This is a genomic window from Rhizobium changzhiense (assembly GCF_013087625.1).
GTDB lineage: Bacteria > Pseudomonadota > Alphaproteobacteria > Rhizobiales > Rhizobiaceae > Rhizobium > Rhizobium sophorae.
Map to the genome: position 1 here is coordinate 1672061 of NZ_JABFCQ010000001.1, position 56614 is coordinate 1728674.

A 56614-nucleotide genomic window follows, 5' to 3' on the forward strand; every position below is an offset into this window, starting at 1 on the left:
CGCAGGGTCTCGTGCCCGTCTACCCGCAGTGCAATGTCTCGCAGAACCACAAGCGCGGAACGCTGCGGGGCATGCATTACCAGGCCGAGCCGCGACCGGAGATCAAGCTGGTGCGCGCCACGCGCGGCAGGGTCTTCGACGTGGCGCTCGATCTGAGGCCGGATTCGCCGAGCTATCTCAAATGGGCCGCCGTCGAGCTCGATGCCATCAGTCACAACGCCTTCTATATACCTGCCGGATGCGCACACGGCTTCCTGACGCTCGAAGACGACTGCGAGCTCTTCTACCAGATGTCGGAAACCTACGTACCGGAGCTTGCCCGCGGCGTCCGCTGGGACGATCCCGCCTTTTCCATCGCCTGGCCGTTCACGCCGAGCGTCATTAGCGAGCGCGACGCCGCGCTTGAGAGTTATAGCCAGGAGACAAGCCTTTGAGCGGCATCAAACTCACCATCTGCATCCCGACCTACAACCGCGAAGCCTTTCTCAGAAACTCGCTGACCTACTGCGAGAACGACTACAAGTTCGACTTTCCCTTCGAAATCGTCATCTGTGACAACGCCTCTACGGACGGCACGCAGCAGGTGGTCGAAGAATTCATCGGTCGCGGGCTGCCGATCCGATATTACAAGCGTGAAACCAATGCCGGCGCCCTGGCAAACGTCACGAGCACTCTGCGCCTCGGCAGGGGCGAATACCTCGTCTACCTTGCCGACGACGACATCCTGATCGCCGATGCGGTGGCCGACACCATCAAATATCTCGACAACAATCAGGAGGTGACCTGCGCCCATGCGCCATGGTTCTTCTACGACGAAGTTGCCAAAACCGACATCGCGAAGTTTTACAATGTCGAGGAGGATCGGAAGTTTCCGCACGGCAGCTTCGGCGAAGTCTTCCAGTATATTTTCGAACGCCACATCTTTCCGGAAATCGCGATCTACCGCTCGTCAACCCTGCGGTCGGCCTGGACCCCGCGGGAATTCTGCTTCTACCCATTCCCGTTCCTTGCGCATTTTCTCGATCAGGGCGCGGTCGCCTTCCTGCAGCGGCCGTTCTACCGCTCCATCGCCAATTCGGCGATCGCCCGCGACCGCCCGCAGGAAGGCACTAACGACGTCATGACGAGCTGGGATCGCTATCGCGGCGGGCTTGAATATTTCCTCTATACGGGCGCCAAGCGCGGGGCGCTGAACATCACGCCCGAGACGCGTCTCAAGTATGACGAGATGTGCAAGATCTTCACGCTCAATCGTATGGCCGTCGCCTTCCGCTTCTGGGCGGCGCGCAAGAACTTCATCAAGGCCTATGAGCTTTATACCCGCATTGTGTGGGGCGGGATGCACGACCACCCGGAAATTCGCAGTTTCCGTGAAGGGCTGCCCCTGATGGTCGCCATCCAGACGCTGGTGAGCGAAGTGAATGCGGCAATCGGCATCGATACGCTGCTTCTCGGCGGTTTCTCGGAAATCGCGGCGCTCGAAGGCCTGATGCGCGAACTCGGCCTCAACGAAAAGGTGAAGGTGACGGTGAAACTCAGCGACAGTCCGCTGGAAAGCACCGCCGTCTTTGTCAGCGTCGACAGCGACCGGGAGTATTTCGCAGCACTTGGCTACCTGCCCAATCTCGTGTTCCACGAGCACGATTTCGCCCGGCACATCATCATGTGAGCCTCGCGCCAGCGTCGTGGCAGGCGCCTGGTTTTGATTTCAATTCAACAGAAATTAGCGGCATGACAAACAGGATCTTCTACACCAAGCCTTCCATCACTCAGCTCGAAACGGATTATGCGGCCGATGCCGCTTCCACCGGCTGGGGCGCGCGCTGCTACGATTATCTCAACCGCTTCGAACGCGACTTCAAGACCTATCTCGGCAGCGACTTTGCGATCGCGACCTCAAGCTGCACCGGCGCGATGCACATGGGGCTTGCAGCGCTCGACATCGGCGCCGGCGATGAAGTGATCCTCGCCGATACGAACTGGGTTGCGACCGTTTCTCCGATCGTCCACCTCGGCGCAAGACCCGTTTTTGTCGACGTGCGTGCCGATACGTGGTGCATTGATCCCGAAGAGGTCGAGCGCCATATCACGCCGAAGACCAAGGCCATTATCGCCACGCATCTCTACGGCAATCTCTGCGACATGGACGCCCTGCTGGAAATCGGCAAGCGGACGGGCATTCCGGTGATCGAAGACGCCGCCGAAGCGATCGGCTCCGTCTGGCACGGCCGCCGCGCCGGCTCGATGGGCGCCTTCGGCACCTTCTCCTTCCACGGCACCAAGACGCTGACGACGGGCGAAGGCGGCATGTTCGTCACCAATGACGCCGCCCTTTACGAAAAGGTGCTGACGCTCAGCAATCACGGCCGGGCTCGCGGACAGACGAAGCAGTTCTGGCCAGATGCGATCGGCTTCAAATACAAGATGTCCAACATCCAAGCGGCCATCGGATGCGCCCAACTCGAGCGCATCGAGGAACTCGTCAACCGCAAGCGCGAAATTCTGGGCTCCTACATGATCCGGCTTTCGGCCCTGCCCGGCATCTCGATGAACCCGGAATACACCGGCACGATCAACGGCGCTTGGATGCCGACCGCCGTCTTTCATCCGTCGACGGGCATTACCCGCGAGATGATGCAGCAGACCTTCGAGACCGCCAATATCGACGCGCGCGTCTTCTTCTATCCCCTCTCCAGCCTATCGATGTTCGAGGATCGGCCCAAGAACGTGAACGCCTGGAGCATTCCGGACCGCGCGATCAACCTGCCAAGCTATCACGACATGAGCGAAGCCGACATCGACCGGGTGGCGGCAACGCTGCTCGATCTGGCGACCGGGCGGATCTACCACAACAGCACGGCATTGCGGCAGTCGGTCTAAGGCAACACTGCCGCAAGGTCCGAGCGAACAATCGGGGATAATCGTCATGGCGCAAGTCGATATCGTCAGCCTCAAGGACAATGCGGATCCGGCCAGACGGCTCCGACTTCCGATCAGGGACGATAGCGGCAGGCGCGTGGGCGACCTGCAATGCATCGACAGGTCGATGCTCGACGAGCCCGGCCTGATCGACAACCTGACGACATGGCGCAACCAGTCGATGCCGTTTTTCCTCAGCCAGTTTAGTGCCACCGAAGAACGCACGCGGCGGTGGCTCGAAACCATCTCGTTGCCCGCCGCCGACCGAATCCTATTCGTCATTTGCGATCCCGGCGGAAACCGGTTCGGCAATTTCGGCATCTGCAATATCCAGCCCGGCTCGGCCGAATTCGACAACGTCATCCGCGGCCGGCCGAGCGATATCCGAAACCTGATGTTCCATTGCGGCATGACACTGCTGGAGTGGATGTTTTCCGGGCTTGGGGTCGAAACCGCCGAGCTGCATGTCTTCTCCCACAATGAAAAGGCGATCGGCCTTTACAAGCGGCTGGGCTTTGCGGCGGCCGAAAGCCTGCCGCTGCGGTGCACGGAGGAAGAGGGCATGGTCAAATATTCGATCGTCGATCCATCGGAAGCAAATGCCGGCTTCGACTATCTGAGGATGGAGCTTCCGATCGAACGTTTCCGGCAGGCGCATCCATCGGCTTTGCTGACCGGATGAAGCCCCTCACCGCACCGGCTGATAATGGCCGCGGAGCGGCACCTTGTCGTCCATCGAGATGAAGCCGTCGCGTTCGCAGACATACATCAGCGTCGGCATGCCGCCCGAGCGGAAGATCTCGTCATAACGACGGCGGACCTGGACGGTTTGCGTGCGGCAATTGTAGGATTCCTCCTCGTTCTTGTCCGGCTGCGCCTTGACGCCGGGAAGACCCTTGTAGGGATAGAGGGGTTGAACGCCCGAATCGACCGATTTCGTCCAGTCGACGGCAAGCGCGGACGAGGGCGCAAGGCCGGACACGGCAACGAGCAATATCGGAAGCATCATCACAAGCCGCATGGCAACTCTCCTGCCGGCGTTGGTGGCCGCTCTGACGATGTAGGAAAGCTCAGCATCGTCATCAAGTTGCCGCAGCAGGCGACTTCCTGAAATAACTTCTGATCACGGGATGGCCGAAGAGGCCGGCAAGGATCGCAAAGCCGGCGCCGACGACAAAACCGGCAAGAAAACCGCCGATGACGCCGGCGACCAGCAGGATTTTCTTTCCCGGACCGTCGGCCTTGACCGGCGGCTCGGCCGGCGAGATGACGCGAATGTTACTCTGGTTGAGGTTCTGCTCCTCGCTCGTCTGGCTGGAGCGCTTCAGCACCGTCTCGTAAATATCGCGCGCCGCAGTCGCCTTGCGCTGCAATTCGTTCAATTCCACCTGCTTGTCCGACGAACTGGCGTGCAACGCCTTCTGCACGGCAAGCTCCTTGGCGATGCTGTCCTCGGCGGCCTTGGCCTGCTCGTATTCGCCCCGTGCCGAGGTGGCGAGTCGCTGCAATTCGCCCCTGATTTCGCCTGATATGCTCTGCAGCGACGAGCGGGCCGCCTGCAGGCGCGGATGACGCGTGCCCATCTGGCTTTCGAGGCTGCCGACGGCGGCGGCCTGGGTAGCATATTGCTGACGCAGGCTGACGAGCGGCGAGGTGACGCCGCCCTCCGTCTGGTTGCCGGCGACGATGTCCTCGACGCGGAGATTGGCGACGGCATCGGCGCGCGTCTTCGCCTGGATGGTCTTTTCCTGCGCCGTCACCAGCATCGTGTTCAGCGAGACCAGCCGCTGGTCGGAGATCAGATTGCCCTCGGTCGCGGCCATGTCATTGTCGGCGCGGAAGGTCTCGACGGCCTGCTCGGCCTCCAGCACCTTCTGACGCAGATCGTTAAGGCGTCCATCGAGCGTAGACGACGTGTTTTCGTAAATTCCGTTCGAAGCGCTGTTCTCTTCCTCGGTGAAGGAAGTGACGACCTGGTTGGCAAGCCTTGCGGATTTTTCGGGATCGTTGGTCGTGGCAGCAAGCGAGACGACATAGGTGCTGGCCTCGCGGGTGATGACCAGCGCCTTCTGCAGAGTGCCGATCACGGCGGCGCCATCCGTCCGGCCGCCGGTGAATTCGGGATCCTGGTCGAGCTTCATGGCCTCGACGACGCGGCGCAGCACATTGCCCGAGGTCAATATCTGCACTTGGCTGTCGATCAGAGCCGAAATCATTTCCGGCGAGGGACCCGACGATTGCGCGCCGGCATCGGCAAGGCCGATCTGGCGCGGATCGAAATAGAGGCTGCTGACGGCGGTGAATTTCTGGGCGATGAGCGGCGCCACCGCCCCGCCGGCGAGGGCTCCAAGAAGCGCCAGGCCAAAGACGATCAGCCGCAGGCTCCAGATCGCGGCGATACTCGAGCGGAGGTCGAGAAGCGGTGCGGCAGACGCGGACTCCGCCTTCGGCGGCGCATCCATGACAGGCTGTTTTTCAGGCGGAGGCGCCGGGCGCTCATATTGGCGGGTTTCCGCAAGGCTTGCCGGCGGCACGAAGGGGGGCGGGGCGGGTTCGGGCGATGGCCGGACGAAATCATCCGGGCGGATGACAGGACTGCGCATGCGCACGCCTTCCGGCGCAGTCTGAGATGGCTCAAAACTGCGCCAGCCAGGGAGCCGGCTTACCCTGTTCCTGTCATACTGGTTCATACGCGCACTCGTGTCCTGCCCAGCGTGAAAGACTGAAGCCGAGGTGCCGATACTTTAGAAATTCTTAGCTAACGGACCGTTAAAATAAGCTCAGCGACGCCGATGTTGCGATTTGCCGCGATAGCGAGGATGCCCATGAAGACGACACGACATCTGACAGCGCTGCTGCTTGCCGCCGCTCTGATCCCGTCGCCGGCCCTTGCTACTGAGGCGCCCTGCTACCGTGGCGTCAATTTGTCCGGCGGCGAATATGGCGAACGCGACGGCATCTACGGTACCAACTATACCTACCCGAGTGAAGACACGATTGGCTATTTTGCCGAAAAGGGCATGACGATCATCCGGCTGCCCTTCCGCTGGGAACGGCTGCAGCCCGCACTCGGCGGGCGGCTCGACGAGGACGAGCTCAAGCGGATCAAAGATACGATCGGCCTGATCCGCAAACACGGCATGGCGGTTCTGCTCGACCCGCATAATTTCGGCTATTACGACAAGACCCAGGTCGGCACGGCGCCGGCGACGGACTCCGCCTTCGCCGATTTCTGGGCGAGACTCGCCGTCGAATTCGCCAACCAGGAGGGCATTCTTTTCGGCCTGATGAACGAGCCGCACGACATCAAGGCGACGGACTGGCTCGATGCCGCCAATGCGGCCATCCGGAGCATCCGCGCGGCGGGCGCGCGCAATCTCATTCTCGTGCCGGGCACTGCATGGAGCGGAGCTCACAGCTGGGAAAAAGATGTGATCGGCGGCGCCAACGGCACCATCATGCTCGGCGTGCGCGATCCGCTCGACTTCTACGCCTTCGAGGTCCACCAGTATCTCGATATCGATTCTTCCGGAACTCATCCGACCTGCGAAGGCGCTGACTCCGCGGTCGAGGCGATCGCCGGCGTGACCGCCTGGCTCAAACGGAACCACAAGCGCGGCTTCCTCGGCGAATTCGGCGCCTCCACCGACAGGGACTGCATGAGCGGGCTGACGAACATCTATGCCACCATGTCTGATAATAGCGACGTCTGGCTCGGCTGGTCCTATTGGGCGGCCGGCGATTGGTGGCCGGCGAACGAGCCGTTCAACGTCCAGCCGCACAAGGGTCCTGAGCGGCCGCAGATGCGGCTTCTTGCCGAGGTGGCAAAAGCCGGTGCCGGCACTTGCTCCGCCGTCAAGCCTGCGGGGAAATGAGCATGGCGGTGGTCGATCAGAGGACAGCAACATTCACTGTAGCCGGCACCGTAGCCGGCAACCGGCTCGATGCCGTCCACGAGGCATCGCGCACCGATCATACGGTGCTCTGGCTTGGCCTGCTTTCCGTGCTCTATAACGGCATTCTCGCCTTCATCAACCACAACATCGTGCCGCTTTCGATGACGCATGTCGCCGCCAGCGAAGGCCTGATCATGGCGAGCGCCATCATCTACATCCTGCACAAGGGGATCTACGAGACCGACCTTCCGGCCTTCCTGTTCCTGCTGTTCACGCTCGTCGTGACCATTTATGTCAGCGTGCTCAACCGCATGCTGTTCATCGATCACTTCCGCAACGTGCTGATCATCTTCTGCTTTACCGGGCTCGGGGGCTGGAGCAATGAGAAAACTATGAAGCTCGCCTTTCGCTGGGCAAGCCTTGCCGTCCTGATCTTCCTGATCTTCGAGATCGTCAGCGTGCCGTTCTACGTCAGCATTGTCCATCCGTCCGATTATTTCGCCAATACGCGCGGGCTGCTGCCGCTGAGCTACAATACGACGGGCCTGTTCCAGAACGCGCTCGGCTTTCCCGAGCGCTTCTCCTTCGGCATCATCGACCACCGTTCCTCCTCGATCTTCCTCGAGCAGGTGTCGCTTGCCAATTTCTGCGGCGTGATCGCGGTCTACCTGATTTCGATGTGGGAGAAGCTCAGCCGCTGGGACCGGCTGCTGATGATCGGCACGGCCGTGCTGATCCTGGTGACGAACGACACGCGCACGATGCTGATCTTCTGCTTTGCCTGCATCGTCGGCTATTTCATCTTTCCGAAGATCCCGAAGAATTTCAATCTGGCGCTGATGCCGCTGATCGTCGCCGCGGGCTTCCTCGTCTACGTCCTGAAACCCAATGCGACCGGCGACAACTTCACCGGCCGCATCAACCTGACGATGAAGAAGATCATGGAGCTCGATCCGCTCGCCGTCCTTGGGCTTTCGGTCGACCGGGTCGCCGAATTCGCCGACAGCGGCTATGTCTACCTGATCTATGCGGCGACGATCTTCGGCGTCATCGCCCTGTGGCTGTTCGTCTGCCTTTTTCCCGCCGGGCGCACGGCGGCGCAGCGGCGCTGCGCCCATTCACTTTCTCTTTTCATTTTTCTGAATATGATGATCGGAGGAACCGCGGTCTTCTCGATGAAGATTGCCGGTCTCCTGTGGTTCGTCGTCGGATATATGCGTTTCCACGATAGCCCGCGGATCCGGCAGGGTCGTCCGGCAGATGTATTGAGTTGACCGCAGCGGCACCTCGCCGCGCGAGCCCTAGAACAGGATGATTTTAGGCCGGATCGGCCTAAAATCTGAATCCTGTTCTCAATTAAAGAGTTAGAGCATGATGTCGTCCGAAAACCGCTGCACACTTTTCGGCATCATGCTCTAGGGAGCAAGACGCTCGATGCTTGTCCAGCTTCAATATCTGCGCGCCATCGCGGCGCTGATGGTCGTCTATTTCCACGCGGTATTGCAGCTTGCCAAGGTCAATCCCGCCGTCGACGCCACCGCCTTCGTCTATGGCGAAACCGGCGTCGACATCTTCTTCGTCTTGAGCGGTTTCGTGATGTGGCTGACGACGAGCGGACGCACGATGAGCCCGATCGATTTCGCCCGCCGGCGCATCAAGAGGATCGTGCCGCTCTACTGGCTGGCGACGCTGTTTTCGGCGACAGTGGCGCTGGTCGCCCCGTCATTGCTGAAATCGACGGTGTTCGACCTGCCGCATCTCATCGCCTCGCTGTTCTTCCTGCCATGGGCAAATCCCGCCGATCCGAGCACGATCACGCCGGTGATCGTTCCCGGCTGGACGCTGAATTACGAAATGTTCTTCTATTTCGTCTTCGCGCTGCTATTGCCGCTACAGGAAGTTCGGCGCATTCCGGCGATGTTTGCCGTCTTTGCCGTCATCCTGATCGCCTGCCGACTGCTGCCGGAAACGACGGTGACCCGGTTCTACGGCGAACCGATCATGCTGGAATTCCTCGCCGGTGTCGTGCTCGGCTGGCTCTACGGGCAGAAGGTGCTTTTGCCGAACCGCTGGGCTTGGGCGGCTCTTGCCATGGGCTTTGCGTTTCTCGTCATCAACGAGGCGCTGATGCCACCGGAAAGCCGGTTCTATGCCTGGGGAATCCCGGCGATCTTCATCGTCTACGGCGCGATCTCCATCGACTTTTCCAGGCTGCCGGTGATCGGATGGCTGAACTATCTCGGCGACTGCTCCTATAGCATCTATATCACCCACGCCTTCACGCTGGCTTTTCTGAGGGTCGCCGCCGATCGCCTGCCGATCGGCATCCTGCAGCAGCCGGTGCTCTTCGTGATCGTGTCGCTGGCGCTCTCCTCGATCGGCGGCGCCATTATCCATGAGATCACCACGCCACGCCGGAAAGCGGCCGTGGCGAGCCGCCCGCCGGCCTAACTTCAGCACCGAAGGCGAGAATACGCATCCAAGCGGCGCTGACGGTACAGTTTTTCGCGCAACTTCTCTTAAGCTTCAGACTGAGCAATGACAGAACTTGCACGAACGTGATGGTTTATCTTGCAATTTGTCGCATGAATGAAAGTGCGCCGGCCTATTCGCGGTCCGGGCTTTGATCTAAGCACAGCGGCGGCCTTGGAGAGGGAAGAGGGAAAGACATGACAAGTTACGTATTGACGGTATCATGCAAGTCGACACGCGGCATTGTGGCGGCGATTTCGAGCTATCTGGCCGAAAAGGGCTGCAACATCGTCGATAGTTCGCAGTTCGACGATCTCGATACCGGCAGGTTCTTCACGCGGGTGAGCTTCATCTCCGAGGAAGGCGTGCCGCTTGCCGAACTCAAGGAAGGCTTCGAGCCGATCCGCAAGCGGTTCGCCATGGATGCCGAGATCCATGACGGCGGTGCCCGCATGAAGGTGCTCTTGATGGTGTCGCGCTTCGGCCATTGCCTCAACGATCTGCTCTACCGCTGGAAGATCGGTGCGCTGCCGATCGACATCGTCGGCGTCGTCTCCAACCATTTCGATTACCAGAAGGTCGTGGTCAACCACGACATTCCCTTCCACCACATCAAGGTGACGAAGGAGAACAAGCTGCAGGCCGAAGGCCAGATCATGGATATCGTCGAACAGACCGGCACGGAACTGATCGTGCTGGCGCGTTACATGCAGGTGCTTTCGGATGCGATGTGCCAGAAAATGTCGGGGAGGATCATCAACATCCACCATTCCTTCCTGCCGAGCTTCAAGGGCGCCAATCCTTACAAGCAGGCTTACGGCCGCGGCGTGAAGCTGATCGGGGCAACCGCGCATTACGTCACCGCCGATCTCGACGAAGGCCCGATCATCGAACAGGACACGGCGCGCATCACCCATGCGCAGTCGCCCGACGACTATGTCTCGATCGGCCGCGATGTCGAAAGCCAGGTGCTGGCGCGCGCCATCCACGCCCATATCCATCACCGCACCTTCCTGAACGGCAACCGCACCGTGGTCTTCCCGGCCAGCCCCGGCGGCTACGCCTCCGAACGCATGGGCTGAGCGCAGCCCTGCATCTCTTTTGCTGGCAAACGACAATCCCCGTTGCCTGCCAGCGGCAAGTACTTGATTATCTCGTTCAATAGGTAATCGAATCATGCTGCGGGAGGGGTGTCATGACCGACGAGGCGCTTGTTGATCGCATGGCGCTGCCGCGCCCCGACGTGACCGCCACTGATGCGGAAGAGATCCTCCTTGCTCATTACAGCCTCTCCGGCACGCTTGCCGAACTCGGCAGCCAGCAGGATCGAAACTATCGTGTCGATAGCGACAGGGGTCGCTACGTCCTGAAGATCTGCCATGCCGCCTACGAGATCCGCGAGCTCGAAGCACAGAATGCGGCGATCCGTCACCTCAAAAGCAGGCAAGGTGCGCCGCGCGTTCCAAAGGTGATCGCCACCAATGACGGGCGGGAGATCGTCGTCCTTACCGTGCGCGGACAGGGCTATCAGGTCCGGCTGTTGGAATATCTGGAAGGCCAGGGGCTGACGGAACTGACCTATCTGGCGCCGGCTTCCGTTGCAGCCCTCGGCGCGCTCTGCGCCAGGCTGGCGCAGGCGCTTGCCGATTTCGACCATCCCGGTCTCGACCGCAGCCTGCAATGGGACCTCAGACGGGCAGGTCCCGTTGCCGTGCAGCTGCTTTCGGCCATCACCGACAGTGCGGCGCGCGACCGGATCGCCAAGACCATGGTGATGGCCGTTCGCCGCATCCAGCCGTTGGCGCCATCGCTTCGGCTGCAGGCTGTGCATCACGACGTCACCGGTGACAATGTCGTCGGCCACCGTGACGCCCGTGGCCATATCATCCCCGACGGGGTGATCGATTTCGGCGACATCATCCGCGGCTGGCTGGTCGGCGACCTCGCCGTCACCTGCGCTTCGCTGCTGCATCAGGCAGATGGCGACCCCTTTCATATCCTGCCCGCCGTCACCGCCTATCAGGCGATCTTTCCGCTGAGCGACGAGGAACTGAAGGCGCTCTGGCCGTTGATCGTCGCACGCGCGGTCATTCTCGTCGCCAGCGGCGAGCAGCAGATTTCGGTCGATCCCGACAATGACTATGTCCGCGACAATCTCGACCGCGAGCGGGCGATCTTCGATACGGCGATGTCGGTTCCCTTCGATCTCATGGAAGCCGCCATCCTCAAGGCAGCCGGCGCAGATGTCGCCGCGCCGGAAACATCGGGATGGCTGCCGTTGCTGCCCGACATCGATCCCGCCGGGATCGCCTATGTCGACCTTGGAGTGCGGAGCCCGCATTTTTCCGCCGGCAACTGGCTGAATACCGACATGGACTGGCGGCTGCTTGCCCGCATGGCAACCGAAAACGGTACGGCAGCGACGCGCTACGGCGAATATCGGCTTTCCCGAGCGGGAACCGCGAAGGGGCAGGCGACCTGCGCCCTGCATGTCGACATATGCCTTGCCGCAGGCAGCGCGATTGCGGCGCCCTTTGCCGGCCGCATCGGCTGGAAGGACCAGCATCTGACGCTCGCCGGCGACAACATGACCCTGCATCTCGACGGGCTCGACCTCTCGGTCGAGGATGGAACCGAGATTGCCGCCGGCGATTCGCTCGGCACGGTTTTCGGAGAGGCGTCGTCGCTCAGCGGACTGCGCGTCCAGCTTTGCATTGTCGCCGGTCTCGAACCGCCGCTCTTTGCCACACCGCGCGCGGCGGCGGCCTGGTCGGTGCTCTGCCCTTCGCCCTCGCTGCTTCTCAGCCCGCAAGCGGATGCGCCGCAAGCTGAAACCGCCGAGCTCTTCGCCAGACGGCGGGTGCACCTCGCAAGGCCGCAGAAGAATTATTATGCGGCACCGCCGCAGATCGAGCGCGGCTGGAAGGAGCATTTGTTCGATGTCGAGGGCCGCGCCTATCTCGACATGGTCAACAACGTCACCATCCTCGGCCATGGCCATCCCAAGCTCGCGGCGGCGATCAGCGCGCAATGGCTGCGGCTCAACACGAATTCGCGCTTCCACTACGCCGCGATCACGGAATTTTCCGAACGCCTCGCCGCCCTGTCGCCGGATGGGCTGGACGCGGTCTTCCTGGTCAACAGCGGCTCGGAGGCGAACGATCTGGCGCTTCGCCTGGCGCAAGCCCATAGCGGCGCGCGCAACATGCTCTGCCTGCTCGAAGCCTATCATGGGTGGTCGGCGGCAAGTGATGCCGTCTCCACCTCGATCGCCGACAATCCGCAGGCACCGACCACCCGGCCGGACTGGGTGCATGCCGTCATTTCACCGAATACCTATCGCGGCGCATTTCGTGGTCCCGATACCGCGGCAAACTATCTCAGCGCGGTAACGCCGGTGCTGGAGGCCATCGACGCCGGCGGCAACGGCCTTGCGGGCTTCATCTGCGAATCGGTCTACGGCAATGCCGGCGGCATTCCGCTGCCGGACGGTTATCTCAGGGAAATCTATGCGCAGGTGCGCGCCCGCGGCGGCCTCTGCATCGCCGATGAGGTGCAGGTCGGCTATTCCAGGCTCGGACATTATTTCTGGGGCTTCGAGCAGCAAGGGGTCGTGCCCGATATCATCACCATCGCCAAGGGCATGGGCAACGGCCATCCGCTCGGCGCCGTCATCACCACGCGGGAGATCGCGCAATCGCTGGAGAAGGAGGGTTATTTCTTTTCCTCCACCGGCGGCAGCCCGGTCAGTTGCGTCGCCGGCATGACGGTGCTCGACATCATGGCCGAGGAAAAGCTGCAGGAAAATGCCCGGACGGTCGGCGATCATCTGAAGGCACGGCTTGCCGCGCTGATCGACCGCCATCCGATTGCAGGCGCCGTGCACGGCATGGGCCTCTATCTCGGCCTCGAATTCGTCCGCGACAGAACGACGCTGGACCCGGCGACGGAAGAGACGGCTGCAATCTGCGACCGGCTTCTCGAACTCGGCGTCATCATGCAGCCGACCGGCGATCACCAAAATGTGCTGAAGATCAAACCGCCGCTCTGCCTCAGCATCGAAAGCGCGGATTTCTTCGCGGACATGCTGGAGAAGGTGCTCGAAGAGGGCTGGTGACCCAGAGGCTCCAGCATTAACCAAATCGGTCATTTCGAGGCATTTCGATTTTTCGTGAAACGAGCCATTGCCGGAATCGGCAAGGCTTCCTATGTCTGCCGCGGTGATCGATCGAACTTCGATTCTGTCATGCGAATTTAACGAAGAGCTGATATGTTTCTTTCTGCAAGTTCGGGCTGCGACGGAATGAATTTTTTCGGATCGTCGATATTTTGACACGTTTCGGAATATGTTTCTGACAGGCTATCGGGTAATCTCTACCAAGTTAGTGGATTATAGAAGACAGCCTTCACCGGCCCCGGGCTCTACCGGGACCCCTCAAGTGCAACGCCAACACAAGGAACGAGCATGATAGACATCGATATTCTCGCCGATCTCCTTGGGCGATCTGTGCTTGGCAATGACCGTCCGGGCGCCCTCTCCCGCCCGAACTGTCGAATGTGACGTTCGTCCTCCTTTCAACGGTACCAGACAAGTCAATTCGCCATGGCTGCGCATGTCGCGCGGCAGGAGTTCTATCTATGAAGAAGCAAGTTATCGAATATGCAGGCGTTCCCGTCGGGATCGTCATTCCCGATGAAGACCGGCTGAAGTTCATCGCCGTGAAATTTCATGTCCACGACCTCGACGAGCAGCGTTTCGGCTCGCCGGACGAGGTGCGGCTGGCCATCCATGACCTGATGACCCGCCGTCATCCGAAGCCGCTTCATGCCTGAGGCATGAGGCCGCGATTAGAATTCACGGCTTTTCCCGATGTCCGACCGGTCCCGCCAAATGGGGCCGGTCTTGTTTTTTGAGGACAATTGCAGTCCTATCGGCGGCCTTTGCGTCTATCTCTTTGTTTCACGCAATTCCGGACGCAAAACCGCGCACAGTTATGCTGGAATTGCTCTAAGGATCCGCCCTTGCCCGATCTTCTCAACCTCATCACCGACATTGAAGGCGTTTCCGTCGGCCATGCGACCGACCTTGCGCTCGGTTCCGGCGTCACGGTCGTCGTCTTCGACGCGCCGGCCGTCGCATCCGGCACAGTGCTCGGCGGCGCGCCGGGCGGGCGCGACACCGGCCTGCTCGATCCGTCGATGACCGTCAATGCCGTGGATGCCTTCGTGCTTTCCGGCGGCTCGGCTTTCGGGCTGGATGCCGCCGGCGGCGTGCAGGCGGGCCTGCGCGAGCTCGGCCGCGGCTTTGCCGTCGGGTCGGTGCGCATCCCGATCGTGCCGCAGGCAATCCTGATGGACCTGCTGAATGGCGGCGACAAGGATTGGGGCCTTCACTCGCCCTATCGCGACATGGGCTACGCGGCATTGAAGGCCGCCACTAAGGGCACATTCGCGCTCGGCACCACAGGTGCCGGGACGGGAGCGACGACGGCCACCGTCAAGGGCGGGGTCGGCTCGGCCAGCGCCGTCAGCAGTGCCGGGCATCGCGTCGCGGCAATCGTCGCTGTCAATGCGCTGGGCTCGGCGACGATCGGCGACGGGCCGCATTTCTGGGCAGCACCTTTCGAAAAAGATGCGGAATTCGGCGGGCTCGGCATGCCTCATGTGGCCGACCACCAGATGCGACTCAAGGGCATGAACACGCCGGCAACGACGATCGGCGCTGTGGTGACCGACGCGCAGCTGACGAAGGCCGAGGCGCACCGGCTTTCGCTCGCCGGCCATGACGGGTTTGCCCGAGCACTGCTGCCGGCGCACCTGCCGCTCGACGGCGATACCGTATTTGCCGCTGCGACGGCCAAACATCGACGAGACGACATGGCGAGCCTGATGGAGCTTTGCCATCTCGCCACTATCGTCATGGCGCGGGCGATCGCCCGTGGCGTCTACGCGGCGACCGCGCTGCCGGTCGAGGGCGCACAAAAGGCATGGCGCGACCGCTATCCGAATAGTCATTGATTGAATAGGGTCTTAACCGGCCAGACCGAATATGCCGAATGGCGGAGAGACGTGAATGCAGATCCGGGCGCTGATGTATTTCGACGAGCTGGTCAGGACCAATTCGATGCGCCAGGCGGCCGAGAACCTCAATGTCGCGCCGACGGCGATCAGCCGGCAGATCGAGAACCTCGAATATCATTTCGGCGCGCCGCTTGTCGAACGTAGCGCCCGCGGCGTCAAGCTGACGGCCGCCGGCGAACTGCTCGCCGCCCGCGCCGGCCGGACGCTGCGCGAACTCGATCACGTGCAGCAGCTGATCGAAGATCTTAAAGGCCTGCAGCGCGGCCGTGTCAGCATCTATGCCAATGGCGCCACCGTCGCCAATCTGCTGGCGCCGGCGCTTGCCGAATTCAGTCTGAAATATCCGAAGCTGCGCTTTACCGTGACGATCACCAGCGCGCGGCAGGCGGTCGATGCCGTCAACAGCGCCGAGGCGGATATTGCGGTGACACTGTTTGCGCCTCCCATGTCCGGCACCAAGGTGCGGCTGCGCTCCGAGATCGCCTATGATCTCATCGTCACGCCGCAGCATCCAGCCGCCGCGCATACCGAGATCGCGGTGCGGGAGCTCGCCGACCATGCGCTGGCGCTGCCGGATCAATCCTTCGGCTTTCGCCAAGCCTTCGACGCGTTGTTCGAGAAGGAGGGGTTGAGCCTCGATCCCGTCTTCGTCACCAGCTCACTCGAAATGCTGAAGGAGCTCGTGCTCAGCGGGGCTGCGGCGACGCTGCTGCCGGCGCTCACCGTCCGCCGCGAGATCGAAGCGGGTCAGCTCCTCGCCATTCCGCTTGCCGGCAAGACCGGCATCCGCACCCATGTCGATCTCTGCGTCGCCCCGGACCGGCAGCTGTCCTTCGCCGCGACGAAACTGCTCGACTTCATCGAGAGGTTCATGCGCGAGCGCACGAACCGCCGGGGCGAGACGAAAGACTGACGCTTCAAGCTTGCATTGCCCACGAATTTCAGGTGTAGCTTTTTCGGCTACACTGAGCACACAAAATCGTCATTGTGTGTGCACTGGCATGGTGTCAATCTACTCGCAATGGGCCTTCGTCATCGACGCGCGGCCAGACAAGGGAACATGATGATCAAGCTTTCGTTTGCGCCTTCGCGTTTCGTCCGGCGGCTTTCCCTCAGTGCTGCGCTTTCGGCCGGTCTCGCGATGACTGCGATGACGCCGGCGGAGGCGGCGAAGACCACCCTCAATCTCGGCATGAGCGTCGAGCCGACCGGTCTCGACCCGACGATCGCGGCACCCGTCGCAATCGGCCAGGTGACCTGGCAGAACGTGTTCGAGGGATTGGTAACGATCGACCAGGCCGGCAAGATCCAGCCGCAGCTGGCGAAAAGCTGGGAGATCTCTCCCGATGGCCTGACCTATACGTTCAAGCTGCAGACCGGGGTCAAATTCCATGACGGCGAGGCCTTCGATGCCACTGCTGCCAAGTTTTCGCTCGACCGCGCCCGCGGCGCGGATTCGGTCAATCCGCAGAAACGCTTTTTCGCCTCGATCGCCTCGATCGATACGCCCGATGCCGAAACGCTGGTACTACATCTCTCGGCACCGACCGGCAGCCTGATCTACTGGCTCGGCTGGCCGGCCTCGGTGATGGTCGCCCCGAAGACGGCTGCCGACGGCAAGACGACGCCAGTGGGCACCGGTCCCTTCAAATTCGCCAGCTGGGCGAAGGGCGACAAGGTCGAACTCGCCAGGAATGCCGATTACTGGAGCAAGGATGCGGCCGCCAAGCTCGACAAGGTGACCTTTCGCTTCATCGCCGATCCGCAGGCGCAGGCGGCTGCGCTGAAATCCGGCGATCTCGATGCCTTTCCGGAATTTGCAGCACCCGAGTTGATGAGTTCCTTCGACGGCGATGCGAGGCTCGTCACCAGGATCGGCAATACCGAACTCAAGGTCGTTGCCGGCATGAACACTGCCAAGAAGCCTTTCGACGACAAGCGCGTCCGCCAGGCGCTGATGATGGCAATCGACCGCAAGACGGTGATCGACGGCGCATGGTCCGGCCTCGGCACGCCGATTGGCAGCCACTACACGCCGAACGATCCGGGTTATCAGGACATGACTGGCGTGCTGTCCTACGACGTCGAGAAGGCGAAGGCGCTGCTTGCCGAAGCCGGCTACCCCAACGGCTTCACCTTCACGATCAAATCGCCGCAGATGGCCTATGCGCCGCGCAGCGCCCAGGTGATGCAGGCGATGTTTGCCGAGATCGGCGTGACGATGAATATCGAGCCGACCGAATTTCCAGCGAAGTGGGTCCAGGACATCATGAAGGACCGCAATTTCGACATGACGATCGTTGCCCATGCCGAACCGCTCGACATCGACATCTATGCCCGCGATCCCTACTATTTCAATTACAAGAACCCTGCTTTCAACGCGCTGATGAAGAAGGTCCAGGAGACGGCCGATCCTGCCGCGCAGAATGCGATCTATGGCGAAGCGCAGAAGATCCTCGCCGAGGACGTGCCCGCGCTCTACCTTTTCGTCATGCCGAAACTCGGCGTCTGGGACAAGAAGCTGAAAGGACTGTGGGAGAACGAGCCGATCCCGTCGAATGTGCTGTCGGGGGTTTCCTGGGAGGAGTGAGGTATTATTGAATGCGTGAGGCGCGGCGATGAACCAGGAGCATTTATACAACAGTCAGTCACGTCAGGACCGCTTCCCTCTCCATCCCTCATTCCTGTGCTTGTCACAGGAATCCAGCGCGCCCAAGTCCTTGGGCGCAGGAGAATCCCTTACTTGGGAGACAGTCATTCACGGCGCGGACGCGCCGTGGCTGGATTCCTGTGGCAAGCACAGGAATGAGGGTGGGTGGGGTGGCGGTAGCATCACCTCGGAAACGTCGTGGGGCCGCCATCGCATATCCTTAAAAGCCACATCGAAAGCATGGCGCGCATGATCCCCCTCCTCGCCCGCCGCTTCGCCGGTCTCCTCGTTACGCTCGTCATCGTCTCGCTGCTGATCTTCGCCGTCATGGACCTTCTGCCCGGCGATCCGGCCTCGATCATGCTCGGCACCTCGGCAACACCGGAAACGCTTGAAGCGCTGCGTCACAGTCTCGGCCTCGACCAGCCGCTGCTGCTGCGTTACGGACAATGGTTGACCGGCGTGCTCTCCGGCGATCTCGGCAATTCCCTAACCTATGGCGTGCCGGTGGCGGGATTGATCGTCGAGCGGCTGACGGTGACGCTGCCGCTGGCGCTGATGGCGATCGTGCTTTCGGTGGCGATCGCCATGCCGCTCGGCGTGCTGGCCGCTTCGCGCCGCGGCGGTGTCTTCGACATCATCGCGACGCTGTTTTCGCAGATCAGCATCGCCGTGCCCGCCTTCTGGGTGGCGCTGCTGTTGATCATCCTGTTTTCGACGATGCTCGGGCTGATGCCGGCCGGCGGTTTCCCGGGCTGGAGCGCCGGCCTGCTGCCGGCATTGCAGGCGCTGGTTATGCCAGCCGTCGCGCTGGCGATGCCACAGGCGGGCGTGTTGACGCGGGTGGCGCGCTCGGCGGTGCTTGACACGATGCATGAGGATTTTGCCCGCACCGCGGTGGCCAAGGGGCTGTCACGCAGTGCAGTGCTGTGGCGCCATATCGTGCCGAACGCGCTGATCCCGATCCTGACGATGATCGGGCTGCAATTCACCTTTCTCGTCGCCGGCGCGGTGCTGGTGGAAAACGTCTTCAACCTTCCCGGCCTCGGACGGCTCGCGCTTCAGGCGCTCTCCCAGCGCGACATCATCGTCATCCAGGATGTCGTGCTGTTCTTCGCAGGTCTTGTCATCGTGATGAATTTCATCGTCGATCTCTCCTATCTGGCGATCGATCCCAGGATGAGAAAGGCGGCCTGAGACATGGTACCGATCGCATCCACTGCTATCACCAGCCGCCGGCGGGTCTTCAGATTTAGCCGGCGAATGAACCTGATTACAGGGGCTGCCATCATCGGCCTGCTGGTCGCGGTTGCGCTGCTGTCGCTCGTCTGGACGCCGCTGCCGCCGGCGAAAATGCAGATCATCCACAAATTGCAGCCACCGCTTGCCTTCGGCCTGCTCGGCACGGACCAATTCGGCCGCGATGTGCTTTCGATGCTGATGGCAGGCTGCTGGAATTCGCTGTCGATCGCCATCACAGCGGTTACGATCGGCGGGACGATCGGTTCGATCGCCGGCATTTCGGCGGCGGCAATCCGCGGTCCCTGCGAAGCGCTGCTGATGCGCATCTGCGACGTCATCTTCGCGCTTCCGCCGATCCTGTCGGCCATGGTGCTCGGCGCCTTTCTCGGGCCAGGGCGGTTCACCGCGATCACCGCGATCGCCGTCTTCATGATCCCGGTCTTTGCCCGGGTGACGCTTGCGACCTCGCTGCAGGCCTGGAGCCGCGACTATGTGACTGCAGCACGCGCGATCGGCAATACGCGCCTGACTATTTCGTTGCGCCATGTGCTGCCGAATATCATCAGCCAGATCATCGTGCATGGCGCGATCCAGCTGGGGCTGGCGATCCTCACCGAAGCGGGTCTCAGCTTCCTCGGGCTCGGCATGGCGCCGCCGGCGCCGAGCTGGGGCCGGATGCTTGCTGATGCGCAAACCTATCTGGCGCTCGCCCCCTGGCTGGCGATCCTGCCCGGCCTTGCCATTGCGCTCACCGTCTTCGGCTTCAATATGCTCGGCGACGGTTTGCGCGATCTGCTCGACCCGCGTGAGGCGAGCCGCTGATGTCCTCCCAAGACGAAAAGCCCGAAAGACCATGCCATGACCGAAACCGACATTACCATCCGCGAACTCAGGCAGCGCTTCGCCGATAAGAGCCTCTCCCCTCTCGAATACTGGCTCGCCGTCGAAGACCATATCGCCGCCTGGGAGCCTTCGATTTCGGCGCTCTACCTTTACGATCCGGAATCGGCGCGCGCCCAGGCGAAAGCGTCGACGGAGCGCTGGGCGAAGGGAGAAACGCTCGGTGCTCTCGACGGCATCCCGGTGACGCTGAAGGAACTGATCGCCACGAAGGGCCAGCCGGTGCCGCTCGGCACGAGGGCAGTGGAACTCAAACCCGCGGACGTCGATGCGCCGGCCGCCGCGCGGCTGCGGGAAGACGGCGCGGTGATCTTCGCCAAGACCACCTGCCCGGATTACGGCATGCTTTCCTCCGGCCTTTCGAGCTTTCATCCTCTCAGCCGCAACCCCTGGAACACCACGCAGAATCCCGGCGGATCGAGCGCCGGAGCCGCGGCGGCCGCAGCGGCCGGCTACGGGCCGCTGCATATCGGCACCGATATCGGCGGCTCGGTGCGCCTTCCCGCCGGCTGGACCGGCATCTTCGGCTTCAAGCCGAGCCATGGACGCATTCCGGCCGATCCCTATTATGTCGGGCGCTGCGTTGGGCCGATGGCGCGCACCGTCGAAGATGCGGCCTTTTCGATGGCGACGCTGTCACGGCCGGACTGGCGCGACGGCACCAGCCTGCCGCCAAACGAATTCAACTGGATGGATCTCGAGATCGACCTGTCGGGCTTGAAGATCGGGTTGATGCTCGATGCCGGCTGCGGGCTTGCGGTGGACGACGAGATCAGGGCCGCGGTCGAAACGGCGGCACAACAGTTCGAGGCGGCCGGCGCGACCATTCTATCGGTCCAGCCGGTGCTGACGCGCGCGATGCTGGATGGCCTCGACAACTTCTGGCGGTCCCGGTTCTGGGGCGATATCGCCGAGCTCGACGATAACAGGCGCGACAGCATCCTGCCCTATATCAGGGATTGGGCAATGGGCGGCGCCGATATCAGCGGTGTCGATGCGGTCAGGGGCTTCAACCAGACGATCGAGATGCGCAAGAGCTGCGGACGGCTGTTCACGCAAGTCGATGCCCTGCTTTCGCCAACCAATCCGATCATCTCCTATCCGGCCGAATGGGCATCGCCGACGAACGATCCGGCCCTGCCGTTCGAACATATCGGTTTCACCGTGCCGTGGAACATGTCTGAGCAGCCGGCCGCCTCGATCAACTGCGGCTTCTCCGGATCTGGCATGCCGATAGGGTTGCAGATCGTCGGGCCGCGCTTCGACGACATGCGGGTGCTGAGACTGTCGAAAGCCTTCGAGGACTGGACGGGCGGCGTGAGATCCTGGCCGCAGCCTCCGATCCGCTGATCAGCTGATCGGGCGGCGATACCCGGTCGGTTGCTCGTAGAGCCAACCGATGCGCTCGACCGCGGCCTCGAAATTCTCGCGCGCCACCGTCATGCTATGGCCGTTGGCGTGCAGAATGGTCTCCGAATCTTCGAAAACGGCGACATGGCCCTTCCAGAATACCAGGTCGCCTCGGCGGATTTCGGACCGGTCGATCGGCTGGCCGAGGCCTGCCGCCTGCATGTCCGTATCGCGTGGCGCAGCTCTGCCCGTCATCAGCATCGCCAGCTGGACGAGGCCAGAGCAATCGATGCCGAGGCCGGAACGCCCACCCCAGAGATAGGGCGTTTCCAGAAAACGGGCTGCGATCTCGACGTAATCGGCGCCATCGAGAGCGCCGATCGACTGGACATGCTTGGCGAAGATCGCACTTCCGTCCTCGAGCACGACGTAGCGGTTGCCGCGCGCTTCCGCCTCGCGGACGACATGAACGCGGCTTCCCATCGACAGGATCGCCTGGTGGGGCCTGCGCAGTTCCGGTTCCGGATAGAGGAAGGTGCGCTGGACGGTGACGATATGGGTCGGCGCCGGCCGGCCTTCCAAGAGCGCGTCTGCCCTGACATAGCCGACATAACCATCCGAGGCGGCTTTCACCCAGCACCAGCCACCGGCGCGATCGAAAACCGTCACATCCTCGCCGAGAAGCAGTTCCGTATCGATGCCGCGCGCAAGGTCCGGTTCGGGGCGCAAGCCCACGACAGGAACGGCGACGCGGGCCGGGGCGCCTTCGACAAAACGCGACGCCTCTACCTTGCCTTCAAGCCCCGCTTCCGCCAGATCAGGCCGGTAGGCATGCAGGCGGCGGTCGAGCATCGTCATTCGCATTCCTTTCAGATCGGCAGCCGGCGGGCCTGATCTCGGATGAGATCGCCGAGTTTTTCCAGGTAGAGCGCACCGCCGACGGTGCGCTTGATGATCACGTTGCGCCGGTCGGCATCGTCACGCACTCGGTCGACCAGGCCCATCTCGCCCATCGTATCCAAGGCACGGGTAATGACCGGCTTGGTGACATCAAGCGTGGCGGCAAGCCCGCGCACCGTGTGCGGCGGCGGCACCAGATAAATATGCAGCAGGATCGCCATCTGGCGCAATGTCAAATCGCGGTCGTCGTGGCGGACCTGATCGAGCGCCACGCCATGCCAGAGCCCCAGCGCCTGCGAGGCGGTCAGTTCGATCGGCACGGCCCCTCCGGAAGATCGTTACGCTAGCGTTCCATTTTCCGGCAGTTGCGATGCACATGCAAGGGCCGCGAGGAACTGCCGCCCGGCAAGGTGAATAAAATTTTAACGATCGGCAGCGAGGCGCACCGCGTGAATGGGGATCATGCGATGCGCCTCACCGCCTACTTTGGTATGGCGTCAGCGCAAGCTCTCGCGGATATGGTGAAAGAGCGCGCGGATCGCCTGTGCTTCGCCGCCGCCCGGCGAATGCGGCCGTTCGGACTGAGCCCAGCCGTAAATGTCGAAATGCGCCCAGCTCTTCGCCTTGCTGACGAAACGCTTGAGGAAGAGGGCGGCGGTGATCGCCCCTGCCATGCCGCCGGCCGGCGCGTTGGTGAGGTCGGCGAACTTGGTGCGGATATCCTTTTCGTAGCCGGAATACAGCGGCAGGCGCCAGATCGGATCGTCGGTTTCCAGGCTCGCTTCGGTCAGGTCATGGGCCAGATTGGCGTCATCGGTGAAGAAGGGCGGGAGATCCGGGCCAAGGGCAACGCGGGCAGCACCGGTCAGCGTCGCCATGTCGATCAGCAGCTCGGGCTCTTCCTCGTCGGCATAGGCAAGCGCATCGGCAAGGATCAGACGGCCTTCGGCGTCGGTATTGTCGATCTGGACGGTCAGGCCCTTGCGGCTCCGATAGATGTCGCCGGGCCGGAAGGCATTGGACGAGATCGCGTTTTCGACGACCGGAACGATAACGCGCAGATCGACCTTCAGCTTGGCGTCCATGATCATCAGGGCAAGTCCCATGACATTCGCCGCGCCGCCCATATCCTTCTTCATCAACAGCATGGAGGCGGCAGGCTTGATGTCGAGACCGCCGGTATCGAAGCAGACGCCCTTGCCGACGAGCGTCACCTTACGATGGCCCTTCTTGCCCCAGCGCAGCTCGAGAAGGCGCGGCGCATCGGCGCTGGCGCGGCCGACGGTATGGACCAGCGGAAAGTTCTGCTTGAGCAATTCGTCGCCCGTAATAACCGATATCTCCGCCTTGTAATGTTCGGCCAGACCGCGGAAAACGGCCTCGAGCTGGTTCGGTCCCATATCATTCGTCGGCGTATTGATCAGGTCGCGGGCGAGAAAGACGCCGGCAAGCTGGCGCTTGATGTCGGCGGCGTCGGCATCGCGGGGGATCATCAGCGTCGCCGCCGGCGATTTTTCGGATTTGTAGCGGTCGAAACGGTAGCTGCCGAGGCCAAAGCCGAGGGCCAGGCGATTTGCCGTCAGTGGCGCGGTCTCGATGTGCCAGTCACCGGCGGGCAGCGCACGGGCGAGCCTGCCGGTAATGTAGGGCTGCTCGGATGGATTGGTGCCGAGGCCGTAAAGCGCGCCGCCGAGATGGCCTTCGGCCGTCGGGATCAGCAGCAGCGACCCGCTTTCGGCCTTGTAGCCTGCCCTGCGCGCCCAATCGAGCGCGATCGGATCGATCGTGCCGGTCTCGATATGGGCAGGCGTGACGGCAAAGATCGGCAGCGTCGAACCGCCCTTCGTGTTGAAAGGGGTCGGTCTCTCGATGAACTGATAGGGGGCCATGATTGTCCTTCGGCGGTCGCAAGGAATCGTTCCTTAACGGTCTGTTAGGGTTAACAGACTATTGCTGGAGCGAAGATTACGCGTCAAACCTTTCCCTGTTCCGCTTCGAGGTCAGGCGCCGATTTCGGAATCCAGGAACGCGCCATGCCTGCCTCGCTCACCACCACATTCACCAATCGTATCCTGCAGGGCGCTGCGGCATCGCTGCTCGTCTTGGCACTTGCCGGTTGCTCGACGACCAAGGACCGGATGACAACGGGCTCGGTGCCGAAACTCACCAAGCCGGTCGAAGAGATGGACGCGACCGAGCTGCGCTCGGCGACGGACCGGCTCGGCCAGGCCTATGAAAAGAACCCGCGCGATCCCGTCACCGGCGTCAACTACGCCAATCTGCTGCGCATGAACGGCCGCGACACGCAGGCGCTCGCCGTCATGCAGCAGGTGGCGATCGCCAATCCCGGCGACCGCAACGTGCTGGCCGCTTACGGCAAGGCACAGGCGGCGGCCGGCCAGTTTCAGCAGGCGCTCGACACGATCGGCCGCGCCCAGACGCCGGACCGTCCGGACTGGAAGCTGATCTCGGCCCAAGGCGCTATCCTCGACCAGATGGGCCGGGCAAGCGATGCCCGGCAGCGCTACCGCGACGCGCTCGACATCCAGCCGAACGAGCCTTCCATCCTTTCCAACCTCGGCATGTCCTACGTGCTGACCGGCGATCTGCGCACGGCCGAAACCTATCTGCGCTCCGCCGCCAGCCAGCCGACCGCCGACAGCCGCGTCAGGCAGAACCTTGCCCTCGTCGTCGGTCTGCAGGGGCGTTTCCCGGAAGCCGAGCAGATCGCCCGGCGCGAACTTTCGCCGCAGCAGGCCGATGCCAATGTCGCCTATCTCAGAGGCATGCTCTCGCAGCAGAATTCCTGGCAGAAACTCGCCGCCAAGGACAAGACGCCGCAAGCAGCAGGCGACAGCAACACCAATTGACCGAATCATGTCGTCCGAAAGGCTACGCCTTCGGAGAGATCATGAAGTAATTTAAAGAGTTAGAGCATGATGTCGTCCGAAAACCGCGCACACTTTTCGGCATCATGCTCTAGCGGGCGCTCAGGCCCGAAAGAATGAGACGCAATCCCAGGCCGCCCATGACGGCACCGGCGGCCCGGTCGATCCAGCCCTTGGCGGCAAGATAGAGGCGCCGCGGATGGCGGGCCGAAAAAGCGAAGGCCACGATCGAATACCACCCCGCCTCCACGGCAAAGACGCCGAGCGGCAGCGCGACGATGAGATCGAGGGGCACCGTTCTCGGCAGAAGTGCCGCAAAGAGGCTGGCATAGACGATGATGGTTTTCGGGTTGCTGAGCTGGGTCAGCAGCGCAGTCGTGAAGCTCAATCTCAGCGCGCGGTTGCCGTTGACGGCGTCAGAGACTTCGAGCGGCTGACCGGCGCCCCTCCAGATATTGACCGCGATATAGACGAGATAGGCGCCGCCTGCGACCTTCAGCACGACATAGAGCCATTCGAATTGAGACAGCAGCGCCGTCAGCCCGGCAAGCGCCAGCACGGCAAAAACGACACCGCCGGCGCCCATGCCGAGTGCGGCCGCAAGGCCATCCAGCCTGGAACGCGAGATGGCGATCCTGGAGACGACGACGAAGCTCGGGCCGGGGCTCATCGCGCCGACCGCCAGGGCTGCCATGATGCTGATGAAAATGCCGGCAGAAGACATCGGAAACCTCTCTCTTGGATTGAACGCGCGCCAGGGGCACTGCGGTTGCATCCGCGCGCTGATGGTCGTCCATCCCATTTACCAACTATGCCGGCGGCCGTCACGCGTGTTTGAAGCTGCAGATCGGACCGTCTTCGAGGCAACATCGTCTCTGCCGAAAGCGGCATCCGCTTTCCGGGGCCGGCGCATCGTCAGAACTTGTCTGCCACCTGAATGCCGGCCGGACCGAGAATGACGGCGATCAGCACCGGCAGGAAGAACAGGATCATCGGCACCGTCAGTTTCGGCGGCAGCGCGGCCGCCTTCTTTTCCGCCTCGTTCATACGCTCGTCGCGTCCTTCCTGGGCGAGAACGCGCAACGCCTGCGCGACCGGCGTGCCGTAGCGATCGGCCTGGATCAGCGCCTGGGTCACCGAACGCACCAGCTCGATCTGGGTGCGGGTGGCAAGATTTTCGAGCGCCACGCGGCGATCCGGCAGGAAGGAGAGCTCGGCCGTGGTCAGCACCATCTCCTCGGCGAGCGCCGGCGACTGTTCGCCGAGTTCTTCCGATACACGGCGCATCGCGGCCTCGATCGAGATGCCGGATTCGACGCAGATCAGCATCAGGTCCAGCGCATCCGGCCAGGCGCGCTTGATCGAGTGCTGGCGCTTGCCCATGCGGTTGGAGATATAGATGTTAGGCGCGTAGAAGCCGAGATAACCGACGCCGATGACGGCGAAGAGGCGGATCGGCGTGCCCTTTTCGGCGAGATTTCCGAGACCGAAGACCCAGAAGGCAGCAAGCGCCAGGAAAAGGAAAGGCAGCAGGAAACGCGCCACCAGGAAGGTATTCAGCGCATTCTCCGAACGAAACCCGGCGGCACGCAGCTTGTTGACCGTGTTTTCGTCGACCAGCGCCTTGCGCAGGTTGAAGCGCTCGACGATCTGACGGACCGAGCGGTTGTTCTGGCTCCTGAGCGAGGCCTTGCCGGCGCCGGTTTCCGTGTTCATGCGGGCGCGTTCGCGGGCACGGATCTGCTCGCGCTCTGTGGAAACAGCCTTCATGCGCTTGTTCAGATCGCCGCGCTCGAAGAAGGGAACGGCAATCGTGTAAAAAGTGGCGAAGACGGCGATCGCGACGAGGACGGCGATCAGCATGCTCGGATTGGTCAGCGTTGCGGCAAGATCCTGCGACATGGTGCTTCCTTCCGGCTAGATGTCAAAATTGACCATGTTGCGCATGACGAAGATGCCGATCGACATCCAGATCGCCGAGACACCCATGATGAAATGGCCGCGCGGATCGGTGAAAAGGATCATCATGTAGTTCGGCGATGTCATGTAGACGAGGGTCGCGACGATGAAGGGCAGAGCCCCGATGATGACGGCCGACGCCTTGGCTTCCATCGAGAGCGCCTGGACCTTGGCCTTCATCTTCCTGCGCTCGCGCAGCACCTTGGAGAGGTTGCCGATCGCTTCCGACAGATTGCCGCCGGCCTGTGACTGGATGGCGATGACGATGGCGAAGAAGTTGACTTCCTGGAGCGGCATGTGGATCGTCATGCGGGCGCAGGCGTCGGGGATACTGAGGCCTACCTGCTGCGCCTCGATCACCCGCAGGAACTCGCTCTTGACAGGCTCGGTGCCTTCGGTCGCTATAAGGCGGATCGCATCGTTGAGCGGCAGGCCCGATTTGATCGAGCGCGTGATGACGTCAAGCGCATTGGGGAGCTCGTTCAAAAACTTGGTCTGGCGGCGCTTGATCAGGAAGCCGAGGACCCAGCGCGGCAGGCCGAGACCGGCAACGACGGCGATACCGACGATGACCATCCACGATGCGCCGACGACCAAGGCGACAAGCATCAGAAGAGAGGCGAAGACGGCACTGATGAGATAGAATTTCGCCGCCGTGATCGTCAGGCCGGCCTGCACCAGCCGCGATTTCATCGACACGGTCTTCTTGGTCTTTTCGTGCTGGCGCTTTTCCAGATCCTTCAGATTGTCCTGCACCGATTTACGGCGCTTCGACAGCTCCTGCACCCGGTCACGGGCGGCCTTGACCTTGACCCGGTCGCTTTCGGCCGATTTGACGCGATTGATGCGGCTTGCCGATTTCTTGTCGGCCTCGATCTTCGAAAACAACAGGGCATAAGCGACCGCCGCCGCGGAAACGGCGGCGAGGACGACGATTGCCAGGACTATGGGATCGAACCCGAACATCTCGCCTATTCCTTCGTTTTCGCTTCCATCGCGTCGAGGGCGGCGGCAAGACGCTTTTCCTCATTGAAGTAGCGGGCGCGATCCCAGAAATGCGGCTTGCCGACGCCGGTCGACATGTGCCGGCCGATCAGGCGGCCATTCGCATCCTCGCCTTCGATCTCGTAGCGCATCAGATCCTGGGTGATGATGACGTCGCCTTCCATGCCGATCACCTCGGTGATCTGGGTGATGCGGCGCGAACCGTCACGAAGGCGCGCCGCCTGAATGACGACGTCGACCGAGCTGGAGATGATCTCGCGCACCGTCTTTGCCGGCAGGGCGAAGCCGCCCATGGCGATCATCGATTCGATACGGCTCAGGCATTCGCGCGGCGTATTGGCGTGGATGGTGCCCATCGAGCCGTCATGACCGGTATTCATCGCCTGCAGCAGGTCGAAGACCTCCGGTCCGCGCACTTCGCCGACGATGATGCGCTCGGGACGCATACGCAGGCAGTTCTTGACCAGGTCGCGCATGGTGATCTCGCCCTCGCCTTCGATATTCGGCGGGCGCGTTTCGAGACGGACGACATGCGGCTGCTGCAGCTGCAGTTCGGCGGTATCCTCGCAGGTGATGACGCGTTCGTCCCTGTCGATATAGTTGGTGAGGCAGTTCAGAAGGGTGGTCTTGCCCGAGCCGGTGCCGCCTGAAATGACGACATTGCAGCGCACGCGCCCGATGATCTGCAGCACGGTTGCGCCTTCCGGCGTGATCGCGCCGAAACGGACGAGCTGATCGAGCGTCAGCTTGTCCTTCTTGAACTTGCGGATGGTGAGCGCCGGCCCGTCGATCGACAGCGGCGGCGCGATGACGTTGACGCGCGAACCATCCGGCAGGCGGGCGTCGCAGATCGGGCTCGATTCGTCAACGCGGCGGCCGACCTGGCTGACGATGCGCTGGCAGATCGAGAGAAGCTGTGCATTGTCGCGGAAGCGAATCTCGGATTCGATCGTCTTGCCGCCGACTTCGATGAAAGTCTGGCCGGCGCCGTTGACCATGATGTCGGCGATGTCGTCGCGCGCCAGCAACGGCTCCAGCGGGCCGTAGCCGAGCACGTCGTTGCAGATATCCTCGAGCAGTTCTTCCTGCTCGGAGATCGACATCGCAAAGTTCTTGATGGTGATGATGTCGTTGACGATGTCGCGGATTTCCTCGCGGGCGCTTTCGCCGTCAAGCTTGGAGAGCTGCGAGAGATCGATCGTGTCGATCAGCGCGGAAAAGACCTGCGCCTTGGTGTCGTAATATTCATCGGTGCGGGCCGGGCGCTTGCGCTGCGGCGTCTGCATCGGCGGTGGCGTCACCTGCTGGCGTGCGGACTCGCGCGCGGGTTCGACCAGAATGGAGGGGGAAGAGGCCGCAGGGGCGGCAGCCGGAACCGGCGGCGGAGGAGCAATCGCCCCCCCGACCTTTACGGAACCTTCATTTCCGCGTTTTCCAAACATGCCACTCGATCCAATCTGCTCGTTCTAGAGCATTTCCCGATCTCTCCGGAGTCACGGAAATGCTCTCTCTTTTTGTTTTCACGCAATTCCGGGTGCAAAACCGCTGCCACTTTTGCTGGAAATGCTCATCGTCTACTTGCGCTTCAGGAGGCCCAGCAGGCCGCCCTTCTTCGCCTTCTTGATCGCGACACGGCCGGTGACGATGTGCGATATCTGCGAAAAGGTTTCCGCCGTCGGCGACTTCGGGTCGACTTCCGAGATCATCCGGCCACTGTTGGCAGCGTTGCCGAAAAGATGGATGTCGAAGGGAATGATCGCAATCGGATCGATCTCCAGCGGCTCACAGAAATCCGCCGGCGAAATCTCCGGCCGTTTCGGCATGCCGACCTGATTGAGGATGAGATGCGGTGGCCGGTCGTTCGGCCGCATCTTGCGCAGCGCGTCCAGCATGTTCTTGGCATTGCGCAGATTGGCGAGATCGGGAACCGCTGCGATGACCACCTCGTCGACGCTCGACAGCACCGAGCGCGTCCATTCCGACCATGCATGCGGAACATCGAGCACGGTGACGGGCGCACTGCGCTGCAGGACGTCGAGCACCGGCTGGAAGGCCTGGCCGTCGAAATCATAGGCACGGTCGAGCAGCGAGGGTGCGGCAAGCAGCGACAGATGCTCGGAGCATTTCGTCAGCAGGCGGTCGAGGAAGACCTCGTCGAGACGATCGGGTGCGAAGACCGCTTCGGCGATGCCCTGGGCCGGATCCTGGTCGAAGTCGATGTTCGCCGTGCCATAGGGCAGGTCGAGATCGGCGAGAATCGTCTCGGTGGAGAAGAGATTGGAAATGCCGAAGGCGCAATTATGCGCGATGGTCGAAGCGCCGGTGCCGCCCTTCGAGCCGATGAAGGCGATGCTGCGGCCGAGCGGCTCGGAGTCCGGATCGACAAAGATCGAGGCCATCGCCGTAAGGATATCGGGCATGGCGACGGGCTGGACCATATATTCGGAAATGCCGTTGCGGATGAGTTCGCGATAGAGCCCGATATCGTTGTAATAGCCGATAATGACGACCTTGGTCGTCGGATCGCAAACTGCGGCGAGCGGCGCGAGTTCGCCGAGCAAGTTTCCGGCATTCGCCTTGGTCTCAAGGATGATGAGGTTCGGCGTCGGGGCGCCGGAAAACATATTGGCGGCAGCGGCGATGCCGCCGCTGGTGATGCGCATGCTGACTTTCGCGACGCGCCGATCATTGGCGCAGCGTTCCATGACATGCTGCAGGGCCTCGCTCTCGCAGAAGGCATGCACGGAGATGCGCGGCAGCGGCCGCATGTTTTCCAGATCCGCCATGCGCACCGCCTCCTCGGCATTGCGAAGCTCGCTGGGATTCCTGATTTCGTATTCGATCGCGCTCATCGTTCCGTTCCGCCTCAGAATCCGCTGTCGCTGGCATCTTCGATCGTCGTCGTCGTCGTCCGGTATTCCTGGATCGCATTGTTGCGCCGCTGCGCATCGATCGGGGTCATGCCGCGGGGCGCCACCAGATCCTCCGGATTGGCGATCTGGGCGGCAAGATTGTTCTGCGAGGCGCAGCCGAAATTATAGTAGTTCTGGTTGGTCAAATCGTTCGATATGTCCTTCGGCCATTGACCGCATTGCGTGGTGACCGCTGTGGTACCGGTAAAGCTCAGCCGGATCGGCGCCGCGTCGCCGGGACCGGCCGCGGCATAGGAGGTGTTGACGATTTTCGAACTTGCAATCCCCCTCGATGTCAGCTCGGCACGAACCTGATTGCGCAGCTGATAGGCGGCCGCCGAATTGGGCGAACCTTGCGGCGACAGCACGTAAACCGGGCCCGAGGCGCGCGAGATATAGTTTGCGGCAAAGCCACGAATGAGGTCGCGCTGGGCGATGGTCAGGCGGCGATCGGTGGAGGCGACGGGTATATCCACCGTCTGCTCCGCCTCCGTGACGATGATCGGGTGGCGGGCGCGGTAATCGTCCGGAATGCCGCCGGTCGTCAGTTGGTCATGCGGGCCGGCGCATCCGGAAAGTATCGCCACCGACATGGCGAGCGTGGCAAAAAGCGCCTTCGAGATTCCGAGGCGGGGTGTCGTCGCATTCATATGGGCCATCGCCTGATCTCTGTTTCCTGCCATCGCTGCCGCTCGCGCCCCGCTCATTTGTAGATGAACCCGATCGAGCCGTGGAACTGCGCATCGGCGACGGGCGCCTCGCGGCGGCCATAGACCTTGTTGACACGGTTGAGGAAGAAGGTTGCACCGTCATTCTCAGGGCTGAAATTGTCGTCCGGCCGGTTGAGCTGGTTACGCGCCACCGGGCGCACCAGATAGGGCGTTGCGATGATGACGAGCTCGGTTTCCTGACGCTCGAACCCCTTCTGGCGGAAGAGCGTCCCGAGCAGTGGGATCTTCGAAACGCCGGGTGTGCCGCCCATCGTCTGGGAAACATTGTCGCGGATAAGGCCGGCGAGCGCGATCGAACCGCCCGAAGGCAGCTCCACCGAGGTCTCCGCCGAGCGGCGCTGATAGGTGGCGTTACCGCTTCCGGCCACCGGTTCGGAGACGTTGGTCTTGATCTGCAGGCTGATGCGGCCCGATGACAGCACGACCGGTTTGAAGGCGAGGCTGATACCGTAGTTAAACGGCGTGACGGTGACGTTGCCGTCGCTGTCGGTCGTCGAATAAAGCTGCTGGCCACCGGAATTGAAGGTCGCGGCCTGGCCTGATATCGCCGTCAGCGTCGGTTCTGCGAGCGTCTTGACGACCTTGGCCTGTTCCAGTGCGTTGAGGTAGGTCGAGATGTCGTATTTGCCGATCGAGCTCTTGAAGAGCGCCGCCAGGCCGCCGCCGACTGTCGATGCCGCGCTGTCTGCACTCGGACTGCCGAGTTGAGCGACAGTCATGCCGGAGGAATTGGAAACCAGATTGTCGAAGCCGAGCTGCTTCAGCACCTCGCGGCGGACCTCGGCGATCGTCACCTTGAGAGTGACCTGGTCCTCGCCCTCGATCTGCAGAAGGTTGACGACCTGCGAGCTCTGGCGACCTTCGGCAAAGAGCGCCACCGAGCTATCGCCGCCGGTGCCCGATGCCGTTTCGGTTCTGGTCGTCGCCTCGCCGCCCTTCAGGAAGACCTGCGCCAAATCGGCGGCCTGTGTGGCATCCTGCGGCGTGCGCACCGTGCCGGTCAGCACGATGTTGTCGGAGACGATTTCGACGTTGATGTTGGAGTCGCGAATGAAGCGACGGAGATTGACTTCGAGGCCGGAGACGTCGCGCTCGATCTCGATGTCGAGATTGACGATCTCCTGTCCACCGGCGCCGAAGACGAAGATATTCGTCTGGCCGACCTTCTTGCCGAACAGGTAGATGCGCCGCGAGGTGCGGGTCACGGCATCGGCCATGGTCGGATCGGAGACGAGGATGTCATGCGCATCCTCCGGCAGATCGACGACGACGGCCTTGTTGAGCCCGAGCTTCAGCCGGCGATGAGCATTGGAGCCGGTCTGCGAGATACGGACCAGGCTATCGGAATCGGCGCGCGCCTCGCCTGCTCCGAAAAGTGGGACGAAAGGGGTCGGCACTATACCGGAGATGCCGATTGCCAGCGAAAGGCAGCCTGTCAGGAGAGGTCCGGCGCGCCGCGTTGAATTGCCCATTTGCTCGTCCCTTACTCCGCCTTCGGCGCGGCGCCGCCATCCGTGACGATGGCGCCCGATTTGATGACCTGGATGATCGCGCTGCCGTTGTCGCCGCTTAGCAAATAGTCGGCGGCACTGGTATCCTGCTCCTGCGCATCGGCGACCGAGCGCAGCGCGAGCGACAGCCGGTCCGCCATCTGCTGGGCGACGGCAAGAACCTTCGTCTGATCGGGCGTGAGCTCCAGCGTCGCGGTCGTGCCGACCACCGATTTCGAGCCGTCGTCCTTTTCCTGGATCTGCTGGTCGATGGCGAGGACGCGGACATTGCTCAGCACGGTTTCGGTGATGAGCTTGTCGGCCTCAGCGCCCTTGCGGACCATGATGACGTCGACGCGGTCATTCGGCAAGATGAAACCGCCCGCACCGGTTGCCACCGATATCTCGGTCGCGACGGCGCGCTTGCCGGCCGGCAACAGCGAGGAGAGGATGCGGCTGCTGGAATCGGCGACCTTTTCCGGCCGGATCGGTTCGCCTTCGAAGATCGGCAGACGCACGACGGCGCCTTGCAGATCCTTGATCGCATCGGGCTTGTCGGTTTCGGTGATGAGGCCAGGGACGACGCCGCCCTGCGGCCAGGCCATCCAGTGCACCGACTGGTCGCTCAGCCTTTCGCCGACCGCCAGATTGGCGCTCGAGACGAGAACATTGACGGTCGGTTCCTTCTCGATGACCGACTGGACCTGCGTGACGACACCGCCACTGCCCGCCATTTGCATCGCCAGTAGACCGGCGAGGCCGGCTGCCGCCACGGCGACAGCTAGGATTATAAGGCGAGCCGGTTTCATCGATCATTCCTCAGGGCACGATATGTTCGCCCTGTAGAATGCTCAGCAATTGGTATAATTATGGTTAATGGAATGCTTACATTTTAAGTTAACGGGCATTTAAAATGCCGTTATTTCAGGCTTTCCAGCGCGGCGAGAAAAAGCGGCGAAGAAGGGAAGGCCATGAAACCGCCCATCGCGATCGCGATGCCATAGGGGATCTTCTTGGCGAGCAGCAAAGAGTTCGGCACCGGCAGGCCGATGGCGAGTATGGTGTCCGATTGCGCTCTCACCAGGAGGATCAGCAAGGTGATGAGACCGCCGATCATGGCGACATCGGTCATCAGGAAAAGCAGGGATTCGTTCAGACCGAACCAGAGCGCGGTGGCGCTCATCAGCTTGGCATCTCCGCCGCCCATCACATTGAAGGCGAAGAGAGCAAAGCAGGCGCTGAAGACGATGGCGGCGCCTGCGAGATGCATGCCAATCATTTCCCAGCCCAGCCCGCAAAGCGGCGCGAGGACGGTGAAGGAAGCGATGAGGATCAGGGAAACCCGGTTCGGAATCGTCATGGTGAACAGATCCGAGAAGGCCGCGACGGCGAGGCAGAGTGGCAATATCACGAAGACTGCAGCTGCGATCATGCGTTTACCCTGTCATAGCGAGATGCGAAAAGGCTCACGACCGTTCCGCCTGTGAGCCTGCTCGATAGTTCGGCCGGAGCAAATCCGGCCGGCATTATCCGGAAGCCGTTTTGGCGATACTTAACTCAGCCGCCGCTCGCCGTTTGAGCGCCCGTCATCTTGTTGCTCAAATTGTTGAACGTGTTACCGATTTTTCCGCCAAGGGTCGTGGCGCCGGTGATGAGCGCTACGGAAATGAGAGCAGCGATCAGGCCGTATTCGATTGCGGTCGCGCCGGATTCGTCCTTCAGAAAACGGCTAAAAAGCTTGGTCATGGTAACTCCTAACTCCAGTTGATGTTCAGCACGTCCGCCAACTGTTTGCCGTTGATCGGATGACTGCAACCTAGCGAATGGCCGTTTCCATCGGCTTAAGGAAAAGAGTTAACGACATGTGAACGAGACAACATGCCCCTATAGAGTCAGTATCTTCTTACGAGCTTCGCTCAATATTTAACGATATTCCTGGAATAACCGCTGCATTCATCCGAAAATAGCACATGTCCTGTTTCCAACCGGGGCGTGCGCCGCCCTGAAGCCGTACCAAATCGGATCATTACGCTTCATCTCGGAACAGAGCGGTAGACTTAAGGCTTCGTTCACCAATTTTTTCCATTCTATGCCGATATTGCGCTGTGATCGTGAAAGAGGACCCAATGTCATCGAGCGGCAAAACCATTTTCTTTGCCGGCATGATCGCCGTTTTCGGTATTTCGGGAGTGTCCGCGGCCGCAGACGATGACATGCTGCGCGTCTACATGGATCACGCGCGCGTCTTGAAGCTCGATCGCCCTGTCAGCAAGGTGATTGTCGGCAATGCCGCGGTCGCCGATGCGACCGTGGCCGACGCCAAGACCATCGTGCTGACAGGCCGCAGCTTCGGCACCACCAATCTGGTGCTTCTCGATGCCGACGGCAACGCGATCCTCGACGAACGCATCCTGGTGTCGATCGACGAGGGCAATACGGTGCGCGTCTACCGGCAGACCCAGCGCTCCGTGCTATCCTGCACGCCGAACTGCGAGCAGCATGCGCAGCAGGCGACCGCCGGCTCACCCTAACGCGCTCTTTTCAACTTCCTCGACCATTCGTTAAAATCGTCGTGTCAGGTTGAAACGGAAAATCAACGAACGGACCTTAGTCTGACGACTGGAAAATGTCGCGCGGGTCCAGGCAATGACGGTAATTGATCAGAAGACGGATAAGGGGCGCGCTTTTGCGCCGTTCCGTTTCTTACGGTTTCGCGCTCTCGCCCGCTCACGCGAGGGTGCTGCGGCGATCGAATTCGCCCTGCTCGCCATTCCCTATTTCCTAGTGATTTTCGCAATCCTCGAAACTTTCGTCGCCTTCGCCGCCGAGGAACTCGTCTCCAATGCCGTCGATACGATGAGCCGCCGGATGCGAACCGGGCAGATTACCTATAATCTCGGCCGCACGACCGATATGAACCAGGCGCAATTCCGCCAGGCTTTCTGCGATGAGGTTTCGATCTTGATCCGCTGCTCGGCGACCGAAGTCGCCACGCCGAGCAAGCTCTATCTGGATGTGCAGACGTTCAGCACCTTCTCGGCCATTCCAACGACGATCCCTAAGCTCTCCACCGATAAATATGCCGACATCAACACGGCGGCCGTCAAATATGCGCCGGGCGGCGCCGGCACGATCAACATGCTGCGCGCTTATTATCGCTGGGAAATCACCGCGGATCTGGTCCGGCCTTACATCACCACGATACGTCCCTCCGACGCTTCGATGCCGAGGCAATATTTGATCGTCGGGACCGCGGCCTTCCAGAACGAGCAGTATCCATAATGGCGTTGCGCAACCCGTTCACCAGATTAGTCCTGACGGTGCGGCGGCTGGCCCGCGACCGCAAGGGCGCCGGCGCGATCGAATTCGCGATCCTCTTTCCCGTGCTCGTTATGCTCTATATCGGCGCTTTCGAGATCACGGTCGGCCTCAGCGTCAGCAAGCGCGTAACTCGCGCCGCAGGAACGGTGGCCGACCTCGTCACCCAGCAGCAATCCGTCACGAAGAGCGCGCTCGCGCAGATGCCGTCGGTGGCAACGGCGATCTTCGTACCGTACAACTCCACGTCGCTGACGCTGAAGATCACCGGAATCACCATCGATGCCGGTGCCAATGCGAAGGTGCTCTGGTCCTGGGCGAAGGACGGTACGGTGCCCTATGCCAAGAACACCACGGTGACCAACGTGCCAGCGGATATGAAGACGGCGAACAGTTTCCTTGTTCGTACCGAGCTCAGCATCCCCTATACAATGTTCCTGTTCGCCCCGAACTTCATGCCGGATGGCATGCGTACGATCACCATCAGCCGCAGTTATTTCTACCGCCAGCGGCAAGGCGACTCGATCCCCTGCGGCGACTGCTGACGGCCCTTCCCGCTCTTCTCTGCCGCATAACTCCTCAATCGAAATCGATTGGGGAGTTATGCGGCAATTCAAAGTGTTACAGCGTCCTTTGCGCGTCTGAAAAAGACGCGCGGCGCTGTAATTTGCCAAGCCGGCCGCGGCATTATATGGCTGGATCTCAGCCGCCTCCGATATTGCAGAGGCCGGCGATCGGCTCTCTCGGGTGTAAAATGGCGCGTGCCTTTCTTTTTGTTCTGGATTCCTTCGGCGTTGGCGGAGCGCCGGATGCGGCGGCCTATGGCGACGAGGGCGCCGATACGCTTGGCCATATCGCCGAGTTCTGCGCAGCCGGAGCGGCAGACCGAGCCGGGTTGCGCGAAGGGCCGCTTTCCCTGCCCAACATGTCGGAACTGGGGCTGATGCACATCGCGCGGTCCGCCTCCGGCCGGTTTCCGGCCGGCATGCCCGTCCCGGAGGTCTACGGCATTTATGGCGCCGCCACTGAAATTTCCCGTGGCAAAGATACGCCGTCGGGCCATTGGGAGATCGCGGGAACACCTGTCAGTTTCGATTGGGGTTACTTCCCGATAGAGGGCGACGCCTTTCCTGCCGAGTTCATCGAGACGCTATGCCGGGAGGCTGACGTGCCCGGCATTCTCGGCAATTGCCATGCCTCGGGAACGGAGATCATCGCCCGGCTCGGCGAGGAACATATCCGCACCGGCAAGCCGATCTGCTACACCTCCTCGGATTCCGTCTTCCAGGTCGCGGCGCACGAGGTGCATTTCGGCCTCGATCGCCTGCTCGCCTTCTGCCGTTTGGCCCGGGGCCTGCTCGATCCCTACAATATCGGCCGCGTCATCGCCCGGCCCTTTATCGGCCAGTCCGCCTCTACTTTCCAGCGCACCGGAAACCGGCGCGACTTCTCCGTGCTGCCGCCGGAGCCGACACTGCTCGACCGACTGATCGAGCACGGCCGGCACGTGCATGCAGTGGGAAAGATCGGCGACATCTTCGCGCATCAGGGCATTTCCAGGGTCATCAAGGCGAACGGCAACGAGGCGCTGATGGATGCCTCGCTCTCGGCGATCGACGAGGCTGAGGATGGCGATCTCGTCTTCACCAATTTCGTCGATTTCGACATGATCTACGGCCATCGCCGCGACGTGCCGGGTTATGCTGCGGCACTCGAAGCCTTCGATGCGCGCTTGCCCGAAGTCCACAAGAAACTGAAGCCCGGCGATCTCGTCGTGCTCACCGCCGATCATGGCTGCGATCCGACCTGGCGCGGTACCGACCATACGCGCGAGCGCGTGCCTGTCATCGCCTATGGCCCCGGCATCCGGTCGCGTTCGATCGGCGTGCGCCGCAGCTATGCCGATATCGGCGAAAGCATCGCCCGGCATCTCGGCATCCCGGCCGGATCGCACGGAAGGAGTTTTCTGTGACATCGCATTTGAAGAAGGTCGAACTGCACTGCCATCTGGAGGGTGCGGCACCGCCAACTCTGACCGCGGCGCAGGCGCGGAAATACGGAGTCGACATCAGCGGTGAGCTTCGCGACGGAGCCTATGTCTGGCATGATTTCGCAAGCTTCCTCGAATGTTACGACAAGGTTTCCGAGGTCTACAAGACCGAGGAGGACTATGCGCTTCTGACCGAAACCTACCTCGACGAACTCGCCGGCATCGATACGATCTATAGCGAGCTCATCGTTTCGCCCGACCACGGCAAGCGCATCGGGCTGGGCGCCGATGCCTATATAGCAGGTATCTGCGAAGGCATCCGGCGGGCCAGGGAAAAGAGCGGCATCGAGGCCCGACTGATCGTCACCGGCGAGCGGCATTTCGGTCCGGAGAGCGTGATTGGCGCTGCCGAATATGCGGCAAAGGCCGGCAATCCTCTGATTACCGGCTTCAACCTTGCCGGCGAAGAGCGCATGGGCCGTGTAGCCGACTATGCCCGCGCCTTCGATATCGCCCGCGATGCCGGCCTCGGGCTCACCATCCATGCCGGCGAGGTCTGCGGCGCCTTCAGCGTCGCCGACGCGCTCGATGCGGTGCGCCCCTCGCGCATCGGCCACGGCGTGCGCGCCATCGAGGATCTCGATCTGGTGACGCGGCTTGCCGATCTCGGCACCGTGCTCGAGATCTGCCCAGGCTCCAATATCGCGCTCGGGGTCTTTCCCGATTTCGCGTCCCATCCGCTGCGCCGGCTGAAGGAAGCAGGCGTGCGGGTGACGATCAGCTCGGATGATCCGCCTTTCTTTCATACCTCGCTCAAGCGGGAATATGAACTTGCGGCCGGGACCTTCGGCTTCAGCGACGCCGAGATCGATGCCATGACGCGCACGGCGATCGAAGCGGCCTTCGTCGACGATGAGACACGCAAGGCCCTGCTCGCCCGAATTTGAGGATTGCAGCTTTCCTGCTCAGATTGAAGCATTCTAACCAGGAAATGCTCCGGAGATTGGGGATGATCGGCGCAAATTGACCGCCACTCTTGCGGTCGGGCCGATTTCCGTGAAAGAAACAGTCGATAGAAAGAATGAAAGGCTTCCCCATGGACGGCGTCACGGTCATCGATCATCCGCTTGTGCAGCACAAGCTCACCATCATGCGGCGCAAGGAGACATCGACGGGAAGTTTCCGGCGCTTGCTGCGCGAAATCTCGACGCTGCTCTGCTACGAGGTGACTCGCGATCTCGAACTGACGATGGAAACGATCGAGACGCCGTTGCAAACGATGGAATCGCCGATACTCGAGGGCAAGAAGCTGGTCTTCGCCTCGATCCTGCGCGCCGGCAACGGGCTGCTCGAAGGCATGCTCGATCTCGTGCCTTCCGCGCGCGTCTCGCATATCGGCGTCTACCGCGACCACGAGACGCTGCAGCCGGTCGAATATTACTTCAAGGCGCCGGAAGACGTGGCCGAGCGGCTGATCATCGTCGTCGACCCGATGCTTGCGACCGGCAATTCCTCGATCGCGGCGATCGACAAGCTCAAGGAACGCGGCGCCCACAATATCCGCTTCCTCTGCCTGCTTGCCGCCCCGGAAGGCATCCGCAACTTCCGCGCCGCGCATCCCGATGTTCCGGTCTTTACCGCATCGATCGACAGTCATCTCAACGAGAAGGGCTATATCATGCCCGGCCTCGGTGATGCCGGCGACCGCATGTACGGCACCAAGTAATTTCAGCCTTCCTTTACCAAATCGAAAGACTTTACGGCCCGGAGGTCCCTTCCGGGCCTTTTGGCGTCGATATTAGCAACTTATCAGCACTTGAGGTTTAGCAAGCTTGGAGCATGAGGCCCTGCATGAAGCCGGGTTTATACAGGAAGGATTTCTGTTTCATGCTCGTGCGTACCGTCCTATTCGCCAGCATCGCCGCGGTGCTCGCCACACAGGTGCCTTCCTTCTTCGGAGGCACCGGCCAGCAGCCCGCTGACGCTCTCTCCGCCAATTACGTATCGACCGAAACCGAGCAGCCGGTCGCACCGGAGCCCGTCTACGGCAGCAATGCGATCCGCCTGCAGGCGGATGCGCAGGGCCACTATACCGGCAGCTTCAAGATCAACGGCAAGCCGGTGCAGGGTCTGATCGATACCGGCGCCACCTATGTGGCGCTCAACGAGACGCTCGCCCGCCGGCTCGGCTACACCGCCAACCAGCTCGATTTCCGCTACAGGGTGAATACCGCGAACGGCCCGACGAAGGCAGCACACGTGACGCTCGACCGGGTCGAGATCGGCGGCATCCGCGTGCGGAATGTCGAAGCCTTCGTCCTGAAGGACGATGCGCTGACGACGACGCTGGTCGGCATGAGCTTCCTGCAGAAGCTCGCCTCCTATTCCGTCGCCGACGGTTCGCTCAGCCTCAAGCAGTAAACCGCGTCAGATCAGGCCCGCAATCACCGGTGTCAGCTCCGGCTTCTCCTCGGTGATGCGGTAGTGCGCGGCAAGTGCCGCAACTGCTCTCTCCGCCGCTGCGTCGTCGGCGGCGTGAACGAGCGCGATCGGTTCGCCCGCATTCACGCGGGTGCCGAGCGGCAGGAGTTCGGAGAAGCCGACGCGATGATCGATCCGGTCCGCTGGATGGCGTCTTCCGCCGCCGAGATCGATGACGCTGACGCCGATACCGCGCGCATCGCAGGCGGCTAGCCAGCCGGACCGGGCGGCCGGAACAGGCTTTGCGACCGGCGCCCTGGCCAGGTATCGGTCAGGGTTTTCGATGAGATCGGCCGGGCCGCCGAGCATGGACACCATGCGTGCGAAGACCTCGGCCGCCTTTCCCGATGACAGGACCCGGCGCGCCATCCTCTCTGCTTCATCGGGCGAAGCGGCGACGCCGGATTTCACCAGCATCTCGGCGGCGAGGGCAAGAACGACGGTCTCAAGCCGCGTGTCGGCCTTTCTGCCGGCCAGGAAATCCAGGCAGTTGCGCATCTCGACGGCATTGCCGGCACTATCGGCAAGCGGCTGGTTCATGTCGGTGATCAGGGCCGAGGTCTTCACGCCTGCGCCATTGGCCACCTCGACCAGCGACCGCGCGAGGATCTCTGCCTGGTCGCGATCGGCCATGAAGGCGCCGTTGCCGACCTTGACGTCGAGCACCAGCGTCTCGAGCCCCGCCGCAAGTTTCTTCGAGAGAATAGAGGCGGTGATGAGGGGAATGGAATCGACGGTCGCGGTCACGTCGCGCACGGCATAGAGCCTGCCGTCGGCGGGCGCCAAGGTGCCGGTCTGGCCGATGATGGCGCATCCCGCCTCCTTCACGACCTTGTGGAACAGGTCCGCGTCCGGGGTGATCATATAGCCGGGAATGGATTCGAGCTTATCCAGCGTGCCGCCGGTATGGCCGAGGCCACGTCCGGAGATCATCGGAACGGCGAGGCCGCAGGCGGCGGCGATCGGCGCCAGCATCAGCGAAACATTGTCGCCAACGCCGCCGGTCGAATGTTTGTCAGCGATCGGGCGATCGATATCGGCCCATTGCAGCCTGTCGCCGGAATCGGCCATCGCCAGCGTCAAGGCCACGATTTCGGCCCGCGACATGCCCTTGAACCAGACGGCCATGGCGAATGCGCCGATCTGGCCTTCCGACAATTGACCGGCAGCGAGCGCAGCAATGAAGGAGCTGATCTCGGCGGCGTCGAGTTCGTCGCCATCGCGCTTACGCCGAATGATCTCCTGCGGAATCATTTCAGTAGCTCGACGCCGCAGCCGGTGCCGACTGTGTTCCGCTCAGAACCGCCAGGATATCGTCGAGCAGGTCGGAAGCGCCGAAGCGGAACGTCGACGGCATCGCCCAATCCGGTGTCATGATGGTTTCGGCAAGGCTCAGATAGAGTGCGGCATCGGCCACCGCACCGATGCCGCCGGCCGGCTTGAAGCCGACCTTGCGGCCACTCTCGCGGATAGCGCGGATCATGATGTCGGCGGCTTCGAGCGTCGCGTTGACGGCGACCTTGCCGGTCGAGGTCTTGATGAAATCGGCGCCGGCTTCGATGGCGAGTTCGGAGGCGCGGCGGATCAATGCCGCATCCTTCAGCTCGCCGCTCTCGATGATGACCTTCAGCAGGACGGAGCCGGCGCATTCGGCCCGCACGGCCTTGACCATGTCGGTCACCGCCTTCTCATTGCCGGCGAGCAGCTTGCGGTAGGGGATGACCAGGTCGATCTCGTCGGCGCCATCGGCAATCGCCTCGCGTGCTTCAGCGGCGACATCGGCTACTTCCATGTCGCCGAAGGGGAGGTTGACGACGGTCGCGATACGCACGGCGTGCCCGGTGCCAAGGATATTGCGGGCCTGAGCGACGAATCGCGGCCAGATGCAGATCGCAGCGCTGTTGCCGTAAGGCGTCTGCGCACGGGCGCAGAGCGCGTCGATCTGCATCTCGGTGCAATCATCCTTCAAATTGGTGAGATCGAGAAGAGAAAGGGCGACAGCCGCCGTCTCCCGGTTGGAATGGCTATTCATCTTCGCTTCCTCTAGAGCATGATGCCGAAAAGTGTGAGCGGTTTTCGGACGACATCATGCTCTAACTCTATAATGTAGAACAGGATTCAGATTTCAGGCCGACCCGGCCCAAAATCGTCCTGTTCCAACCGCGATCATATCTTTCAATATGGCGGCGAGACGGGCGCCGCCGATGGGCGCCATGTCCTTGGTTTCTTCATGGCTGAGCTCATTGCCGGTCATGCCTGCCCCATAGTTGGTGATAACGGAGGCGGCCGCAACCCTCAGGCCCAGCATTCTTGCGATGATGACCTCGGGCACCGTCGACATGCCGACAGCATCGGCGCCAAGAATGCGCGCCATACGGATTTCGGCCGGCGTCTCGAAGCTTGGGCCGGAGAACCACATATAGACACCCTGCGCCAGCTCGATTTTAAGCTTCGCCGCTGCCCTCTGCATCGCCGCAGCAAGCTCGGCATCATAGGCATTGGTCATGCCGACGAAACGATGATCGCTTTCCTCGCCGATCAGCGGGTTCATGCCGGAATAGTTGATGTGATCGGTGATCTGCATCACCGAACCGGGCGGCAGGTCGTCGCGCAGCGATCCGGCCGAATTGGTCAGGATCAGCGCTTCGACGCCGAGCGCCTTCAGTACCTCGATCGGCAGGCGCATGGCGTTGGCATCGCCCTTCTCGTAATAATGCACGCGGCCGGAGAGCATGACGACAGGCACGCCGCCGAGGCGGCCAGCGACGACTTCGCCCGCATGGCCGGAAACGGCGCTGACTGGAAAGCCCGGCAGGTCGCGATAGGGAACACGCACGGCGCCGTCGAGCTCACCGACGAGCGAGCCGAGACCGGAGCCGAGCACGATGCCGTGGCGTGGCTTGATGCCGCCGAGCAGTGCGGCGAGCAGGCTGACCGTCGCCTTCATCCGAGTTCGGTCTCGAAGCTGAAGGGAAGAAGCTCTTCCATTGTCATGGTCTTCTTCACGCCTGCTTCATCGCAGAGGTAGATCTTCGTCTCCTTGGAGGCGAATTCCGAGATCTTCTGACGGCAGCCGCCGCAGGGCGGGCAGAGCGGCAGCTTCTCGGCAATGACGGCCATTTCGACGATCTTCTTCGCGCCGCCCATGATCATGGCGCTGATCGCCGTCGGCTCGGCGCACCATCCTTGCGGAAAGGAGAGGTTTTCGATGTTGGCGCCGGTATAGACCTTGCCGTCCTCGGCGCGGATCGCCGCGCCGACCGGGAATTTCGAATAGGGCGCATGGGCAAAGGCCATGGCGCCGCGGGCGGCTTCGAACAGATCGTGAGACATATCAACGCTCCTTCGTATAGGGCACGCCACCAGCTTTCGGCGGGGTTGCGACGCCGATGAAGCCGGCAAGCAGGACGCAGGTGAGGACATAGGGCAGCGCCTGGAAGACTTGAACCGGCACTTCGCCGATCAGCGGCACCTGCTTGCCCTGCATGAAGTTTGCCAGCGCATCGAGGAAGCCGAAGAGCAGGCAGGCAAACATGACGGGCACCGGCTTCCACTTGGCAAAGACCAGAGCGGCGAGCGCGATATAACCCTTGCCGGCCGACATGTCCTTAATGAAGGCAGCGGATTGGGCGATGGCCAGATAGGTGCCGGCAAAGCCGCAGAGAATACCGGCGCACATGACGGCGCGGTAGCGCAGCCAGGCAACGGAAATACCGGCCGTATCGACCGCGCCCGGATTTTCGCCGACGGCGCGCAGCCGCAGGCCGAAGCGTGTGCGGTAAAGCACCCACCAGGAAAACGGCACCGCGAGGAAGGCGAGGTAGGTAAGGATATTGTTGCCGGATATGACATTGGCATAAAGCGGGCCGATGATTGGTATGTCGCGGGCGGCATCGGCGCCCGGCAGGATGATCGGCGCAAAGCGCGAATCCGGCGCCAACTGCGGCGTGCGCCCGCCCTGGCCGAACCAGGCCTGACCAAGGACGATGGTGATGCCGGCGATGAAGAAGTTGATCGCCACACCTGACACAATCTGGTTGCCTCGGTTGGTGATCGAGGCAAAGCCGTGCACCAGGCTCAGCGCCACCGAGCAGAGGATGCCGGCACCGAGCCCGAGCCAGGCCGAATCGGTGAGATAGGCAACGCAGGCGGCGGCAAAGGCCGAGCCGAGCATCTTACCCTCGAGGCCGATATCGAAGATGCCGGCACGTTCCGAAAACAGACCGGCAAGGGCAGTGAAGATCAGCGGGATCGACAGGCGAATCGTGGAGGCTAGAACGCTGATGAAGATGTCATAATAATCCATCGTCCGCTCCTCAGGCTCGCTTTAACTGTTGATAGAGGCGCACCATCGCCGGCCGGAACATATACTCCAGCGCGCCGGCGAAGAGGATCACCAGACCCTGGATGACGAGGATCATCTCGCGGGTGATATTCGGCATTTCGAAGGAGATCCAGTCGCCGCCCTGATAGAGGATGCCGAAGAGGATTGACGCCAGGATGATGCCAAGCGGATGATTGCGGCCCATCAGCGATACGGCGATGCCGACGAAGCCGGCGCCGCCGACGAATCCCACCTGCAGGCGGGCGGAGGCGCCCATAACCGGATTCAGCGCCATCATGCCGGCCAGCGCGCCGGAGAGCATCATCGCGATCATCACGATTCGTACGTAGGGAATACCGGCATATGAAGCAGCTGTCGGGCTGACACCGAGCGTGCGCATCTCGAAGCCAAGTTTCGTGCGCCAGATTAACAGCCAGACGACGTAGCACATAACCAGCGCAATGATGAAAGAGACATTCAACGGGGCAGCACCCAGCTTTGTCCCGAATATCTCCATCAGCCATGTTAGCTTCGGCAACTGCCCACCCTCGAGGAATGTGCGTGTTTCCGGCGCCATTTTGCCGGGCACGATCAATACGTGCACCAGCAGGTAATTCATCAGCGAGGCGATGATGTAGTTGAACATGATCGTCGTGATGACGATATGGCTGCCGCGCTTCGCCTGAAGCCATGCCGGAATGAAGGCGGCAACCGCGCCGAAGAGTGCAGCGCCGACCACCGCAACCGGCATCGTCACATACCATGGCACGTAATTATCGAGCGAAAGCGCCACCAAAGCACAGCCGAGGCCGCCCATGTAGGCCTGGCCTTCGGAGCCGATGTTGAAGAGACCGGCATGGATTGCCACCGCGACGGAAAGGCCAGTGAAGATGAAGCTCGTCGCGTAGAACAGCGTGAAGCCGATGAATTCGCCATTGCCGAGCGCACCCTCGATCAGCAGCGACAGCGCATCGAGCGGGCTTTCACCGATCAGCCAGACGACGAAGCCGGAGATCAGGAAGGCGACGACGAGGTTCAAAATCGGGATGAGGCCGTAGTTGATCCAGTTTGGCAGCGGAACGGAAGCAGTGCTCATAAAGGCCTCATGCGGCAATGCCGGCCATCATCAGGCCGAGGGTCTGTTCACCAGCATCGGGCGTCTTCTCGCCGACGACATGGCCGGCAAACATGACAAGGATACGGTCCGAAAGGGAGCGGATTTCATCGAGTTCGACGGAGACGAGCAGGATCGCCTTGCCCGCGTCGCGCATTTCGATGATCCGACGGTGGATGAATTCGATAGCGCCGATATCGACGCCGCGTGTCGGCTGGCCGATGATCAGCATCTTCGGATCGCGTTCGATCTCGCGAGCGACGACGATCTTCTGCTGGTTGCCGCCGGAGAAATTCGCCGTCTTCAGCCGCGGGTTCGGCGGGCGGATGTCGTATTTTTCGATCTTCTCCATCGCATCCTTGCGGATCGCTTCGAGATCGAGCAGCGGGCCTTTGCTGTAGGCCGGGTGGCGATGATAACCGAGCACGGAATTTTCATATTCCTCGAATTTCAGCACCAGGCCCATATGGTGGCGGTCTTCAGGAATATGAGCGAGGCCGAGATCACGCAGGCGGGCGGGATCGGCCTTGTCTATCGTCTGGCCGTCGAGAAGAATTTCACCGGAGGTCGGTTTTCGGATGCCGGCAATCGCCTCCAGCAATTCGGACTGGCCATTGCCGGCCACACCGGCGATGCCGACGATCTCACCGGCGCGCACGTCGAAGGAGACGTTGTCGACCATGGTGACGCCGCGATTGTCCTTGACCGTGAGGTTGCGGACGGACAGCACGGCGGCTTGCGGGTTCGCCTCGCCCTTCTGCACACGCAGCAGCACGCGGCGGCCGACCATCAGCTCGGCGAGCTCCTCCACCGTTGTTTCCGCCGTCTTGCGGGTCGCGACCATCTCGCCGCGGCGCATGACCGAGACCGTATCGGTGATCGCCATGATCTCGCGCAGCTTGTGGGTGATGAGGATGATCGTCTTGCCCTGATCGCGCAGCACCTTGAGGATACGGAAGAGATGATCGGCTTCCGCCGGCGTCAAAACGCCTGTCGGCTCGTCAAGGATCAGGATCTCGGCGCCGCGATACATGGCTTTCAGGATCTCGACACGCTGCTGCAGGCCGACCGGGAGCTCTTCAATCAGCGCGTCGGGATCGACCTCCAGGCCATATTCCGTTTCCAGCCGCTTGAGCTCGGCACGGGCCGATGCGACGCCCCTCGCCAGCAGCATGCCGCCTTCGGCGCCAAGCATGATGTTCTCGAGCACTGTGAAATTATCGACCAGCATGAAGTGCTGGTGCACCATGCCGATGCCGGTGGCGATCGCCGCCTGGCTGTCGCGGATGGTGACGGGATTGCCGTTGACCCGGATCTCGCCGCTATCGGCATGGTAGAAACCATAAATGATCGACATCAGGGTCGATTTGCCGGCGCCGTTTTCGCCGATGATGCCGTGGATCGTCCCCTTGGCAACGGTGAGGTTGATGTCCTTGTTGGCATGGACGACACCGAATTTCTTGTCGATGCCGACAAGCTCGATAGCGGGCTTATCTGTCACTGCAGACTCCAAATAAGAAAAGGGCGTATGGCGAAAATCCCCTCCGCCATACGCCCGATCTCAATCGTCGATCACATTCGGGCGCGGATCACTTCGGGCAAGCGTTGTCCGAGGTGTAATCGTGAACCTTGACGGTTCCCGCGATGATGTCGGCCTTGGCCTTGTCAACGGCAGCCTGCATTTCCGGTGTGATCAGCGACTTGTTGTTGTCGTCGATCGCGGCGCCAACACCGTCTTCCTTGACGCCGAGCGCCTGGACGCCAGCAGTGAACTTGTCGTTCTTGGTGTCGTTGTAGGCATTGTAGACGGCGAGGTCGACGCGCTTGACCATCGAGGTCAGGACCGAGCCCGGATGCAGATGGTTCTGGTTGGAGTCGACGCCGATCGACAGCTTCTTGTTGTCGGCGGCCGTCTGCAGAACGCCGAGACCGGTGGCACCGGCTGCCGCATAAACGACGTCAGCGCCCTGGTCGATCTGGTTCTTGGCCAGCTCGCCGCCGCGGACCGGGTCGTTCCAGGCAGCGCCCGTGGTGCCGGTCATATTCTGGAACACTTCGATATCGGCCTTGACGGAGCGGGCGCCCTGCTCGTAGCCGCATTCGAACTTTCGGATCAGCGGAATGTCCATGCCGCCGACGAAGCCGACCTTGCCGGTCTTGGAAGCCATGCCGGCGAGAACGCCGACGAGGTAGGAGCCTTCTTCTTCCTTGTAGACAACCGAGCGGACGTTCGGCTTGTCGACGACGGAGTCAACGATAATGAACTTGGTATCCGGGAATTCGGCTGCAACCTTCTCGATGGCCGAGGTCCAGGCGAAGGAAACGGCAACCACTGGATTGAAACCGCGGCTGGCGAAGTTACGGATGGCCTGTTCGCCCTGGGTGTCGCCCGTCGGCTCGAAGTCGCGATAGGCAATGCCGGTCTCGGCCTTGAACTTCTCGGCGCCGTTATAGGCCGCCTCGTTGAAGGACTTATCGAACTTCCCGCCGGTGCCGTAAACCAGCGCCGGCTTGACATCGGCGGCAAGCGCCGTCGTCGACATGGCAGCCACGGCAAAGAGAGTGAGAAGGGATTTTTTCATTGTGCAGCCCTGTTGTTGCTATTCGTTAGGGGTCCTCCCGCAAGTCCTTTTCGGACATGTCTGCGGAACCACCGACCTCCCCCCGGAGGCCTGGCTGCGTGCATCCTTGCATGGCTCACGGAAAAATTCACCAGAAATTTTTCAGCTGGTAAAGATTTGCAGCGATTGCCGAAAATCAGCTCTTCGGGGCTGATTTTTGGACATTCCTTGCATCCGAATGCGGATTTTCTAGCCAATCCGGCGGCAAATAACGAGGTCGAAGAGCGGGTGACGCCCACCCGGATTTCTCGCCGGATCGTGCCGGCAAAACCACCTTGCTATGCGGTGAAGCGACCGGCCACCGGCGGCTTCTTGTAGCCGATCATCCACAGAAGCAGCGCGATCACCAGGAAAACGGCAAAGGCCGGTTGGAGCATCAGCCACTGGAAGATGACGGTGTAGAAACGCGGGTGGATATAATAGGAAAGGGAGGATTGCAGCGACGTCAGCGTCGTCGGGCTTACGTCCTGCCAGGCATCGGAGATCGGCGTCATCACCACGGAGGACGCCGCAACCGACTGGATCGAATCGATGGTTCCGGCAATAACGGCCGCCGCAAGCGCGACAAGACTCGCCAGACGCAACAGGAAACGCATCAATTCCTCCGACGCTCGATATGCCGGACAATTCCGGCCGGCCGCGCCATTCTCCACCTTAGAGAATTACATAGTCATCGATGAGGTGAAGCACAATGGAGTGGCCGAGGCGAGTTTTATCGGAAGAAGTCAAAAAACTGTTAGATTTCGGTTGATCGACAAAAATTCATCGGTATATATCGCGCCGTTCCGACGATTTGCTCCTATCCGGGCGCGAACGCCAAAAAAGGACAGGTGGCCGAGTGGTTTAAGGCGCACGCCTGGAACGCGTGTGTACGTGAAAGCGTACCGTGGGTTCGAATCCCACCCTGTCCGCCATACCCCTCGTTTTCGATATTGATTTCAAACCGTATCGAGAGCGGGACGCGGAAGCGTTTTTCGGCACGCTTCGACAGAAACAAGCTGGTCGTCCGCCTGTTCTCAAGAGCGCTGTAAAAGAGCGCGTCCAATCGGCTTCGGATTCTCGCTGCGCAACACAAGAGATGTCGTCACCGCCCCAAAACGTGCGATCGTGTCCACGATCGTTTCCAGCTCCCCCGGCGACGGAACCAGCACCTTCAAAAGAAAACAGTCCTCTCCGGTGAGGCGCAGGACTTCCATGACTTGCGGCATCTCCGCGAACTGTTTCAGACAGGATTTGATATGCTCATGCGTCGTGCGCAGGCGAAGCACAGCGGTCATTCCAATTCCCAAAGCGGTGGGGTCGATACGGGCGGCGTAACCGACAATGATGCCGCGGTCTTCCAGCCGCTTGACCCGTTCCGATGCTGCCGGCTGAGAGAGCCCGACCCGCCGACCGAGTTCGGAAATCGCGATGCGTCCATTTTCCTGCATCGCTTCGATAATGGCGATATCGGTTGGATCGAGCAGTACCCGATTGTTTTCCTGAAAAGCCATGGGATCACCTTGAAATCATCGGAGAGGGACGCGGTTTTCCGATGATCATTCATTCCGAAGCAAATGAAAATGCATCATTTTCACCTGCGTGGATGGTCAGAGGAAAAGACATGAAGGACATCATCATATTGCCAGGGATTGGCGGTTCCGGCGACGCTCATTGGCAAACACGCTGGGAAAGGTCGAACCCGGACATGTGGCGTTTTCAACCAGCCGATTGGGAAAAACCCGACCTGGCGAATTGGATTTCAGCCCTGGAGCGCGCCGTCGGCGCATCGTCAACCCCTCCTCTGCTGGTCGCCCACAGCCTTGCCTGTCTGCTGGTCGCTCATTGGCAGCAGATTTCTTCGCTTGCCGTTGCCGGGGCGTTTCTAGTCGCCGTCCCGGATCCGCAGTCCGCGTCATTCCCTGGGGAGGCAGCCGGATTCGCCGATCCGCCGTCGCAAAAGATGCGCTTCCCCACTCTGATCATCGCAAGCGCCGATGATCCCTTCGGCACGCTCGACCATGCCCATGCGAGAGCCGATCTGTGGGGCAGCGGCCTTGTCGCGATCGGTCCGTTCGGCCATCTCAACGGGCAAAGCGGCCTTGAGGACTGGGCCCAGGGGAAGGCCTTGCTGACGGCGTTTTCCGCCGGATTGGCAAAATCTGAGCGGGCTTGATCTTGTTTTCGAGCTCGAGATCAAATGGTCGAAACAGGCCCTTGCCTGTGCTGGACGCGTCGAGACGGTGCAACGAAATGCCCGGCTCGCAAGCGTGCGTTCGAGGCTGATCGACCCCGTCGCTCCGGCGGCGCGGCGAGGTTTAAAGCGCCGAAAGATTCCTGATTTTTTACCATGCGGCTTCACCGCGTCTTTGCACGTTTGGGTTTACCGTCTGCCAAAATCAAAAACAGAGGTAAAACAGGTGGAAGAACTTTCGGTAAAGTCGAAGATCATCAAATCCGTCTATTTCAATCAGGAAGACGGACGGCTGCGGATTTGTTTCAAGAATGGCGAGGAACGTCTGTTTGCAGGTGTTCCCTCCTCGGAAGTGCACGCGATGGCGGTGGCGCCGTCTCCCGGCCATTATTATCTCGACCGGATCAGAACCCGGTTTCGCAGATTGGCAGCCTGAAAATCCAAGCGGATACCACCTCTCGCATTGCGGGATCGTGCAAGATCGGGACGAAGCCGGTGGATATTAACCGGCTGTTAGCCCTCGATAACGTCCGGGTTGGATCGCTCCTGCCGGAAAGCGGCAACGTGTCGGCGCTGCCGGCTTGTTCAAGGTCGGCCAGCCGGGAGGCTCGGCGGCGGACCCCAGCCAGGAAGCCGAGCCTCCCCGTCACGGGAGCTAGTGGACCGTGATGGCGAAAGACATGGGCCGCTCTCGGACGCCGCCATACTGCTTGCCTGGAGATGACCGGGGCGGTTGCGACGATCCCTTGAACTAGCGAATTGGGGCTAATCCTGTGAAAAACCCGAATTGTCGCATCCAGACTCGACAATGCTTTATTAGCATGATTGCATAAATCTATCGGATAAAGACCGGGGGATGATGATGTTCGAGAATCTGCTTGAGATGCAGGAGCGTGGCGCACGGGACCGTGCGCGTGGCCGCAGTCTGGCCGACAATCCGATGTCGAAGCCGGATATCCTGCCGATCACCGATTTTCAGGAATGGTACTCGATGTTCGACGCCTGGCGCTTCGGTTGGTCAATCGAGGATGCGATGGCGGGGCACATCAATATGCTCCGGGATGGCGGCACATCGGCCCAGACCTACACCAGAACGGTCTGATCGATCCTGTCCTCGGCGCCGAAGAATTTCAGGTAGCGTTCGACCTCGGCCGGGTCGCCTGTCGCCTTCTGCGGGTTGTCGGAGAGCTTCACCGCCGGACGGCCGTTGGCGTCGCTGACCTTGCAGACGACGGAGATCGGGTTGAGGCCGGAGATCTCGATCGGCGCGCAGCCGGAAAAATCGTTCGTCAGGTTCGTGCCCCAGCCGAAACTCATGCGTACACGGCCTTCGAAATGCCGGTAGGTATCGATGATGGCGTCGACATCGAGGCCGTCCGAGAAGATCAGCAGCTTCTGGCGCGGATCGCGGCCCATCTTCTTCCACCAGTCGATAATCTTCTCGCCGCCTTCGATCGGCGGGGCACTGTCCGGGCGGAAGCCGGTCCAGTCGGCGACCCACTCCGGTGCGTCGCGCAGGAAAGCGGCGGTGCCGAAGGCATCCGGCAGGACGATCAGAAGGTTGCCGCCATAGAGCTTGTTCCAGTCGCGCAGGATCTTGTAGGGCGCGTTGCGCAACTGCTCGTCGGTTTCCGCAAGGGCGGCGGCCACCATCGGCAGCTCGTGGGCATTGGTGCCGACGGCCTCGAGATCGGAATCCATAGCCAGCAATACGTTGCTGGTACCGGCAAAGGCCGGTCCGATGCCTTCCTTCAGCGCCTCGACGCACCAGCGCTGCCAGAGGAAACTGTGACGGCGGCGGGTGCCGAAATCGGAGATACGCAGGCCCGGCAATTCCTTCAGCCGTTCGACCTTCGACCACATCTTCGCCTTGGCGCGAGCATAGAGCACATCGAGGGTGAAGGGACCAAGCGCCTTCATCGCCGAGCGCGAGCGCAGCTCGTTGACGATGGCGAGCGCCGGGATTTCCCACATGGTGGTTTCCTTCCACGATCCGTGGAAATCCAGCACATATTGCCCGTCCTTCTTCGACAGCTCGTATTCGGGCAGCTGGAAATTGGAAAGCCAGGCGAGGAATTCCGGTTCGAAGATCTGGGCGCGACCATAGAAGCTGTTACCCGCAAGCCAGATCATCTCCTTCTTGGAAAGTCTCAGCGTGCGGGCATGATCGAGCTGCTCGCGCAACTCGCCTTCGTCGAGTTCCTCGGCCAGACGCACCCGCTTGGTGCGGTTGATGAGCGTGAAGGACGCGTTCACATCAGGATAAAGCTTCCAGATCATCTGCAGCATCAAAAGCTTGTAGAAGTCGGTATCGATCAGACTGCGGATGATCGGATCGAGTTTCCAGGCGTGATTGTAGACGCGTCTTGCGATATCGGTCCTGGCCATCAAACTCCCGCCCCTGTCCACTCCGGTCAGGTGCTGCCAAATTCCCGGGTACTGCCAAGTTCCCAGCCGGCGCACAAAACCGGCTCGTGCGCCTTCTTATCGAAAAATCAGCAGACAAAGTCCAGACAAAACAATAAACGTCCCGCCGCAGTGCCCCGGCGGGACGTGAACATGGTTTTGCTCACGATTACTGGGCCGGCGTTGCGGGCGCCACATTCGGAGCAGCCGGCGTGGTGTTCGGCGTTTCGGTCGGAACGGCAGTACCGTTCTGTAGCGCCGGCGCGGCGGCCGGAGCAGGCTGCTGCGACTGAAGCTGCTGGCCTGGCTGCTGCGGTGCCACCTCGTTTGCCTCGCGATTTCCCCAGATCTCGACCGGTATCCAGACCACGAAGGCAAGCACCAGCGCGACGATCAGCACCGTCAGGATGCGATAACCCGTGCGTCCCTGCCTTGCCTTCACCGGCGGGATCAGCTCTTCCTTGTGAAGCTTGCCATCGGACTTTTCCCAGCGTGTTTCCGTCTGATGCGCCATCATCGTCTCCTTCCGCTGTCCTTAACGGGCCAATCCGGCCGCGAAGAATTTCCGCAGAAGAAACGGGTGGCTGTCTGGAAGGTTCCGAAAGCTCAATAGCCGGCGGCGCGGTCGACCATGAATTGCAGCGGCTCGCCACGCTCGAAACGGGCGATCTGCGTCTCGACATGACGGAACAGCGCGTTTTCTTCGGAGACCGCGGCGTCGTGCGGCGTGAGGAAGACGTTCTGCAAGTCCCACAACGGGTTGTCTGATGCAAGCGGCTCCGCCTCGAAGACATCGAGGGAAGCGCCGCCGAGGGTGCCGTCACGGATGGCGGACACGATATCGGCCTCGACCTGGCTCTTGCCGCGGCCGGCATTGATGAAGACCGGCTGTCCGAGCGCGCCGTCGCGGCGCAGCTTCGCAAACAGCCGGGCGTCATAAAAGCCTGATGTGTCAGGCGTCAGCGGCAGCAGGCCGACGAGGATGTCGGTCCTTGCGAGGAAGCTGTCCAACTCGCTGGCATCGAAGGTTTCGACGCCGTCGATCTGCTTGCGGCTGCGCGACCAGCCGATGACATTAAAACCCATCACTCTCAGCTTGGCGACCGCATCCTGCCCGAGAATGCCGAGGCCCATGACGCCGACCGTGACTTCCGCCGCCTCCGGCGCGATCAGCTTGGCCCATTCACGTTGCCGCTGGTGGTTGTCATGGGCGTATTGCCCGCGCAGATGCATCAGGCATTGCATGACCACCCATTCGCTCATGCGCGTCGTCAGGCTACGGTCGACGAAACGGACGATCGGGATCTCGGGCAGGCTGGCCATGCCGATGATGTGATCGACGCCGGCGCCGCCCGAGAAGATCACTTTCAGGTTCGGCGCCCGCGCGAAAAGGTCGGCATCCGGCTTCCAGAGAAGCGCGTATTCGACCGCTTGGAGATCGCGGACCCGATTGGCCGAATCGGCGAGATTGATGCTGCCGCGGTCGGCAAAGGCCGTCTTCAGCACCCGGGCGACGCCTTCGGAATTGAACTTGATATCGACGAGAACGGGAGGACGGGCGGACATGATCTTCTTTACTGCTGCACGGCGGGCGTCGGCACCGCCTCGATGTTGAAAGCGGCGGCCATCAGCGCCCGGGTGTAATCGTTCTTCGGCGCGCGGAAGATGTCCGCTGACGGACCCTGCTCCACCACCTTGCCGAAACGCATGACGATGACGTCGTTGGCGAGCGCCTTCACCACCTTCAGGTCGTGGCTGATGAAGAGATAGGCGAGGTCGTGCTTCTTCTGCAGATCGCGCAGGAGATCGACCACCTGCGCCTGCACGCTCATGTCGAGCGCGGAGGTCGGCTCGTCGAGCATGACGAAGCGCGGCTTCAGCACCATGGCCCGGGCGATGGCAATGCGCTGGCGCTGGCCGCCGGAGAATTCGTGCGGATAACGCCAGCGGGTCAGGGGATCGAGACCCACCTCCTCCAGCGCCCAGCAGACGCGCTGGTCGCGTTCTTCAGCGGTCAGGGAGCGCTCATGCACCTTCAGCCCCTCGGCGACGATATCGCCGACGGACATGCGGGGGCTGAGCGAGCCATAGGGATCCTGGAAGACGACCTGCAGCTGGTTGCGCAACGGCCGCATCTCGCTGAATGAATAGCCGGCTATGTCCTTTCCGACGAAGGCGATCCGCCCTTGCGAGGAAATCAGCCGGGTGAGCGCCAGGCCGAGCGTGGTCTTGCCCGAGCCGGACTCGCCGACGACGCCGAGGGTCTGGCCGGCGCGCAGCGAAAGATCGATGCCGTCGACTGCCTTCACGTGATCGACGACGCGGCGCATCAGCCCAGCCTTGATCGGGAACCAGACGCGGATGTCCGAACCTTCCATCACCAATGGTTTCGACGGATCGGCCAGCGGCGGCTCGCCACGTGGTTCGGAGGCGAGGAGATGCCGGGTATAGTCGTGCTTCGGATTGGCGAAGACCTCCTCGACGGTGCCGGTTTCGACGATCTTGCCCTTGGTCATGACGCAGACGCGATCGGCGAATTTGCGGACGATGCCGAGATCATGGGTGATGAACAGCAGCGACATGCCGTGGACGGCCTTCAACTGCCGGAGCAATTCGAGGATCTGCGCCTGCACGGTGACATCGAGGGCGGTGGTCGGCTCGTCGGCAATCAGCAATTCCGGCCGGTTGGCGAGCGCCATGGCGATCATGACGCGCTGGCGCTGGCCGCCTGACAGTTCGTGCGGATAGGCCTTCAACCGTTTTTCCGGTTCGCGGATGCCGACCTGGTTCAG

56 protein-coding genes and 1 tRNA gene (2 of these 57 cut by a window edge) are annotated in these 56614 nt (G+C 61.6%); 28 read left to right on the forward strand and 29 right to left on the reverse strand.

What is annotated here, in order from left to right:
* The 4 genes from rfbC to G9X68_RS08455 form a co-directional block, all read left to right on the forward strand.
* Window positions 1-434: the 3' portion of a dTDP-4-dehydrorhamnose 3,5-epimerase gene (gene rfbC / locus G9X68_RS08440; RefSeq protein WP_171601990.1), read on the forward strand. The gene continues 109 nt to the left of window position 1, outside the view; only the last 434 of its 543 coding nucleotides appear in the window; its start codon lies beyond the left edge, outside the window; it ends in the stop codon at window positions 432-434.
* Complete coding sequence (locus tag G9X68_RS08445; protein ID WP_168314712.1) at window positions 431-1669, forward strand: glycosyltransferase family A protein; 1239 nt, start codon at window positions 431-433, stop codon at window positions 1667-1669. The genes rfbC and G9X68_RS08445 overlap by 4 nt, the downstream gene beginning before the upstream one ends.
* A gap of 62 nt (window positions 1670-1731) precedes the next feature.
* Window positions 1732-2880 carry a DegT/DnrJ/EryC1/StrS family aminotransferase gene (locus G9X68_RS08450; RefSeq protein ID WP_171601991.1) on the forward strand — a complete coding sequence of 383 codons (1149 nt, stop codon included), beginning with the start codon at window positions 1732-1734 and terminating at the stop codon, window positions 2878-2880.
* Between the two features lie 46 nt (window positions 2881-2926).
* A complete protein-coding gene (locus tag G9X68_RS08455; RefSeq protein ID WP_171601992.1) occupies window positions 2927-3601 on the forward strand; it encodes a GNAT family N-acetyltransferase in 675 nt (224 codons plus the stop codon).
* Between the two features lie 6 nt (window positions 3602-3607).
* Here the strand turns inward: G9X68_RS08455 and G9X68_RS08460 are convergent, their stop codons facing one another.
* Entirely contained in the window at window positions 3608-3940 is a 333-nt protein-coding gene (locus G9X68_RS08460) for a hypothetical protein (protein ID WP_171601993.1), read from the reverse strand.
* Window positions 3941-4001: 61 nt separating this feature from the next.
* Window positions 4002-5609 (reverse strand): GumC family protein, encoded by a 1608-nt coding sequence (locus G9X68_RS08465; protein ID WP_171601994.1) that lies wholly within the window; start codon window positions 5607-5609, stop codon window positions 4002-4004.
* Window positions 5610-5744: 135 nt separating this feature from the next.
* Here G9X68_RS08465 and G9X68_RS08470 point away from each other — a divergent pair, with 135 nt between their 5' ends.
* The 12 genes from G9X68_RS08470 (at window position 5745) to G9X68_RS08525 (ending at window position 21510) form a co-directional block, all read left to right on the forward strand.
* A complete protein-coding gene (locus G9X68_RS08470) occupies window positions 5745-6794 on the forward strand; it encodes a glycoside hydrolase family 5 protein (protein WP_171601995.1) in 1050 nt (349 codons plus the stop codon).
* 2 nt (window positions 6795-6796) lie between these two features.
* Entirely contained in the window at window positions 6797-8089 is a 1293-nt protein-coding gene (locus tag G9X68_RS08475) for a hypothetical protein (protein ID WP_171601996.1), read from the forward strand.
* 160 nt (window positions 8090-8249) lie between these two features.
* Window positions 8250-9266, forward strand: coding sequence for an acyltransferase family protein (locus G9X68_RS08480; RefSeq protein ID WP_171601997.1), 1017 nt, complete (start codon window positions 8250-8252; stop codon window positions 9264-9266).
* A 218-nt stretch (window positions 9267-9484) separates the two neighbouring features.
* On the forward strand, window positions 9485-10369 hold the full coding sequence (purU, locus tag G9X68_RS08485) for a formyltetrahydrofolate deformylase (RefSeq protein ID WP_171601998.1): 885 nt from the start codon (window positions 9485-9487) through the stop codon (window positions 10367-10369).
* Window positions 10370-10482: 113 nt separating this feature from the next.
* Window positions 10483-13404 (forward strand): aminotransferase, encoded by a 2922-nt coding sequence (locus G9X68_RS08490; RefSeq protein WP_171601999.1) that lies wholly within the window; start codon window positions 10483-10485, stop codon window positions 13402-13404.
* Between the two features lie 521 nt (window positions 13405-13925).
* On the forward strand, window positions 13926-14120 hold the full coding sequence (locus tag G9X68_RS08495) for a hypothetical protein (protein WP_003544544.1): 195 nt from the start codon (window positions 13926-13928) through the stop codon (window positions 14118-14120).
* 189 nt (window positions 14121-14309) lie between these two features.
* Window positions 14310-15305 carry a P1 family peptidase gene (locus G9X68_RS08500; RefSeq protein ID WP_171602000.1) on the forward strand — a complete coding sequence of 332 codons (996 nt, stop codon included), beginning with the start codon at window positions 14310-14312 and terminating at the stop codon, window positions 15303-15305.
* A gap of 55 nt (window positions 15306-15360) precedes the next feature.
* Window positions 15361-16281 (forward strand): LysR substrate-binding domain-containing protein, encoded by a 921-nt coding sequence (locus G9X68_RS08505; protein WP_063473505.1) that lies wholly within the window; start codon window positions 15361-15363, stop codon window positions 16279-16281.
* A gap of 150 nt (window positions 16282-16431) precedes the next feature.
* Window positions 16432-17958, forward strand: coding sequence for an ABC transporter substrate-binding protein (locus G9X68_RS08510; protein WP_171602001.1), 1527 nt, complete (start codon window positions 16432-16434; stop codon window positions 17956-17958).
* A 309-nt stretch (window positions 17959-18267) separates the two neighbouring features.
* Window positions 18268-19215: an ABC transporter permease gene (locus G9X68_RS08515; protein WP_171602002.1), complete on the forward strand. Its 948-nt coding sequence runs from the start codon at window positions 18268-18270 to the stop codon at window positions 19213-19215.
* A 3-nt stretch (window positions 19216-19218) separates the two neighbouring features.
* On the forward strand, window positions 19219-20082 hold the full coding sequence (locus G9X68_RS08520) for an ABC transporter permease (protein ID WP_171602003.1): 864 nt from the start codon (window positions 19219-19221) through the stop codon (window positions 20080-20082).
* A 36-nt stretch (window positions 20083-20118) separates the two neighbouring features.
* Window positions 20119-21510: an amidase gene (locus tag G9X68_RS08525; RefSeq protein WP_171602004.1), complete on the forward strand. Its 1392-nt coding sequence runs from the start codon at window positions 20119-20121 to the stop codon at window positions 21508-21510.
* On the opposite strand, the gene G9X68_RS08530 is transcribed toward G9X68_RS08525, so the two are convergent.
* From G9X68_RS08530 to G9X68_RS08540, 3 genes are all read right to left on the reverse strand, one after another.
* Window positions 21511-22368 (reverse strand): C40 family peptidase, encoded by an 858-nt coding sequence (locus G9X68_RS08530; protein ID WP_171602005.1) that lies wholly within the window; start codon window positions 22366-22368, stop codon window positions 21511-21513. It abuts the gene before it with no gap.
* Between the two features lie 11 nt (window positions 22369-22379).
* Window positions 22380-22730 carry a MarR family transcriptional regulator gene (locus tag G9X68_RS08535; RefSeq protein ID WP_017962816.1) on the reverse strand — a complete coding sequence of 117 codons (351 nt, stop codon included), beginning with the start codon at window positions 22728-22730 and terminating at the stop codon, window positions 22380-22382.
* A 177-nt stretch (window positions 22731-22907) separates the two neighbouring features.
* The gene (locus G9X68_RS08540; protein WP_171602006.1) at window positions 22908-24299 is read right to left on the reverse strand and encodes a leucyl aminopeptidase family protein; all 1392 of its coding nucleotides are present in this window, start codon (window positions 24297-24299) and stop codon (window positions 22908-22910) included.
* A gap of 144 nt (window positions 24300-24443) precedes the next feature.
* Between G9X68_RS08540 and G9X68_RS08545 the strand changes: the two genes are divergently transcribed.
* Window positions 24444-25280, forward strand: a complete 837-nt coding sequence (locus tag G9X68_RS08545; RefSeq protein ID WP_129417534.1) for a tetratricopeptide repeat protein — start codon at window positions 24444-24446, stop codon at window positions 25278-25280.
* Between the two features lie 109 nt (window positions 25281-25389).
* On the opposite strand, the gene G9X68_RS08550 is transcribed toward G9X68_RS08545, so the two are convergent.
* The 10 genes from G9X68_RS08550 to G9X68_RS08595 all read right to left on the reverse strand — a co-directional run bounded on the left by G9X68_RS08550 (window position 25390) and on the right by G9X68_RS08595 (window position 35141).
* Entirely contained in the window at window positions 25390-26022 is a 633-nt protein-coding gene (locus G9X68_RS08550) for a LysE family translocator (RefSeq protein ID WP_171602007.1), read from the reverse strand.
* 191 nt (window positions 26023-26213) lie between these two features.
* Window positions 26214-27200: a type II secretion system F family protein gene (locus G9X68_RS08555; RefSeq protein ID WP_171602008.1), complete on the reverse strand. Its 987-nt coding sequence runs from the start codon at window positions 27198-27200 to the stop codon at window positions 26214-26216.
* A gap of 15 nt (window positions 27201-27215) precedes the next feature.
* Window positions 27216-28223 (reverse strand): type II secretion system F family protein, encoded by a 1008-nt coding sequence (locus tag G9X68_RS08560; protein ID WP_171602009.1) that lies wholly within the window; start codon window positions 28221-28223, stop codon window positions 27216-27218.
* 5 nt (window positions 28224-28228) lie between these two features.
* Window positions 28229-29704 (reverse strand): TadA family conjugal transfer-associated ATPase, encoded by a 1476-nt coding sequence (locus G9X68_RS08565; protein WP_171602010.1) that lies wholly within the window; start codon window positions 29702-29704, stop codon window positions 28229-28231.
* 132 nt (window positions 29705-29836) lie between these two features.
* Window positions 29837-31114, reverse strand: a complete 1278-nt coding sequence (locus G9X68_RS08570; protein WP_171602011.1) for a CpaE/TadZ family protein — start codon at window positions 31112-31114, stop codon at window positions 29837-29839.
* Window positions 31115-31128: 14 nt separating this feature from the next.
* Window positions 31129-31881 (reverse strand): CpaD family pilus assembly protein, encoded by a 753-nt coding sequence (locus tag G9X68_RS08575; protein ID WP_171602012.1) that lies wholly within the window; start codon window positions 31879-31881, stop codon window positions 31129-31131.
* Complete coding sequence (locus G9X68_RS08580; RefSeq protein WP_171602013.1) at window positions 31878-33377, reverse strand: type II and III secretion system protein family protein; 1500 nt, start codon at window positions 33375-33377, stop codon at window positions 31878-31880. Before G9X68_RS08580 ends, G9X68_RS08575 begins: the two co-directional genes overlap by 4 nt.
* Before the next feature lie 11 nt (window positions 33378-33388).
* Complete coding sequence (gene cpaB / locus G9X68_RS08585) at window positions 33389-34204, reverse strand: Flp pilus assembly protein CpaB (RefSeq protein WP_171602014.1); 816 nt, start codon at window positions 34202-34204, stop codon at window positions 33389-33391.
* Between the two features lie 110 nt (window positions 34205-34314).
* Window positions 34315-34827, reverse strand: coding sequence for an A24 family peptidase (locus G9X68_RS08590; RefSeq protein ID WP_131707714.1), 513 nt, complete (start codon window positions 34825-34827; stop codon window positions 34315-34317).
* 125 nt (window positions 34828-34952) lie between these two features.
* Window positions 34953-35141, reverse strand: a complete 189-nt coding sequence (locus G9X68_RS08595; protein WP_131707712.1) for a Flp family type IVb pilin — start codon at window positions 35139-35141, stop codon at window positions 34953-34955.
* Between the two features lie 380 nt (window positions 35142-35521).
* Between G9X68_RS08595 and G9X68_RS08600 the strand changes: the two genes are divergently transcribed.
* The 7 genes from G9X68_RS08600 (at window position 35522) to G9X68_RS08630 (ending at window position 41124) form a co-directional block, all read left to right on the forward strand.
* The gene (locus G9X68_RS08600) at window positions 35522-35926 is read left to right on the forward strand and encodes a pilus assembly protein N-terminal domain-containing protein (protein WP_064653455.1); all 405 of its coding nucleotides are present in this window, start codon (window positions 35522-35524) and stop codon (window positions 35924-35926) included.
* 115 nt (window positions 35927-36041) lie between these two features.
* Complete coding sequence (locus G9X68_RS08605; protein WP_171602015.1) at window positions 36042-36677, forward strand: TadE/TadG family type IV pilus assembly protein; 636 nt, start codon at window positions 36042-36044, stop codon at window positions 36675-36677.
* Window positions 36677-37258: a TadE/TadG family type IV pilus assembly protein gene (locus G9X68_RS08610; RefSeq protein ID WP_171602016.1), complete on the forward strand. Its 582-nt coding sequence runs from the start codon at window positions 36677-36679 to the stop codon at window positions 37256-37258. Before G9X68_RS08605 ends, G9X68_RS08610 begins: the two co-directional genes overlap by 1 nt.
* A 209-nt stretch (window positions 37259-37467) precedes the next feature.
* The gene (locus tag G9X68_RS08615) at window positions 37468-38685 is read left to right on the forward strand and encodes a phosphopentomutase (RefSeq protein ID WP_171602017.1); all 1218 of its coding nucleotides are present in this window, start codon (window positions 37468-37470) and stop codon (window positions 38683-38685) included.
* Window positions 38682-39650 carry an adenosine deaminase gene (locus G9X68_RS08620; RefSeq protein WP_171602018.1) on the forward strand — a complete coding sequence of 323 codons (969 nt, stop codon included), beginning with the start codon at window positions 38682-38684 and terminating at the stop codon, window positions 39648-39650. Before G9X68_RS08615 ends, G9X68_RS08620 begins: the two co-directional genes overlap by 4 nt.
* Before the next feature lie 149 nt (window positions 39651-39799).
* Window positions 39800-40429, forward strand: a complete 630-nt coding sequence (upp, locus tag G9X68_RS08625) for a uracil phosphoribosyltransferase (protein ID WP_003544477.1) — start codon at window positions 39800-39802, stop codon at window positions 40427-40429.
* Between the two features lie 125 nt (window positions 40430-40554).
* Entirely contained in the window at window positions 40555-41124 is a 570-nt protein-coding gene (locus tag G9X68_RS08630) for a TIGR02281 family clan AA aspartic protease (protein WP_171602019.1), read from the forward strand.
* A 6-nt stretch (window positions 41125-41130) separates the two neighbouring features.
* On the opposite strand, the gene deoA is transcribed toward G9X68_RS08630, so the two are convergent.
* The 9 genes from deoA to G9X68_RS08675 form a co-directional block, all read right to left on the reverse strand.
* Window positions 41131-42438 carry a thymidine phosphorylase gene (gene deoA, locus G9X68_RS08635; protein ID WP_171602020.1) on the reverse strand — a complete coding sequence of 436 codons (1308 nt, stop codon included), beginning with the start codon at window positions 42436-42438 and terminating at the stop codon, window positions 41131-41133.
* A gap of 1 nt (window position 42439) precedes the next feature.
* A complete protein-coding gene (gene deoC / locus G9X68_RS08640; RefSeq protein ID WP_171602021.1) occupies window positions 42440-43216 on the reverse strand; it encodes a deoxyribose-phosphate aldolase in 777 nt (258 codons plus the stop codon).
* A gap of 93 nt (window positions 43217-43309) precedes the next feature.
* Window positions 43310-44131, reverse strand: coding sequence for a purine-nucleoside phosphorylase (locus tag G9X68_RS08645; RefSeq protein ID WP_171602022.1), 822 nt, complete (start codon window positions 44129-44131; stop codon window positions 43310-43312).
* A complete protein-coding gene (locus G9X68_RS08650; RefSeq protein ID WP_003555864.1) occupies window positions 44128-44517 on the reverse strand; it encodes a cytidine deaminase in 390 nt (129 codons plus the stop codon). Before G9X68_RS08650 ends, G9X68_RS08645 begins: the two co-directional genes overlap by 4 nt.
* A gap of 1 nt (window position 44518) precedes the next feature.
* Complete coding sequence (locus G9X68_RS08655) at window positions 44519-45490, reverse strand: ABC transporter permease (protein WP_138388476.1); 972 nt, start codon at window positions 45488-45490, stop codon at window positions 44519-44521.
* 10 nt (window positions 45491-45500) lie between these two features.
* Entirely contained in the window at window positions 45501-46604 is a 1104-nt protein-coding gene (locus G9X68_RS08660) for an ABC transporter permease (protein ID WP_164069448.1), read from the reverse strand.
* A gap of 7 nt (window positions 46605-46611) precedes the next feature.
* A complete protein-coding gene (locus G9X68_RS08665) occupies window positions 46612-48123 on the reverse strand; it encodes an ATP-binding cassette domain-containing protein (RefSeq protein ID WP_171602023.1) in 1512 nt (503 codons plus the stop codon).
* A gap of 88 nt (window positions 48124-48211) precedes the next feature.
* Window positions 48212-49204 (reverse strand): BMP family lipoprotein, encoded by a 993-nt coding sequence (locus G9X68_RS08670; protein WP_029873712.1) that lies wholly within the window; start codon window positions 49202-49204, stop codon window positions 48212-48214.
* Between the two features lie 317 nt (window positions 49205-49521).
* The gene (locus G9X68_RS08675) at window positions 49522-49839 is read right to left on the reverse strand and encodes a hypothetical protein (protein ID WP_003555860.1); all 318 of its coding nucleotides are present in this window, start codon (window positions 49837-49839) and stop codon (window positions 49522-49524) included.
* 228 nt (window positions 49840-50067) lie between these two features.
* On the opposite strand from G9X68_RS08675, the gene G9X68_RS08680 reads away from it, so the two are divergent.
* Window positions 50068-50157 (forward strand) — tRNA-Ser (locus G9X68_RS08680).
* A gap of 102 nt (window positions 50158-50259) precedes the next feature.
* Here the strand turns inward: G9X68_RS08680 and G9X68_RS08685 are convergent.
* On the reverse strand, window positions 50260-50736 hold the full coding sequence (locus tag G9X68_RS08685; protein ID WP_171602024.1) for an Lrp/AsnC family transcriptional regulator: 477 nt from the start codon (window positions 50734-50736) through the stop codon (window positions 50260-50262).
* Window positions 50737-50777: 41 nt separating this feature from the next.
* On the opposite strand from G9X68_RS08685, the gene G9X68_RS08690 reads away from it, so the two are divergent.
* From G9X68_RS08690 to G9X68_RS08700, 3 genes are all read left to right on the forward strand, one after another.
* A complete protein-coding gene (locus G9X68_RS08690) occupies window positions 50778-51398 on the forward strand; it encodes an RBBP9/YdeN family alpha/beta hydrolase (protein ID WP_171602025.1) in 621 nt (206 codons plus the stop codon).
* A gap of 244 nt (window positions 51399-51642) precedes the next feature.
* Window positions 51643-51852 carry a KTSC domain-containing protein gene (locus tag G9X68_RS08695; RefSeq protein ID WP_171602185.1) on the forward strand — a complete coding sequence of 70 codons (210 nt, stop codon included), beginning with the start codon at window positions 51643-51645 and terminating at the stop codon, window positions 51850-51852.
* Between the two features lie 426 nt (window positions 51853-52278).
* Window positions 52279-52518, forward strand: a complete 240-nt coding sequence (locus tag G9X68_RS08700; protein WP_171602026.1) for a CrpP-related protein — start codon at window positions 52279-52281, stop codon at window positions 52516-52518.
* Here G9X68_RS08700 and pncB read toward each other — a convergent pair.
* The 4 genes from pncB to G9X68_RS08720 form a co-directional block, all read right to left on the reverse strand.
* The gene (gene pncB / locus G9X68_RS08705; protein WP_003544452.1) at window positions 52500-53804 is read right to left on the reverse strand and encodes a nicotinate phosphoribosyltransferase; all 1305 of its coding nucleotides are present in this window, start codon (window positions 53802-53804) and stop codon (window positions 52500-52502) included. The genes G9X68_RS08700 and pncB overlap by 19 nt on opposite strands.
* A gap of 187 nt (window positions 53805-53991) precedes the next feature.
* The gene (locus tag G9X68_RS08710) at window positions 53992-54339 is read right to left on the reverse strand and encodes a hypothetical protein (RefSeq protein WP_171602027.1); all 348 of its coding nucleotides are present in this window, start codon (window positions 54337-54339) and stop codon (window positions 53992-53994) included.
* Between the two features lie 89 nt (window positions 54340-54428).
* Window positions 54429-55388: a 2-hydroxyacid dehydrogenase gene (locus G9X68_RS08715; protein WP_171602028.1), complete on the reverse strand. Its 960-nt coding sequence runs from the start codon at window positions 55386-55388 to the stop codon at window positions 54429-54431.
* A gap of 8 nt (window positions 55389-55396) precedes the next feature.
* A protein-coding gene (locus G9X68_RS08720) for an ABC transporter ATP-binding protein (protein WP_171602029.1) crosses the window boundary here: on the reverse strand, window positions 55397-56614 show its 3' portion. Its footprint extends 420 nt past the window's final position; 1218 of the gene's 1638 nt are visible here — the last part of the coding sequence; its start codon lies beyond the right edge, outside the window — the gene reads right to left on this strand; it ends in the stop codon at window positions 55397-55399.

Excerpts from the sequence above, each read along its gene's own strand:
- G9X68_RS08450 (WP_171601991.1), top strand. The coding sequence starts at position 1,732 with ATGACAAACAGGATCTTCTACACCAAGCCTTCCATCACTCAGCTCGAA.
- G9X68_RS08455 (WP_171601992.1), top strand. The coding sequence starts at position 2,927 with ATGGCGCAAGTCGATATCGTCAGCCTCAAGGACAATGCGGATCCGGCC.
- G9X68_RS08460 (WP_171601993.1), bottom strand. The coding sequence starts at position 3,940 with ATGCGGCTTGTGATGATGCTTCCGATATTGCTCGTTGCCGTGTCCGGC.
- G9X68_RS08465 (WP_171601994.1), bottom strand. The coding sequence starts at position 5,609 with ATGAACCAGTATGACAGGAACAGGGTAAGCCGGCTCCCTGGCTGGCGC.
- G9X68_RS08470 (WP_171601995.1), top strand. The coding sequence starts at position 5,745 with ATGAAGACGACACGACATCTGACAGCGCTGCTGCTTGCCGCCGCTCTG.
- G9X68_RS08475 (WP_171601996.1), top strand. The coding sequence starts at position 6,797 with ATGGCGGTGGTCGATCAGAGGACAGCAACATTCACTGTAGCCGGCACC.
- G9X68_RS08480 (WP_171601997.1), top strand. The coding sequence starts at position 8,250 with ATGCTTGTCCAGCTTCAATATCTGCGCGCCATCGCGGCGCTGATGGTC.
- purU (WP_171601998.1), top strand. The coding sequence starts at position 9,485 with ATGACAAGTTACGTATTGACGGTATCATGCAAGTCGACACGCGGCATT.
- G9X68_RS08490 (WP_171601999.1), top strand. The coding sequence starts at position 10,483 with ATGACCGACGAGGCGCTTGTTGATCGCATGGCGCTGCCGCGCCCCGAC.
- G9X68_RS08495 (WP_003544544.1), top strand. The coding sequence starts at position 13,926 with ATGAAGAAGCAAGTTATCGAATATGCAGGCGTTCCCGTCGGGATCGTC.
- G9X68_RS08505 (WP_063473505.1), top strand. The coding sequence starts at position 15,361 with ATGCAGATCCGGGCGCTGATGTATTTCGACGAGCTGGTCAGGACCAAT.
- G9X68_RS08510 (WP_171602001.1), top strand. The coding sequence starts at position 16,432 with ATGATCAAGCTTTCGTTTGCGCCTTCGCGTTTCGTCCGGCGGCTTTCC.
- G9X68_RS08515 (WP_171602002.1), top strand. The coding sequence starts at position 18,268 with ATGATCCCCCTCCTCGCCCGCCGCTTCGCCGGTCTCCTCGTTACGCTC.
- G9X68_RS08520 (WP_171602003.1), top strand. The coding sequence starts at position 19,219 with ATGGTACCGATCGCATCCACTGCTATCACCAGCCGCCGGCGGGTCTTC.
- G9X68_RS08525 (WP_171602004.1), top strand. The coding sequence starts at position 20,119 with ATGACCGAAACCGACATTACCATCCGCGAACTCAGGCAGCGCTTCGCC.
- G9X68_RS08530 (WP_171602005.1), bottom strand. The coding sequence starts at position 22,368 with ATGACGATGCTCGACCGCCGCCTGCATGCCTACCGGCCTGATCTGGCG.
- G9X68_RS08540 (WP_171602006.1), bottom strand. The coding sequence starts at position 24,299 with ATGGCCCCCTATCAGTTCATCGAGAGACCGACCCCTTTCAACACGAAG.
- G9X68_RS08545 (WP_129417534.1), top strand. The coding sequence starts at position 24,444 with ATGCCTGCCTCGCTCACCACCACATTCACCAATCGTATCCTGCAGGGC.
- G9X68_RS08550 (WP_171602007.1), bottom strand. The coding sequence starts at position 26,022 with ATGTCTTCTGCCGGCATTTTCATCAGCATCATGGCAGCCCTGGCGGTC.
- G9X68_RS08555 (WP_171602008.1), bottom strand. The coding sequence starts at position 27,200 with ATGTCGCAGGATCTTGCCGCAACGCTGACCAATCCGAGCATGCTGATC.
- G9X68_RS08560 (WP_171602009.1), bottom strand. The coding sequence starts at position 28,223 with ATGTTCGGGTTCGATCCCATAGTCCTGGCAATCGTCGTCCTCGCCGCC.
- G9X68_RS08565 (WP_171602010.1), bottom strand. The coding sequence starts at position 29,704 with ATGTTTGGAAAACGCGGAAATGAAGGTTCCGTAAAGGTCGGGGGGGCG.
- G9X68_RS08570 (WP_171602011.1), bottom strand. The coding sequence starts at position 31,114 with ATGAGCGCGATCGAATACGAAATCAGGAATCCCAGCGAGCTTCGCAAT.
- G9X68_RS08575 (WP_171602012.1), bottom strand. The coding sequence starts at position 31,881 with ATGAGCGGGGCGCGAGCGGCAGCGATGGCAGGAAACAGAGATCAGGCG.
- G9X68_RS08580 (WP_171602013.1), bottom strand. The coding sequence starts at position 33,377 with ATGGGCAATTCAACGCGGCGCGCCGGACCTCTCCTGACAGGCTGCCTT.
- cpaB (WP_171602014.1), bottom strand. The coding sequence starts at position 34,204 with ATGAAACCGGCTCGCCTTATAATCCTAGCTGTCGCCGTGGCGGCAGCC.
- G9X68_RS08590 (WP_131707714.1), bottom strand. The coding sequence starts at position 34,827 with ATGATCGCAGCTGCAGTCTTCGTGATATTGCCACTCTGCCTCGCCGTC.
- G9X68_RS08595 (WP_131707712.1), bottom strand. The coding sequence starts at position 35,141 with ATGACCAAGCTTTTTAGCCGTTTTCTGAAGGACGAATCCGGCGCGACC.
- G9X68_RS08600 (WP_064653455.1), top strand. The coding sequence starts at position 35,522 with ATGTCATCGAGCGGCAAAACCATTTTCTTTGCCGGCATGATCGCCGTT.
- G9X68_RS08605 (WP_171602015.1), top strand. The coding sequence starts at position 36,042 with ATGACGGTAATTGATCAGAAGACGGATAAGGGGCGCGCTTTTGCGCCG.
- G9X68_RS08610 (WP_171602016.1), top strand. The coding sequence starts at position 36,677 with ATGGCGTTGCGCAACCCGTTCACCAGATTAGTCCTGACGGTGCGGCGG.
- G9X68_RS08615 (WP_171602017.1), top strand. The coding sequence starts at position 37,468 with ATGGCGCGTGCCTTTCTTTTTGTTCTGGATTCCTTCGGCGTTGGCGGA.
- upp (WP_003544477.1), top strand. The coding sequence starts at position 39,800 with ATGGACGGCGTCACGGTCATCGATCATCCGCTTGTGCAGCACAAGCTC.
- G9X68_RS08630 (WP_171602019.1), top strand. The coding sequence starts at position 40,555 with ATGAAGCCGGGTTTATACAGGAAGGATTTCTGTTTCATGCTCGTGCGT.
- deoA (WP_171602020.1), bottom strand. The coding sequence starts at position 42,438 with ATGATTCCGCAGGAGATCATTCGGCGTAAGCGCGATGGCGACGAACTC.
- deoC (WP_171602021.1), bottom strand. The coding sequence starts at position 43,216 with ATGAATAGCCATTCCAACCGGGAGACGGCGGCTGTCGCCCTTTCTCTT.
- G9X68_RS08645 (WP_171602022.1), bottom strand. The coding sequence starts at position 44,131 with ATGAAGGCGACGGTCAGCCTGCTCGCCGCACTGCTCGGCGGCATCAAG.
- G9X68_RS08650 (WP_003555864.1), bottom strand. The coding sequence starts at position 44,517 with ATGTCTCACGATCTGTTCGAAGCCGCCCGCGGCGCCATGGCCTTTGCC.
- G9X68_RS08655 (WP_138388476.1), bottom strand. The coding sequence starts at position 45,490 with ATGGATTATTATGACATCTTCATCAGCGTTCTAGCCTCCACGATTCGC.
- G9X68_RS08660 (WP_164069448.1), bottom strand. The coding sequence starts at position 46,604 with ATGAGCACTGCTTCCGTTCCGCTGCCAAACTGGATCAACTACGGCCTC.
- G9X68_RS08670 (WP_029873712.1), bottom strand. The coding sequence starts at position 49,204 with ATGAAAAAATCCCTTCTCACTCTCTTTGCCGTGGCTGCCATGTCGACG.
- G9X68_RS08675 (WP_003555860.1), bottom strand. The coding sequence starts at position 49,839 with ATGCGTTTCCTGTTGCGTCTGGCGAGTCTTGTCGCGCTTGCGGCGGCC.
- G9X68_RS08685 (WP_171602024.1), bottom strand. The coding sequence starts at position 50,736 with ATGGCTTTTCAGGAAAACAATCGGGTACTGCTCGATCCAACCGATATC.
- G9X68_RS08690 (WP_171602025.1), top strand. The coding sequence starts at position 50,778 with ATGATCATTCATTCCGAAGCAAATGAAAATGCATCATTTTCACCTGCG.
- G9X68_RS08700 (WP_171602026.1), top strand. The coding sequence starts at position 52,279 with ATGTTCGAGAATCTGCTTGAGATGCAGGAGCGTGGCGCACGGGACCGT.
- pncB (WP_003544452.1), bottom strand. The coding sequence starts at position 53,804 with ATGGCCAGGACCGATATCGCAAGACGCGTCTACAATCACGCCTGGAAA.
- G9X68_RS08710 (WP_171602027.1), bottom strand. The coding sequence starts at position 54,339 with ATGATGGCGCATCAGACGGAAACACGCTGGGAAAAGTCCGATGGCAAG.
- G9X68_RS08715 (WP_171602028.1), bottom strand. The coding sequence starts at position 55,388 with ATGTCCGCCCGTCCTCCCGTTCTCGTCGATATCAAGTTCAATTCCGAA.